This window comes from Bacillus sp. ES1-5, assembly GCF_022487605.1.
GTDB classification, from domain to species: domain Bacteria; phylum Bacillota; class Bacilli; order Bacillales; family Bacillaceae_G; genus Bacillus_A; species Bacillus_A wiedmannii.
In genome coordinates, this window is sequence record NZ_JAKVPU010000001.1 from 1489795 (window position 1) to 1546662 (window position 56868).

Here is a 56868-nt window from a genome sequence, read left to right on the forward strand (position 1 = left end):
AGACATTCCCCAGTGTCTTTGAATGGCTTCCATCCCTAATTAAATTGACATAAATTGTCCCCTTCCCTAGACCATCTCTTATGTGATGGTCTTATTTTTTGTTTACTCTATCTTCTATTTAAAACTCCCTCTCTCTTTCACTCTATATTCACACCCTGGTCACATCTACCTTTTATAGTATATGTATCGAAGCTGTTCCTCCCTAATTTATAAGACATTCCCCAGTGTCTTTGAATGGCTTCCATCCCTAATTAAATTGACATAAATTGTCCCCTTCCCTAGACCATCTTATGTGATGGTCTACTTTGTTTTCTAACTAGATTCCCCAACTTTTTTGCTTACTTTAGCAAAATCAATCTATATTTAAATACATATTTTTATACAAAATATTCAGAAAATACTGTCAAAATAGGTGGTTTTTTTTGTACAATTAATGTAGAAAGTAATTTTACAAAAATAAAGGGGGGGTTTTATTGAAACAAACAAAAGCAATCTTAATCGCATTATTTCTCGGTTTAGTTGTCGGACTCACTTTAAATTTAGCTGCACCATCCATTTTTGAACCATTAAATCAATATGTGTTCAATCCACTTGGTCAATTGTTTATTCGCCTCATTAAAATGCTAGTTGTTCCTGTTGTATTCATTTCTATCGTGCTTGGTTCTGCTGGGCTTGGAAACCCGAAACAACTTGGAAGAATCGGCTTAAAATCAATTTCATTCTTTCTTGTAACTACAGCCGTTGCCATCTCTATTGCAGTTACATTTGCACTGATTATACAACCAGGATCTGGCGGTAACTTTAAAACCGAAGGGCTTAAATATGAAGGGGCAAAAACCGAAACATCTTTCGTCGATACATTGCTAAATATCGTACCAGATAACCCAGCAAAAGCGATGGCTGATGGAAACATGTTACAAATTATTGCCTTTGCCGTATTAATCGGACTCGGTATAGCTATTTTAGGAAAACGGGTTCAAGGTATCCATTCATTACTTGAACAGGGCAACGAATTAATGATGTATCTTGTTAATCTCGTTATGAAATTAGCTCCAATCGGAACATTTGGATTGCTCGCTTCATCCGTTGGTAAAATGGGTCTTGCAGGCGTCGCTGCGATGTTCAAGTATATGATTGTCGTTATGCTAGTACTTATTATTCACGGCGTCTTCGTGTATGGCGGATTATTAAAGGTATTAGCAAAAGAAAGCATTGTCCGTTTCTTTAAACATTTCGGACCGGTAATGGCAATTGGGTTTAGTACATCTAGCTCTAATGCATCTCTTCCATTTGCAATGAAAACAGCACAAGAAAAACTTGGTGTTCCAAAAGCGATAAGTTCTTTTGTACAACCACTGGGTGCAACGATTAATATGGATGGTACTGCCATTATGCAAGGTGTAGCAACTGTGTTTATCGCTCAAGTATACGGAGTTGAGCTTACTATGTCCCAATTAGCTGTCGTCGTATTAACTGCTGTACTAGCTAGTATCGGTACTGCTGGTGTACCAGGTGTTGGACTTGTAATGCTTACGATGGTTTTAAATCAAGTAAATCTACCGGTAGAAGGTATTGCCTTAATTATCGGTATTGACCGCATTCTAGATATGTCACGAACAGCTGTAAATATTTCCGGTGATGCAATTTGCGCAATGATCGTCGCAAAATCAGAAGAAAAATATAATACGGATCAATCTGCAGCATCTTAAATCAAAAAAGGAGTGAAATGATTCACTCCTTTTTTGATTTACTTCCTTTTTTCGAACGATATTCTTTTCCTTTGTTATCATTACCAGTCTCAAATTCCGCACTAAACTCTTGCTGAAATTGCCCTGATTTTGGTGAGCCTTGATTTCCGCTTCCTTTACTACCATTTCGATTTGTCATATTTCTGCCCCCTTCCTTTATTAATAGTATGTTACATATTTTCTTTTTTATAATCTTTTACATACGAAAGAAGACCTTCCTCACATAGGGAAGGTCTTCTCCTTTATTACGTAAGCGTTTTCTTACTTGTAATGAATTAAATAAGTTTTTTAGAAATTGATATCATTATATTCATTTCTTCTTCTGAAAGTGCGGAGAATCTTTCTTGTAAATATTTCTTTTTCTCCCCTTCCATTTTTGCAACCAAATCTTTCCCTTGCTCTGTAATCTCTAAATATACAACTCTGCGATCTGACGTAGAACGTGAACGGGTTACAAAGCCTTTATTAATTAATTTTTCTGTAACAGCTGTAATATGACTATTCGACACATTTAACTCATTAGCTACACGTGATACCATTTCTTTATTCGTACGGTTCAATATTCTAAGGACGATGAACTCATTCCACGGTATGTAACCACCAAATATTTTTCCAATATCATTACGCAACGTGCGAAACATAGCAAAAACATTTGTCGATAGTTCTTCCATTAATTGCTCTCGATTTTGAGACAATTTTGACAGCCCCTTTTATTTCATTTAGTTAAATAAAAACCTTATTAATAATTTTACATGAAATCTTACTTTTTGTCACCTTATTTTCCCATAATTCGTAGTTTTTTAATATACATTTCATGATACAATAAAATTAATTTTCCAGAAAAAGGAGATGGAATAGTGAGTGAAGAAGACAAATTTTCTAATCTCAATCTAAAAGATAAGACTTTGATTATTGGTTTTGTTATTCTGTTTCTCATTATAATTTTTGCATTTATATTCTTTGTATATGTAGGAATCTTTCATATTACAGGTATAGAGTATAGATCACGTACTGCTTTACTTCTATTTTTTTTATTAATCACTTTCTTAGACGGTATTACATTCTTTACCTTCGGTTTCCTCAAGGCGTTGCTATATCCAATGACAAAAAATATGCCAAGTTGGCTGGCTATTACTCTTTTTGCAATCATTGAAATTACGCTAGATTGGTTCGTCATTCATACTGCCGACGATTGGATAGAGAGTGTTCAACTGTCCAACATTGCTGAATTATGTATCGTACTATTCCTTTTCCTATTAAATAAATTATTAAGTGACAAGAAGGAGTAAGAATACAAGCTTTTCTATATAAAAATTGGTACAATGAAAACAAATCATACTAAAGAGGTGTTACTTATGAACTTACAACAATGGGCTGATAAAGGTATGTCCTTTGATACATATGTGAATGAAATGAAAGTAAATCAATACGAGCTACTGCACATTTACAATAACTTTTTAATTCCAAATGAATTACTTCCTGTATTAGAAGAACGCCAAAATGATGGCTGGCGTGTTATCGTATTAACAGCTGATTGGTGTGGTGACGCTCTTTTATGCGTACCTGTTATGAAACGAATTTCTGAAGTTGCAAATATTGATATGAGATTATTAATTCGCGATGAAAACTTAGAATTAATGGATCAATATTTAACAAATGGAACAGCACGTGCCATTCCAATTTTTATTTTCATTGATAAAGATGGAAATGAACAAGCCGTTTGGGGACCACGCGCTCCGAAAGTACAAGAGTTAGTAACTTCAATGCGCGCTACATTGCCTGAAGAAGAAGATCCAACATTCGAAGAGAAACAAAAAGAAATGTATGCTAATTTCCGTGCTACATTAGCTGATGATACTTCTCTTTGGGAACATGTAATGGAAAGCATGATGGAAAAAGTAGTAAAATAAAAAAACTGCCGAACTCGGCAGTTTTTTATTACATAATGAAGAAGAAATAGAATACCGCAGCTAAAATGAAACGGTAGTAAGCGAACGGTGTTAGTTTTACACGAGCTAATAATTTTAAGAATGAAACAATTGCAAGCATCGCAACAACGAATGCTGTAATAAATCCTGTTGCAAATAATGGGATATCAGCCGTACTTAATATATCCCAGCTTTTAATTAAATCTAAACCACTTGCAGCTACCATCATTGGTACTGCTAAAATAAATGTATATTCAGCCGCCGCTGTATGTGACACGCGAGCTAATAAACCACCACTTATTGTAGAACCAGAACGAGAAAATCCTGGCCAAAGCGCTAAACATTGGAACATTCCAATTGTAAAAGCTTGCTTATATGTGATTTCATCTAATGTTCTTGCTGTACTTGGTTTCGAAAACTTCTCAGCAACAATCATTAAAATACCACCGGCCACTAAACTGATGACAACTGGGCCTGGCCCAAATAAAACTTCTTTAATCGCACTATGGAACAATACGCCAAGTACGCCGGCAGGAATCATCCCGATAATAATATGTAATAAATTTAACGATGGTCCGTCTGTTACTTTCCCTATACCTACTAAAGACCATAGGCGCTTCCAAAATATAACAACAACTGCTAAAATCGATCCCAATTGAATAACAACTTCGAAAACTTTCGCTCTCTCGTCGTCAAATCCAAGTAAATGACCTGTTAAAATCATATGTCCTGTTGATGAAACTGGTAAAAACTCTGTTAAACCTTCAACAGCTCCCATGATTATTCCAATTAACCAATCAGCCACGAGTAGTGCCTCCTTAATAACGAATATGTAATTTTTCACACCTTATCATAATACCTTATCCCCTTTTAAAGTGCATCCTTTTTTTATTGATTGTACATGTTGTATGCGCGTATTTCTTTTCTATTTTTTGATTAAATTGTATGATAGTAAGAGTTTGTTTTTTTAGCGGAAAGGGGATTTTATGAAAGAAACTAATTCATTCTCACAAAAATTAAAGCAATTTGTATTACTATTTTTCCCGATTTTCGTAACGCAAATGTCATTATTTGCAATGAGTTTTTTCGATACGACAATGTCAGGGCACGCAAGTCCTATTGATTTAGCGGGTGTTGCTATCGGAACAAGTATATGGCTTCCCGTTAGTACCGGATTAACAGGAATTTTAATGGCTACCACTCCAATTATTGCACAGCTCATTGGATCCAAGAAAAAAGAGGATGTTCCCCAAGTTGTCATACAGGCAGTATATTTAGCAATTTGTGCTAGTTTCGTGGTCATCCTTATCGGTTTCTTCGCTGTTTCACCTATTTTAAACGGCATGCGCCTGGAAGAACCTGTGGAACGTATTGCGGCACAATTTTTAAGTATTATTGCAATTGGAATTATCCCTTTATTTACTTACACTGTTTTACGCGGGTTTATTGATGCATTAGGAAAAACTCGCACAACGATGATCATTACATTACTATCATTACCAATTAACGTAGTATTAAATTATGTATTAATTTTTGGTCATTTCGGTTTTCCAAAACTCGGTGGTGTTGGAGCGGCAATTGCTTCTGCGGCAACCTATTGGTGCATTTTAATTATTACCGTTATTATTATTCGTACGAAAGAACCTTTCGCATCTTTCCATATCTTTAAACAATTATATCGTCCTTCTCTTTCGAGTTGGACTGAATTCTTAAAACTTGGCGTCCCTATCGGATTTGCTATCTTTTTTGAAACGAGTATTTTTGCTGCAGTGACACTTATGATGAGTAATTTTAGTACGACAACAATCGCAGCTCATCAAGCAGCTATGAACTTCGCTTCCTTGTTATATATGACTCCTTTAAGTTTAGCAATGGCAATGACCATCGCTGTTGGATTCGAAGTTGGAGCAAAGCGATACAATAACGCAAAACAATATGGATTTATCGGGATTGGCTTAGCACTTGCATTTGCCCTATTATATTCAATTCTTCTCTACTTCTTTGATGATGAAATTGCTTCTATTTATACGACAGATATACAAGTTCATCATTTAGCAAAAGAATTTCTTATATTTGCGATTTTATTTCAAATTTCAGATGCAATTGCAACTCCTGTACAAGGGGCACTACGTGGTTATAAAGACGTAAATGTTTCCTTAATTATGACATTAATCGCTTATTGGGTAATAGGTCTCCCTCTCGGTTACATATTAGCAACTTACACTGACTGGGCAGCAAAAGGATATTGGATCGGTCTTATTATCGGTCTAGCATTTGGCGCCACCTTCCTTCTTGTCCGTCTCTTTCAAGTTCAAAAAAAATATACAACAGAAAACCGCCGCTCACGATAGAGGGGCGGTTTTCTTTATGCATATTTTTTCTTTGAACGTATAACATAATGAAAAAGAAAGGTGGATACATATGGACGAAAAAGAAAAAAAGCAATCATTCGATGAAGAATTCGCCCCTGAAATTTCACCTGGATATCGACAAGATGTACATAAGCCACCTAAAAATAAAAACACCTCGTTTTTAATGGGCATTACCATTTTTGCCGCTGTGTTACTCGTACTCATCATTTTCGTTTATTTTTGATGGAAGGTGGTCTATTATATGAAGAAACAAAATTCCAATCGTTCAAAAAGAACTGTGAAAACAGAAAAAGGGTATGCAGGTGATTCTGTTCTTACTCAAAAACAAGTCGAGCAAGGAAATTTATATATTGCTCAAAAAGAACTTGGTCAACAAAATGAAAACCTTTAAAATCCCTCAAAGAACTGGGGGATTTTTTTATCCGCTATTTGTAGCACTCATTCATGTTTCACTTTATTGTACATACTGTTTTTGTTCTAACACCTTAAATATATTATTAACCTTTACAATTTTTATTTCATAATTCAATTTCATTTCGCTTCTCTTACCATTTTCAGTACCCGCAACGTACGCTGCAGTTTGATAACGAAAACTTTCATCCGTCACTTCACGTATGTCCTCGTTTGTAAATCTATACTCTAAATCCCGAAACCGATTTGGATAATAATTTCCTATTAATTGTTCATACCCTCTATTTACAAATAGTTCTTCACCTTTTCGTTTCATATCTTCTTTATTATTAAGCTCAAACACTGATAATTGCTCTGTCACAAAATGTTCTCCTACCTTTTTCATTTCATTATGAGTTAAAGTTTCTATACTTTTGTTCTTTAATTCATTATTTAATCCGTACTGATCAATCGGTTTAAAGCTAGCAAAAACCTCTTCTTTATATGACCAAAACAATCCAAAAGCGATACATAGAGAAATGAGGAATAGTCTTTTCTTCGTAATACTCCCGACCTTCTTCATAATGATAGTTATATTTTAACATATAGAAAGAAAATTCTGATATCATAAAGTAGAATAACTTAACTTAGAAATGAGGAACAATTATGGACTCTTACAAACAGTATATAAAAGAAGCTTTGCCTAATCTTTCTATACATTCATATAAACAAAATGAAGAAGGATGGGATAATGTAGCAGTTATAGTAAATGATGAGCTACTGTTTCGTTTCCCGCGAAAACAGGAATATGCAATGCGAATTCCTTTAGAAAAAGAACTGTGCATAATTCTCTCTCATTTGCTACAAGAAATCGAGGTTCCAAAGTATCACCTATTATATAAAAATGATGCTGATACTTTTCCACTTTGTAGTTACTATACTCTCATTCATGGTGAACCGTTTAAAAAAGAAATAGTTACCAAGCTAGAGAAAAAAGAACTTGGAGTAATTATTACACAATTAGCGACTTTCCTTGCGGCTCTACATAGTATTCCTTTAAAGCTTGTGAAGGCATTAGAATTCCCTACAGAAAAAACACTTACCTACTGGAAAGAGCTACAAACAAAATTAACTCAATATCTTACCAATAGTCTTACTTCATACCAGAAATCAGCGTTAAATTGTTTATTCGAGAATTTCTTTACATGTATCGATACATCCACTTTTCAAAATACCATTATTCACGCTGACTTTACACATCATCACATTTTATTTGATCACCAAAATAAAACCATTTCAGGTATTATCGATTTTGGTGATGCTCAAATTGGAGATCCCGCCTTTGATTTTGCTGGGCTATATTATGATTTCGGACATGAATTTACTACATCAGTATATGAACAATACAGTACGCTTATTTCACACCATGATCCATTACTCATTCACCGCATCACGACCTTTTATCAATACAGTCCTTTACTACATAATATGATTTATAACTTTGAAACAAAGAATGAACTTAAATTCCTAGAAGGTACTGAACAACTGAAAGTAATACTACAGGGATGACATTACATTCTCTCCCGATATTCTCTCTCCTCATACATCATTAACTTTTTATCCATTTCAACAATGACTTGATACAGTTGAAATGCTTGTAAAATTTGCAGTTGAATTCCAAAAGGAGCATTCTGTTCTTTTAACCATTGAAATACTTTCGTTTCATCTTCCATTGATTATTCCTCCCTTTATTAAAATTTGCTACAAATATACGGTAAATGATGAAAAGCTTTTCATGTCAATAACAAAAAAGGATGCAAAATTGCATTCTTTAATGTACGATATTTTTCTTCTGCTTCGCTTCTTTCTTTACTTCTTCCCCTTGGCATTCCCTGCGAAACGCACAACTCATACACTCAGAACGAAAATGACGCTCTGTATAATGCTCAGGTTGTTGTAACATTTCTTTCATTCTAGACAAATCAGCCATTCCAGTTATAATATCTTCCTGTTTCGGAATGTACTCATACTTAGTTCCTTCTATTAAATTAATAACTTCAATTTTTCCGGGAAGAATTCCAAAAGCTTTATAACTGAATACTGTCATTAACTTTTGACAAAGAGCAAGCATTTCCTCATCCGCATCGACAACATACTTTTTAATTACAAACGACTCAGTACTCCACTCACCAACTTCTAATGTCAATGACATGTGGACACCTAACTCTTCCATATATGTTTGAAATTTTTCATATAAAAATAACGGCGGTGTCTGACTATCATCTCTTTCAACAAACTGTAATAAGTGATCCGTTAACTTCGCTAACACAATATAATACTCCGTCTTTGAAGCAAACATATTAATCCTTACTTTTTTCCAATACTTTTCTATTAATATTAAAAGTACGATTTTCGTTTGTTGGCCCGCAGGTAGTGTGTAATATTCATTAATAATTCGATTCACAATCATTTGTGCGATTTGTTGCCATTCAAATGAAGAAGGTTCTCTTCTTTTTATATGACGGAAATAAAATTTATGCGGACAACGCATAAAATCATACAAATGATAATCTGTCATCGTTTTGATTGCGATTTTCTCATGCACTTGCTCTTCATCTCCCTTCTGCCATTAAGAAAGGTGTTTTACAAATTCAGCTCCAAACTGTAAACATTTTTCTACATCTTCATCTTCTGGCGTTAATTCTACTTTTAGTCCTTCTAACACAATTGCAGCTCCGCGCTCTTGTAGCTTTTCTATTAAAATGTCAACCGCCACGCCGTATTTCGGATAAGCCGAATCACATGATCCGAATACTGCTGCTTTTTTCCCGGTTAAATCAATAGAATCCATTGCATCATAAAAATCTAAGAAATCATCAGGAAGGTCACCATCTCCCCAAGTGTAAGCACCTAAAATAATTCCATCATACTGTTCTAGTATAGAAGCTTCTGGTGAATCCATAATATCGATAACTTCAATTTCATTTTCTGTTTCACGAATTGTACCTGCAATATGATCAGCCATTTCCTCTGTATTTCCACTCATACTTGCAAAAATCATTACTAACTTACTCAACTGAATCTCTCCTTTTACCTTGTATCTCTTTTTCTGTTGGAAGCGGACTCTTCTCATCTACATATTCAGAACGAATTACATTTCGTTGCCATTCCATATGCTGATCAACATCTTTATTTTTATCTTTTAATCCCCTCCGCAGAAGGTGAAATTTTTTTCTCATTAACATGTCTCATCCATCCTATTGATAATAATTATCAATTTCAACTACCCTTAGATTAATTGACAGTGATTATCAATGTCAATAACTATTTTTAAAAAAATGATTAAAATGTACAAGCTTGTCCGTTAGCTATTCATATACTATAAATGAGCATAGTTCTTTCTCAGCCCTCTCTGACGGAAAGAAATAAAAGCAACTGCGATAGAGCGCAGTTGCCTTTTTTTATACTTTTCTATGATTTTAGTAGTCTTATCGCTGTCTCTAAAAATAATTCCACTCCATAAATTAAAGCTGATTCATCTACATCAAATTTCGGATGATGATGCGGATAACAAGTATCTACCTTTTCATTCCCCGTCCCCAATTTAATGAAACAACCCGGTGCCTTTCTTAAATATGCTGAAAAATCTTCTCCTCCCATAGAAGGTTCAAGCTTTACAACACGCTCATTCCCAAACAAATGTAGTGCACTTTCTTCTACTACTTTCGTAATATATTCATTATTAATAACCGGATCATATCCGTATCGATACGTATATGTATACTTTCCTCCATGTGCCTTTGTAATTCCGTTCACGATTTGCTCAATTTTCTCTTCTGCTTCTATTCTTAACGCTTGATTAAAAGAACGCACAGTTCCCATTAAAGTTGCTGCATTAGGAATAATATTATCAGCCATTCCCCCATGAAACTGCGTAACTGAAACGACCCTTTGCATAAAAGCACTTGTATTTCTTGATACGATATGTTGTAAATTTGTAATAATCTGCGCTCCGATAGCAATAGGATCTATCGTTTCTTCTGGCCTCGCCGCATGCCCTCCTTTCCCTTGAATTTCAACTGTAAATACGTCCGGTGCCGCCATCATCGGTCCATACGCAATTCCGATTTTCCCGCTCTCCAATCCAGACATAACATGTAAACCTATTACATAATCAACACCATCCATCACGCCTGCCTCAACCATTTCTTGTCCCCCGCCAGGATACACCTCTTCTGCGTGCTGAAAGAAGAGACGAATCTCACCTACGAAATCTTCCTTTATATTTGATAGCACCTCTGCTGTGCTTAACAAAATAGCTGCGTGAGCATCATGCCCACATGCATGCATCATTCCTTTATTCACAGACGTATAAGATTTCCTTGTCTCCTCTTGAATTGGTAAAGCATCTATATCAGCTCGAATCGCAACTACTTTCCCTTGTCCCGTCCCTCTTTTAATTGCTAGTACACTATACTTCGTCGGTCTCGTTACTTCAAAAGAAGAAAATGAGCATAATGTATCATATATAAATTGTGAAGTTTCTTTTTCATGAAATGATAATTCCGGATATTTATGAAAATGCTGTCTCCATTTAATAATGTTTTCTTCTGAAATAAGATCCTTCCACATCCTCTTCATCAGAAATTCCTCCTCTTATGAAACTTTAACAATTCATACATTAACTATGAAAAACTCAAACGAATATTACATTTCTATACATTCTCCCAGACCACTTTTATACATTCACACAATCCACTTCCTATTTACATGTCAAACCCATTACAAATTCATGCTGAATGTAATATAATTGCTAAGTTAGGGATTTTCTTTTTTAGTATTTAGTGCTAATATCAGAAAAGAGCCTTTTGACTTATTTTTACCTAAAATGTGGAATTTTGTTTTTTTCACAATAATGTAGGACATGATACCTACAAAGAGCTATCATTTCATTAAGAGAGGGAAAGACATGGAAAGATTAAAAGAGATATGGTCTCGACCACTCACACAATGGGTTGCAAAGACGGTTTATTACCTTGCAATTTTATTTGCATTACTTTGGTTGTATGGATTCCATGATACAAACACAAGTACATTTATTTACAACGAATTTTAGGGTGGGAACGTTATGAAGTTATTAGAACAAATTGAAAAGTGGGCTATTGAAACGCCTGATCAAACTGCTTTTGTTTGGCGAGATGCGAAAATTACGTACAAACAATTAAAGGAAGATTCTGATGCGTTAGCACATTGGATTTCTTCTGCGTATCCAGATGATCGTTCACCAATTATGGTGTATGGCCATATGCAACCTGAAATGATTATTAACTTTTTAGGATGTGTAAAAGCTGGACACGCTTATATTCCTGTAGATTTATCTATCCCAGCTGATCGTGTACAACGTATCGCTGAAAATTCTGGTGCGAAACTACTTTTATCAGGAACTGAAGTAACTGTAACTGATTTACCAGTTCGCATTGTAAGTGAAGACAACTTAAAAGATATTTTCTTTACTCATAAAGGGAACACTCCAAATCCTGAACATGCGGTAAAAGGTGATGAGAACTTCTACATTATTTACACATCAGGAAGCACAGGTAATCCGAAAGGGGTTCAGATTACTTATAACTGCCTTGTAAGCTTTACAAAATGGGCTGTAGAAGATTTCAACTTACAAACAGGACAAGTATTCTTAAACCAAGCACCTTTCTCATTCGATTTATCTGTCATGGATATTTACCCATCCTTAGTAACAGGTGGTACACTTTGGGCAATCGATAAAGATATGATTGCACGTCCAAAAGACTTGTTTGCTTCTTTAGAGCAATCGGATATACAAGTATGGACTTCAACACCATCTTTCGCAGAGATGTGTTTAATGGAAGCATCTTTCTCTGAGAGTATGCTACCGAACATGAAAACATTCTTATTCTGCGGTGAAGTGTTACCAAATGAAGTAGCTAGAAAATTAATTGAGCGTTTCCCGAAAGCGACAATTATGAATACGTACGGTCCAACAGAAGCTACTGTCGCTGTAACAGGTATTCACGTTACAGAAGAAGTGCTTGATCAATACAAATCACTTCCAGTTGGCTACTGTAAATCAGACTGCCGCCTTCTTATTATGAAAGAAGATGGCACCATTGCACCTGATGGTGAAAAAGGTGAAATCGTAATTGTCGGTCCAAGCGTAAGCGTTGGATATTTAGGAAGCCCTGAATTAACAGAAAAAGCATTTACTATGATTGACGGTGAGCGCGCCTATAAAACGGGCGATGCTGGCTATGTTGAAAATGGTCTTCTATTCTATAATGGTCGTCTTGATTTCCAAATTAAGCTGCATGGTTATCGAATGGAATTAGAAGAAATTGAGCATCATCTTCGTGCGTGTTCTTACGTAGAAGGAGCAGTTATCGTTCCAATTAAAAAAGGTGAGAAATACGATTATTTATTAGCGGTTGTTGTTCCTGGCGAACATTCATTTGAAAAAGAATTCAAATTAACATCTGCAATCAAAAAAGAACTCAATGAGCGATTACCAAACTACATGATTCCACGTAAATTCATGTATCAATCTTCTATTCCAATGACACCAAATGGAAAGGTAGATCGCAAAAAATTATTGAGTGAGGTTACAGCATGACCGCATATGGATCATTTTATTTTTTCGCTATAGTGGGCATTTTATTAATACCTACTATCATAGCTGGATTAAAAGGTAAAATGTTGCGTAAATATAATGCCGTTTTAACATTAGTCATGATTGCTATTATCTTCTCGGATAAACCGAAGCAAGCGATTATGTTAGCCGCATTTATTATTTGGCAATATGCCCTAATTAAAGGCTATTTAATTTTAAGAAAACAAAATAATAGTACATTCATGTTTTGTATAGCTGTTATTTTATCGATTTTGCCACTTATTTTGGCAAAAATCGCACCATTTGTGCCTGAATTACATTTTATTGTTTTCGCAGGTATGTCTTACGTAACATTTAGAGCAGTACAAATGGTCTTTGAAGTTCGTGATAATTTAATTAAAGAACTTTCCTTCTTTAATTTCTGGGAATTCGTTTTATTCTTCCCTGCGATTTCAAGTGGACCTATCGATCGTTACCGTAGATTCCAAAAAGATATCCAAAAGCCACCTAGCGCTGAGGAATATCAAAAGTTACTATATACAGGGCTTAACCGTATTTTCCAAGGTTTTCTGTATAAATTTATAATTGCGCACTTGATAACAACATATCTTGTAAAGGCAGTATTCGCCAATCAAGATACACTTTTATCTAATACGATTTTTATGTACGCTACTAGCATGCAATTATTCTTTGACTTTGCAGGTTATAGTGCGTTCGTAATTGGTATCAGTTACATGATGGGAATTAAAACGCCAGAAAACTTTAATAAGCCATTCCTTAGTCGTAATATTAAAGACTTCTGGAACCGCTGGCACATGAGTTTATCATTCTGGTTCCGTGATTTTATTTACATGCGTTTCGTCTTTTTTGCAACGAAGAAAAAGTTAATTAAAAACCGCTACACAATTTCGTATATCGGTGCATTTTTAAACTTTTTCATCATGGGAATTTGGCACATCCAAGGAAGTGCTGTTGCGCAATATGTTATTTATGGTCTCTATCATGCCGCACTGTTTATTTTATTCGATATTTTCGAACGCAAAAACAAAAAGCATAAGTTTTGGCCAAACAATAAATTTACACACGTCCTTGCGATTGTAATTACGTTCCACGTTGTATGTTTCGGTTTCCTAATTTTCTCTGGACACCTTAACAGATACTTTTAATGCACCCTTCTTATATTAGTAAGAAGTTGCACATATAATATATTTCGGATATAAAGGAGATTTTAAAAATGGCAGAATTTAAAGAGCAAGTATTAGATATTTTAGAAGAAGTATGTGAAAACGATATTGTGAAAGAAAACTTAGATGTTCAATTATTTGAAGAAGGTATTCTTGATTCTTTCGCTGTAGTATCTTTATTAGTTGAATTCCAAGAGCGTTTAGATATTGAAGTTTCTATTTCTGATTTTGACCGTGACGAGTGGGCTACACCAAACATGGTTATTAAGAAGTTGGAAGAAATCCGATGAACAAAGCAAAATTTGGTCCGATGCTTTTAGCATTGGCCCTTTTTGCTGTATTCTTACTTATTCCAACGCGCTTCCTACTTCCACTTTTAAGTGATGAAAAAGTAGAACAAGCTGCCACTTCTTTAAAAGAAGAAAAGATTCAAAGTATGATATTACAGCAAAAGATGTTAGCAGACCCGAAATACCTTCCGATGTACGGTTCATCGGAATTCGCACGTATGGATGCTTTCCATCCATCAAATTATTTCAAAGTAAAGCCTGAAGGGTTCACACCATTCCTTCTTGGACGCGGAGGAACACAAGACCTTGTACATGTGTTAAACTTTGCATCTACAATGGATCAATTGAAAGATAAGAAAATGGTATTTGTTCTTTCTCCTCAATGGTTTGTACCACAAGGTATTGATGAAACACACTTTGCACCTAACTTTTCAAAACAACAAGGCTATCACTTACTTTTCAATGATGACTTAAAGCCTGAAATGAAAAAGCAAATTGCAAAACGTTTATTAAACTTTGAGATCGTTAAGAAAGAAACTTTACTAAAAATTTCGCTTGAAGGTATCGTTTATGATGATACAAAGCATAAAGTAAAAGCACTTGCTGCTAAACCTTTCGCTTATATTTATCGTAACATTTTAGATCGTAAAGATTTATTTACAGCAATGTTTGATATTAAACCGCATAAAGAAAAACTTGACCCTTCATTAAAACAAATGAATTGGGAAGAAGCTCGTAAACATGCAGATCAAACTGGTGCAGTAGAATCAGGATCTAACGAATATGGTATCGAAGATGATTACTTCAATAGCAAAATTAAGAAGAAGTTAAAGCAACGTGAAGGCTACTTAAAAAATGATGCTTATGATCAATCGCCAGAATATGAAGATTTACAAATTGTTCTTGATTTATTAAAACAATCTGGTGCAAAACCACTCTTCATTTCTGTTCCTGTAAAAGGTCCTTGGTACGATTACGCTGGCTTCCCGAAAGAACGTCGCGAATTGTACTACAAGAAAGTTCATGAGCAAATTGAGAAAGCTGGCTATCCAATTGCCGACTTCTCAAATCATGAGTATGATAAATACTTCTTAAAAGATCATATGCACTTAGGTTGGAAAGGCTGGGTTTATATCGATGAGGCCATCCAACAATTTTATAAAGCAAACTAATGAAAAGACCACTTGAATTATTCAAGTGGTCTTTTTCTATATATATTTTGTAATTGTTCGATTACGTTCTCTGCTTCTTTCATAACTCGCTCCACTACATGCTGAGCTGATTCTATTCGTGCTAATGATGACGCTTGCCCTGCCCAAAGCGACATGTATTCTCCTTTATTTTGTTTTGCTGCTTCTTGGCGTATTTTAGAGGTTAATACATTTTGCACTGGATACATCGGAAGCCCTTCTTCTTTCCCTTCATGTCTCTCTATAAATTCATTACGAATACCCCGCGCATATTTCCCGGAAAACGCACGGGTCACAGTTGTACTCGTATCTGTACTACGTAACACTGCTTCTTTATACACATCATGCGTAATACTTTCTTTACTCGTTAAAAAGGCTGATCCCATTTGAACAGCTTCTGTCCCCAGTGTAAATGCCGCAACAAGCCCTTGTCCGTTCATTACACCACCTGCTGCTACAATTGGGATATGCGGGACTGCCGCTACTAACTGCGGAATTAATGCAAACGTCCCAATCATAGCGTCCTGTTCTTTCCCAATAAACGTTCCTCTATGCCCTCCTGCCTCACTACCTTGACCAACAATAATGTCTACTCCTAATTCAGCAAGTACCCTCGCCTCTCTCACATGAGTAGCTGTTCCGATGACTTTTATTCCTCTTCTTTTTAAGTCATCTATTTCTTCTTTTTCTAACGTTTGAAATGCAAAGCTAACGACTGGTACGTTTTCTTCTATTAACACTTGTAATTGTTCTTTATAGCTTTTGGGGAGTTTTATCGCCTCTTCTTCCCCTATACCGAATTCTCTATTCATTCCGCTAAGTAATACCTTTGCCAAGTTTACTTTCTCTTCTTCTATCTGTATCTCTTTCGTTAACAGTAAATTAACACCGAAAGGCTTATCTGTTCGTTCCCTTATTTTATAAATCGCTTCACGAATTTGCTCAGGGCTCATATAACCTGCTCCAAGCGTTCCTAGTGCTCCGCTATTACTTACAGCTGCAACAAGCTCAGGCGTCGTAATCGCACCTGCCATACCTGCTTGAATGATGGGATACTTAATTTGTAATAGATCTGTTACGCGACTTGTAAACATCATTTCTCCTCCTATTCCCCTTATATCTTCTTTATTTGACAAACTTTCCCCTCCTTTTACAAGGGTTGAACTTCATAGGAAGCGAATATATTGAAAGGGAAGGAGGCTAAAAACAATGATATATCCAAATGCGTTACAACAAGGTGATACAGTAATGGTTATTGCACCGTCCGGCCCACCAACAATTGAAAATGTATTAAAAGGGGTAACCCTATTACAAGAAATGGGTTTATCTGTAATAATCGGGAAGAGTGTTTATGAGAAATATGGATATTTAGCTGGAAGTGATCAAGTTCGTCTCGATGATATACATGAAGCATTTACAAATAATGAAGTAAAGGCCATTTTCTGTGCACGAGGTGGTTACGGAAGTGCTCGTCTCCTCCCTCACATTCAATATGAAATCATTCAGCAGAATCCAAAAATCTTTTGGGGATATAGCGATATTACAGCTTTACATACTGCCTTTTCACGTTATGCAAAGCTTGTTACTTTTCATGGTCCAATGGTTGAAGAATTAGGTAAAGGTGTAGATTCTCTTTCTTTATCTTCTTTCAATCAACTATTCCATCCGTATTCAACCATCTTATCTGCTTCAGAATGTATCGTACCTACCTCTCCATGTACAGTTACAGGCACATTGGCGGGAGGGAATTTAACTGTATTAACGAGTATAATTGGCTCACCCTATGAGATAAATACGGCTAATAAACTTTTGTTGCTTGAAGACATTGGGGAAGAACCGTATCGCATTGACCGTATGTTAAATCAGCTACTTTTATCTGGAAAGTTTAATGAATGTAGCGGTGTTATTTTTACAAGTTGTCACGACTGCACTCCTTCTAAACCATCTCAATCATTGCAAACAATACTATATGAATATTTCGCACCATATCATATACCTGTCCTATTCGGTTTACCGATTGGACATATAAGCCCAAACATCGGGATTCCTCTTGGAGCTACAGCGACAATAAATACAAATAATAAAACACTCTCTATTTCTTCTGGCGTAGCCAATCCGTATTCAAATTAAAAAGGAAAAGCGATTCCGCTTTTCCTTTTATTTATAATAATTAAAAATTCGTCCAGATGCGATATCTGCAACTTCTTCTGGAGTAAATGTTTTACTTATATCAGTACCAACATTTAATACTGCTGTAGCATCTTTCTCAATGCTACCAAATAATTCTTTTCCACGTATCGTAATAAGGGGCGTTCCTTCTGGCAACACGTCTTTTACAAATTCCATTTGTGTAAAGAACGGAACGATCCATCTACCCTCTCCTTGGAAATGACGCAAACGAAGTATTCCTTCTGTTGCACCGTCCTCTGCTTCTAGTGAACCAGCAACATAAAACTCAGTAGATAAGAGCAATTCATAAAATTCCTTTTGCTTCTGTTTATCGTCCCCTGCTACAACAAGTACTTCTTCTATTCTCTTTACCGGAATTTGCTCCATATGATGCCACCCCTATTTCAAAATGATTGTACTTAGATTATACGAAATATTCTTATTTTTTTCTACATAATTCGCAATTATTTTCTTAAAATAATTTTAATACTTCTTTTGTCGTTACAATCGTAGCAAACTCTTCATGTAAATTTACAAGTGTCATATTGTGAATATCCTCTGCATTATACTCTTTACCATCTAGACCTTTACGGTTAAAAGTAGCCGTTGCATCACTCACTAAAGACGTTGTAAATCCTAAATTTCCTGCCATTCGTGTCGTAGTCTCCACACAATGATTTGTCGTTAATCCTACAACCACTACTGCATTACATTTGTTCTCTCTTAATTGCTCTTCTAAATTTGTCCCAATGAACGCGCTGTTAACAGATTTCTGAATAATCACTTCACCTGGTAATGGCCTCAGCTCTTCTTTAAAGTTCACCGTTTCCGCTCCTTCATAAAACATCGATTGAGCATTTTCTTTATTTACATGTTGAATATGAAAAACTGGTCGTTTCCTTTTTCTCCATTCTGCTAATAACATTCTCATGTTTTCTTCAGCAAAAAGATTATTTCTCTCGCCCCAGTATGGTAACTGAAACGCCTTTTGTACATCAATTATGATAAGTGCTATTTGATTAGTCATCATTTTCTCCTTCATTCGGCTGTAATTGAAACAGAAAACCAAGTTGTTGTGACGCAGTAATAAAACAAATATAAGCGCAAAGCTCTACAATTTCTTTTTCCGTCCAATATTGTTTCAATGCATGAAACATATTATCATCTATTGCCTTTTTATCATGAACAAATGTATGTGCAAAAGTAACTGCTACACTCATTTCTTCTACCTTTTGCATATCATCAGGTCTTCCCTTTGCCATACAGTACGGACATTCATTCCCGTACGCTAATGTTCTTCTTACTTGCTCCTTTAGCTCTGCCGACAGAGTTCCTTTACTATACAGTGTATTCTCTACCATACTCCATGAATGTAATAGATCTGGATTATGCCCTAATAACTTTTGAAACTTTGTAACTCCTACATTTGATAATGAAATTCTCTCCATCATTTCCCCTCCTATTTCCTTCCGTTTTATTGTAAAATAAATAAAGTTCACTTTACATTTCATATGAATCTTAATTTATATTTTTACTTTACAAAAATTATTATTTTACTGGAGGTATATTTACAAATGCAACTAGACCGTGTCGATCGAAAGATTTTAAATGAATTATATAATGATAGTCGCCTTTCCATGCGTGAATTGGCGAAACGAGTAAACTTATCTGCTCCGTCTACTGCAGAACGTGTTCGCAAACTTGAAAGTGAAGGCGTTATTCAAAAGTACACAATCGATATCGATTATAAAAAAGCAGGACTTGTTTTAGATTGTATTTTAGAAATCACTTTAAAAAATGGTGATACAACACGTATGCAACAGTTTATTCAGTCTTATCCATCTGCAAGTTTTTGTTACCGAGTAACAGGAAGCTTATGCTACATTGTAAAAATTTCTGTTCCTTCACTCGTTGAACTTGAAGATTTTATCAATGATGTTTCTTCATATGCAACGACAGTTTCTCATATCGTATTATCAGAAGTATCTCTTACTCCTGATATTGAACATATCTTCCCAGAAGATTAATTTATTTTTATTCATAAAACACAAAAAAACCCCTTACAATAAGAATAAAAATAATATATTATGTATTAAAATACATAAAGTTCGAGAAAGGGGCTTTACATTGAAAATCTGGTTTTATGAAAAAACAGCACAATTAGACGACTTGCTTGGCATTTGGGATAATGTTCCCACTATCCCTCGAATTGGTGAAAAAGTGGAGATTTTAAAAACAGTCCGTATCGTTACAGATATTAAATATGTAAAGAACGGTAATAATTTTCGTGTAGAAATTATTACAAATTAAAAAGTAGCTCTTTAGGAGCTACTTTTTAATTATCTACCAAGTGCTTTCTTTATAACAATTTTATCTTCTTCTACAGATACTGTTACATAATCATTTTCTTCTAATCGAAGCTTATTTACAGCCTCATCTGGTAGCTCTACAGCCATCAGTCTATCTGTTACAATTACTTGACTATACACTTCATTTTCTTGTGATGCACTCACTACTTTTTCCTCATTTATAAAGCGCACTGGTGGCACACCCACTTCTTTTACAGTACGCCATTGTTTCCAAACGTAAGGAATTAACCAAAGTAACCCAACAACTGTCAGACCAATACCAATCCATAAATTACTTTGCGCTTGTAATTCAGTAATTGAGATTGCGCTACTCTCTTCTCCACCTATAAATTGCATACTTGTTGCAATTAAATTATTTAGAGCATGTACAGCGATATTCGTCCATATATTTTTCGTCTTTATGTATAAAAGACACATTACAACACCAAACATGAACGCACCAATAACATCAAAATGTCCTAAACCAAAAATAAGTGAAGATATAATTACAGCTTTTTTAATTCCCCATTTATAAGCCATTCGCTGTAAAAAGAATCCCCTAAAAATAACCTCTTCCATAATAGGTGCTAATACACATGCTGAAATGAAAGTAAATATCGTCATATATACGTTACTCGTGTTAATAACATTTCCGTCTTCTAACATAGTAACTAAGAAATTCGGTAACGTATGTGCTAATATGTAAAATTGAATATGAGATATACCAACTGAAAAAATCATTCCCATTATCGTTGCTAATACAATTAATCCCCACGGTAAACGTCCTGGCTTATCAAAAAAACTGTTAAATACAACATTATTTTTATTTGTTTTTACGTATAACCAAAATAACGGAAATACAAAAAATAATGTTATTTGTGAAATAACCTCCATCGTATTCTCAGAAACATTTGATAGACCTAATGGGATCATCGTAAGGAACACCCCTATAATCATCCATCCAAAAAAGCTACGTAGTCTTATACGTGAAAATGCATAGTGCATATAGAACACCCCCAAAGATAATAAAATAAATGGTGTGATAACTAAATTATAATATGAATATAGTTGAAATTCTTCCTGTTTGTCTCAAACACTTTTGAACAACATATATAGTAATCATTCTTTTCTTTCAATTGAAATCTACGAGAAATTTATGTAATAAAAATCCCCGTTTTTACAAGCGGGGATTTCTTTTATTATAATACGTCACGTTTTTGGAATAATGCACTTGATGCTACAAGTAATACAACAAAGTATGCAGCTACAAGTAATAATGAAGTTGTAAATGTAAACTCTGTAAATGTTGGTTCCGTTCCACCACTTACTAGTTTATTACTATCGTACACACTTAAATTTAAATGGAAAAACACTACAAATTTCGCTACACCTTTTGCAAACATCATCAGTACCATATTAATTGGTCCTTGTAAGAAAAAGAGGAACATCGTAATAATTAATGGTAATACGGACTTTCTAAACACGTTTGCTAAGAAAAATGCAAGTGTCGCAAAGAAGAACGGTGAAAGTACTTGATATAAAGTAGATTTCATTACGATTCCTACCGTTAATTCTGTTTTACTACCATCCATTACAATTCCACCAATAATCATTGCAATTAAAGTGCTAGCAAATATGATAAATACTATAGTAAGTAACACTGTAATATATTTAGAGAATAAAACTGTAATTCGTTTTCTTGGACGGATTAATAACTGCTTAATTGTACCTTTTTGGAACTCATCAGTAATCATACGAGAAGCAATTGTAATCCCAAAAATTGTTGCAAACAAAGTAATTAAACCAATCTCTGAACTTGCAAAATCTAAATATGATCCTTTAAATTCACTTCCGTCTCCCCATTTCAGCATCGCTAAAACTCCCAAAATCTCCAATACTGCAATGACACCAATTAAAATATACATACCTTTTTTCGCATGTAACTTTAAAAATTCATTTTGAATTAATTTAAACATTACGCTTTCACTCCCCCTGTAATCGCTAAGAACTCATCCTCTAACGTTTTATTTTGAACAGTAACTCCGTATACAAGCACATCGTCATTTACAAGTTTTTTTACAAGTTGTGGGATTTCTTCTTTCATTACGGATACTGCAATTACATTTCCTTGCGTCTTACCTTTAATGATTTCATTTGCTTTCTGTACTTGATCTACTTCAAACGCTACAACTACTGTCTCATCGTGTTTCGCTTGTTCATGTAAGTTGTACTCTTGCACAAACTCACCTTGCTTAATAATAACGACGCGATCACACATGAGTTCAATTTCACTTAATAAGTGACTTGATACGATTACAGCAATATTCTCTTCTTTCGCTAAACGTTGTAAATAATCACGAATTTGGCGAATACCAGCTGGATCTAATCCATTTGTCGGCTCATCTAAAATTAAGATTTTTGGCTGATGAAGTAATGCCTGTGCAATTCCTAAACGTTGTTTCATACCAAGTGAATATGTTTTCACCTTTTTATGAATCGCATGCTCTAATTCAACAAGCTTTACAATCTCAGCAATGCGCTCTTTACTAATTGGTGTAATTGCCATATTCGCAAAATGCTTTAAGTTTTGCATTCCAGTCATATAATCATATAGTTCAGGATTTTCTACAATCGCTCCAATTTGCTCTAGCGCCTTTTCACGCTCCGTGCGAATACTATGACCACAAATTGTAATATCGCCCTCTGTCATTGATATAAGACCTGTCATCATACGAATTGTCGTCGTTTTACCACTACCGTTCGGTCCAAGAAACCCGTACACTTCCCCTTCGCGAACTTCAAATGATAAACCGCGGATAATTTCCGTTCCACCAATCTTTTTTCGAACATTCTCTAACTTTACTACTACGTTTCCCAATGTCGATTCCTCCTTTAGACTTCTAGTTTTTTATCGATTATGCGACCTGTTATATAAACAAGTAGAATAAATATACCGATTGAAAAAGCAATACTATATACATTCATAAGTTTTTCTGGATATAGTATGAGATTTACATCTGTCGATTCATCTATATAAACTAATTTTTTGATAAAAGCAGATGTAGGTGCAAATCCGCCTAACATTTCATATATCATATTGATTACTTTCGTCATTAGTAAAAATAAGAAGAAAACAATTACATACTCCATTTTTTTCTTTTTCAAAGAAAATACTTTAACGCCAGCTACTATAAATAGTAAGACTAACAATATACTTGATAAATTAAATACATATAACACGCTACTAAATAACTGCTTTACCATATCTAGTGTAAGTGTACTTTCGGTAAATAACAATTCATAGAGTTCTGTACCTTTTATTACTTTCATCGAAATACTATAGAAAAACATAACACCTATTAATTCAAAACACATTAAGCTAATTGCTGCATATGACAATATTGCTAAAACAATTTTTTTACCAGATATCGGTGTTAACCGAAATAATTTACTTTCAGTCATTTTCCCAAACGCAGACATCGCCTGCAGAAATACTAATACCGCAAAAATTAAATAAACTAAGAATACTAAAGCAATTGTAATCATTTGCCTTACTTCTCCTGATTCTTGTTTAATATAATTCCCCATACTTACAAAAGCGACAGCTGCAATAAATATGAATGACAATAACGAAATAAAAATTTGTTTTTTATTCGCATTGTACATATATATTAAACTGGCCTTCATCTACTAAACACCTCCTTAAACAAATCCGTAACAGCTTTTCCTCGTTGGAAACGTAATTCCTCTACATTTTCATGCAGTACACTTTCACCATCTTTTAAAAAGATTACTTCGTCAAAAATATTTTCCACTTCTCCAATTAAATGTGTTGCAATTAAAATGGTACAATCTTCGCGATAAAACTGTAAAATAAGTTCTAATACGTGTTCTCTAGAAACAAGATCAATTCCGCCCAGCGGTTCATCTAGTACGTATAACTTCGCTTTCCTCGAAAATGTTAAAATAATTTGTAGCTTTTCAACCATACCTTTTGATAAAGCTGTAATTTTTTCTTCTAACGGTATTTTAAATTCCGCAATCGTATCTACCGCTTTTTGAATATCAAAGTCTTTATAGAAATCTCGATAGAAAAATAAAGAATCTTTTACCGTCATCCAATCATCAAATACTGGTTTATCCGACATAAAAGAAACAAATTCTTTCGTTTCTAATCCTACCTTTTTACCAGCGATTGTAATACTGCCTTCGGAAGGATGCTGCAGACCGGCAATCATTTTCAATAACGTCGTTTTCCCGCTCCCGTTATCTCCAACGAGTCCTATAATTTTCCCTTCCGTAATCTCTATGTTTAATTCACGGATCACTGCTTTTAATCCGTATCTCTTCCATAAGTTTTCTATTTTTAATAACTCTGTCATTCGCTCTCCTCCCTCTTCTCATGTAATGAAGAGCGAAGGATTGTAAGAATTTCTTCTTCTGAAAAACCTAAATTGTCCATTCCATCTATAAAAGAATGAAGTAATTCTTTCGCCATCTCTTTTCGCAGCTCCATAATTTTCTCCCCTTCATTCGTTACATATCGTCCCATTCCTCTACGCGTTACAACAACCCCATCCCGTTCTAGCTCTTGAAATGTACGCTGAATCGTATTTGGATTTACTTGTAATTCACTCGCTAATTCACGTACAGAGGGAATTTTATCACCAGGCAATAAATGTCCTGTTACGATTTCTTTTTTTATGTATTCCATTACCTGAATGTAAATTGGTGTATTTGGAGAAAACTCTATTTTCATTTCTTCCCTCCTTTTGTATCGGTGTACTAGTTAAATAATACACCGATACAAATAGTTTGTAAATACCCATTTAATTACAAAAAAGTTCTATCCATTTGCTGGATAGAACTTTTTAAACAGAACTCGTTATACAAAAATAATAGTGTTATGTAAACAAAATCATAAAGAAAAGCTGTCTTATCAAGGAATAAGACAGCTTTTCTTTATAATCATATATTAAAAATTAAACACGAAGTCATCGTCAGCTAACTTTTCAACGTTCGTTGCTTTTACGTAACCATTCCCTTTTACAGAGAAGAAATCATGGTTTTTCGTATCTGTACGTAAACCATTTAAAACGATTGGGTTAATTTCTTCTTCTTCAAACTTCGGCTCAAGTCCTAAGTTCATAAGTCCTTTATTCGCATTGTAACGAACGAAACGATTTACATCCTCTACAAGACCGATAGAAGTGTAAATTTCTTCTGTGTATGCCATTTCAATTTCATATAGTTCCATTAATAACTCTTGTGTTTCTTTTTGCACTTCTTGTTGATTTTCTGCAGAAAGTTCTGCGAAGAGTTGTTGTGCTAAAATACCGACGAATACGCCGTGAATTGATTCATCACGAATTATTAGGTTAATAATCTCACCACTTGCCGTCAATTTACCTTGACCTGCTAAGTAAAGTGGGTAGAAGAATCCACTATAGAATAAGTAACTTTCTAAGAATACACTTGCCACCATTGCCATGTATAACTCTTTTTTCGTTACTTCAGGCTTTAATAAACGACGATAGTAACTAGTAACAATACCAGCTTTTTTCTCAAGTAATGGATGATTGTCTACCCATTCAAAAATATCATCAATTTCTTCTTCTGTAGCTAACGTTGTGAAAATATGACTGTAACTCTTCGCATGTACTTCTTCCATAGCTCCCATGAAAGCTAATACACTTTTCGCTTGTAAATTTTCAAGATGAACAAGTACAAGTGGCATCCCTTCGCCACCTTGTTTCGTATCTAAAAGTGTTAAACCACCTAATACACGCTTATAAGCAACCTGCTCTTCTTTTGATAATTGTGCCCAAGTATTTTTGTCAGAAGATACCGCGATTTCTTCTTCTGTCCAAAACTGAGCGATGTTTTGCTTCCAAAACATTAAACTAAAATCATCTTCTTTTTTGTTCCAGTTTACCGCACGCATTCAATCGCCCCTTCTCTAAATAAACATGAAAAATTGATAACTAAGCATGAGCAGGGTTCAGAAAACCCTGCTCATGATGTCTCACTTTTTATATTAAACGGTACAAGCTACGCACTCTTCCACGCTTAACTTACGTGTTCTCGTATAATAAAGACTCTTCAAGCCTTTTTTATGTGCATAAATGTAGTAACGTGCTAACTCACGTGTTGAAATATCGCTGTTAACGTAAAGAATTGTACTAATTCCTTGGTCAATATGTTCTTGGATTTCTGCGATTAAATCAATTAATTTAAACTGATTCATGTCGTAAGAAGATTTATAGTACCAGAACGTATCTTTTGATAAATACGGCATTGGATAATATGTTGTCGCATTCGCATATGTTCTTGATTCAATTTGACTTACGATCGGCATTACGCTTGAAGTTGCATTTTGAACGTAACTGATAGATTGTGTTGGAGCGATAGCAAGACGGTATGAATTATATAATCCATTCTTCTTCACTTGCTCTTTTAAACTTGTCCAATCTTCTTTTGTTGGAATATGAATTCCTCCAAATAGTTGCTGAACTTTTTCAGTTACTGGGCTGTAATCTGTCGTTTCGTACTTTTCAAAGTATGTGCCATTCGCATAATCAGACTTATCAAAGTCTTTAAATGTTTCGCCTTTTTCTTTAGCGATTTCCATACTTTTCTCAATAGAGTAGTAATTTAACATCATAAAGAATGTACGAGCGAACTCTTTCGCTTCTGCACTTTCATATGCGATTTTGTTTTTTGATAAATATCCGTGTAAGTTCATTGCGCCAAGTCCAACTGAATGAAGCTCATCATTTGCTTTTTTCACAGTTGGTGCATTCGGAATGATCGTCATATCAGACACAGCTGTTAAAGCTTCCATTCCCGCATGAACAGCTTCACGAATTTCTTTATTTTCCATTACATTTACGATATTTAACGATCCTAAGTTACAGTTAATATCACGACGGATAATATCCTCTGTACCGTAATCATTTATTTCAGAAGTTTCTTGAAGCTGGAAGATTTCTGTCTCGAATGTTCAACCGAGTCCGCTACTCCTCAGTCCGTTGCTCATGCAACTGCTGTATGTCACCATACAGGACAGACTATATCATCACCTACAGCATTACCTGATTAGGTGCTCCGCTTTTCGAACGCCAATCGCTTGCGCTCTACTCCCATAAGGGATAGTCGTTAGGCTTTTACTTATCTTAAATACTTCAGAAAGTCTCTTATTACTTTATGTTGTCCCATAACTCTGCTATACAAAATAATAAGATACATTCTGAACTTTTATATTTTCATTCTAAGATAAGATTTAGCACGGTAGGTTACCTCAAATTTGAGGCTTTCCCCGTTTAACGGAGTTTTCGACTAGCATTTCTACTAGAAGGTGCTACATATTTAACACAAGTTCGACATCTTCACAGTTCCAATATCCTTCAGTGGATGTTGGTTATTTGCATTTGATTTAAACATTAAGTATGGGTAACCAGACTCAAGCTGAATCATAGCAATTTTAATAAGCATATCACGTGCACTAATATCTAGCGGCTTCTTCTTCACTTTCGGATTGCTCATTAATTCATCGTACATTTCATCAATGTCTATATCATCTAAATGCTTTCCGTATTCTTTATACACCGTATAAGGCGCGAAAACATGGAAAGGTTCGTTTTTCTCAGCAAGCTCAAAGAACTTACTTGGAACGATAATTCCGATTGATAGAGACTGAATACGGCTCTTCTCATCGGCATTTATTTTTTTTGTATCAAGGAATTCAATAATATCCCAATGGAAAATGTTTAAGTATACTGCGCCGGCACCTTTTCGTTGCCCAAGTTGATTCGCATATGAAAATGAATCTTCAAGTAATTTCATAACAGGTACTACACCACTTGCAGCATTATCGATACCTTTAATTTGCTCACCGCGTGCACGTAGCTTAGATAAGTTTAAAGCTACTCCCCCGCCGATTTTCGATAATTGCATTGCAGTATTAATATTAAAGCCGATTGAATTTAAGCTATCATCCATCTCTAACAAGAAACAAGACACCATTTCTCCTCTTCTGCTTCGTCCCGCATTTAAAAAGGTTGGTGTCGCTGGTTGGTAGTTTTGTTTTACAATCATGCTTGCGAAGTGTTTTGCCTTCGCAACATCACCGCGTCCTAAGTATAATGAAACAATTGCTACACGATCTTCATAGCTTTCTAAGTATTGTTTTTGATCATTTGTTTTTAACGCATAATCTTTGTAGAACTTAGATGCTGCCATATAAGATTGGAACTCGAAGTTTTCACCATAAGCGATGTTATATACCTCTTCTACTTCCTCCAAGCTATACTCGTCCAGAACGTTGTAATAGTAATCATGTTCTTTCATATACTCCATTCGCTCTGCCACGCTATTAAAAGGAACGGTATTCTCTCTAGCTTCTTCCATAAAGACTTCTAATGCCTCTTTATCTTTATGAAGCTGATAAAAACCGTCCTGCATTTGCGTGATTTCATTATTCAGTTCAATGTGTCGCAATCTCCCGCACCCTTTCCTTAAAATATTCTACATCGTTATTTGTTCCTGATAACTCAAATTTTGATACAATAGGCACTTCATATTTAGCAGAAATTTTGTCAGCACTTGCACCGAACATGTCTCCCCAGTTACGATTGCCGCTTGCAGATACGCCTTTTAATTTTTCATTATTGCGCTCTAAAAATTCTAAAACACGTTCTGGTACATTGCCAAAACCTGTTGTATACGTAATTAAAACAAAGTCTTCATCTATTACTAGATCTTCACCAATTTGAACGGCCGGCATATTTAATTTGTGAATGAAACGCTTTACGTTTCCTGTCATAGAATCATATGCAACTATCATTTCCGACCCTCCCTCTCCAATCTATACTCTCTGTATGTTGTTTCTTGATTTCTCTATATATTGTATTACGTTTCAAAATAAGACACAAGATATATGTATAAATTCTTTCTTTTTTTAAATTTTACTTTTCGACAAGACAGTCAATTTTTTTCAATACAATGACTATGAAACAACATTCTAAAACTCATGTCAATAAAGTGCTTTTCAAAAAAGTTGTCAACGAATTTAACCTTATTTTTAAAAAAGCTGTCAATATTTTTTGTCATAAAACGGCAAATGCTGGAGGAATATATTTCTCCAGCATCACGCAAAAAAGAACAGACATGAAACGATAATCTGTTCTAAAAAACGATTACATTTATCAATTTTAGTTTATTAAATATTATACATATACTTTCGGTTCGCGTTACATACTAAAAGATAACTATTATAGAAAAAGATTATTATTATGGAAATTCAACTTATTTATGAAAAGATTATTCAGAGTGCTCAATACGCAAAATATCTTTTACAAATATATGATGTGGATTTTCATCTTTATCAATCATTGTACATACAGGAGCTTCTTCATCAAAGTACACAATCATTCCTTCTACGTACTGAAATGTATGTTGAACTTGTACAGTTACTTTAATTTCTACAGCCTCTTCATATGCTCTTTTTATTTTCTGAAGCATTTTTGCCGAACACTTTCGTTTCTCTGGGTACATGACCATCCCCATAAACCTATTTCCGGCTCTATCTTTCCACATATAATCCCAATGCGGTAATATGCCTTGTTTAAAATCGCCCATAATTCTCCTCCCCTATATTCTTCTAGTTACGAACGTGGCGTTTCTGAATATGTATAGATTACTTGTCCGCCGCGCTGCGCGTTCCCAATAATATGTTTAAAATCTTCACGCCCTACTACAACTTTCCTAAACGTATAAAATACATCTTTCGTTGCAACATACTCCTTTATTTCACCATTTTTCAGCTGATCCAAAATTGTATTTGCTAATTGTTCATCCATGTATTTCACCTCTATGCAATATTTTATTTTATCGTATATTCTATAGGTCAACAACTGTAAAATTATCCAGGTGCTATACCTTCATTTCATTTTCATTATTCACAAACGATATCACTTTACTATATGTCCACTAAATATCATATACTAACATAGCTACTTCTCTATATCAAACATTTCGACATTCAATTATGCAAAGTTCCATACCACTATGCTACAATATATAAATAGAACTAGGAGGGATACTATGATTCGGAAAGCAAAAAAGACAGATGCGATGGCAATTGCGCCTTTATTATATAACGCTCTGCACGAAATTGCTGAAAAAATCACAGGTAGCACTGTTGAGACAGAAGTATTACTAGGACTTGAAACATGGTTCTCAAAAAAGAGAAATCGACTGAGCTACGAAAACTGTTTTGTATATGAACAAGACGGAATTGCGATTGGAATTATTGTCGCTTATCACGGTAGTGAAGCAACAATGCTTGATGCACCAATTGTACGTCACTTAAGAGAATTACATAAAGATGAATCGATTACGTTAGAAAAAGAAGCTGAGCTTGATGAATATTACATTGATACATTATCGGTCTCAAGTGCATATGGTGGAAAAGGAATCGGTTCTAAATTAATTGAAGCTGCTGAAATCTATGCAACTGAACAGGAGCATGAAAAAATCGCATTACTTGTTAATTTAGAAAACACACGTGCCTATTCACTATATGAAAAACTAGGTTATAAAAAAGATCAAATCGTTATGCTTGTAGGCGAACCTTATGCACATCTCGTAAAAACATTAAACATCAAAATTTCTATATCTTAAAAAGTAAGCACACGATTTATATATAAATCGTGTGCTTTTATGTTAAATTTGTATTTAATACATTTCCATCCATCGCTTCGTGGAATGTATAGGTTGTACATCCCCATGGCTTCCTATGTAAAATAGGAGAACCAGACCATCCCATCGCTCTCAGCTCCGCACCAACCATTGCATTCATATAATTATGACCTACAAGAGCAATACTTCCATGTACGAGAGCATAACGGTGTAATAAGTAAGCTGCTTGCCTTGCCCTCTCTCTTACTTCCTTATAAGACTCAACACCTTTATGGTAACCAAGTATCCATAATGTTCGCCCGATAAACATCCATACGTTAGGTTTACATTTCAACCATGTTGGAGCATAAAAACTCGTCGGAATTTCAGCTTCCCTAAAAAGAGAATTTTGCATAAAAGATAAAGAATTCATTAATTCAGCTGCTGACTGTATAGCACACCTTTGATCACTCGTTACAATCAACTTTGCTGCTTCAACCGCTTCCATTGTTTCCATTGGTATAGGTGCTTTTTCTGTTATAGTATGTAAGTCATATCCTTTCATCCATTCATGAAAGGATGTAACCGTCATTGGTTCTATAGTACGATCTAAGCGACCATGACGAATAAAAGAAATCTTCATTCTTTCCACTCTCCATTCATCACTTACGAACTCTATTATGTACTATTTTTACATATCATACCACGCAAAAAAAGAAAGTTATACACCTTTACATATCCCCGCCACTCTCATGTGTGATTGAAGCATGTATACCATCCATCCCATCAAAATATGTAGTCGTTTCATGATGACGAATCTTTTTTAAATTTATATAAGAAAATACAAATAAAGTTAACGCTATAACACTCCCCACAAATTCAAACATCATTTTACCGCCTCTAATTTCTCCCACTTTAGTAGGTTATTGTATATTTTTCATTATACCCCTATATAAAGATGCACGCATTTAAACCGTTCTTTTTTCTAATAACTTGGAGTTCTTGCATATTTTCTTACAAAATGTGAATATTTTTCGAATTTTTACTTTGGAAACATTTACAAACTAGACAATATGGTTCAAAATAAGAGGAAATAAAAAAAACCAAAATTATTCTTTTTTTGGAAAACTGTAACAAGGAGAGTTGCTTATGCAGATCGCAGAAACTGGAGATATCATTGAATTTAAAGGTGGAATGCAAGGCCGTGTTCAAAAAGTAAATCAAAACTCCGTTATTGTAGATATAACAATTATGGAAAATTTTAGAGAACTAGATATGGAACCTCTTACAGTTGTAAGTCATAAAAACTATACTGTCATTAATCAAAATGCATAATATAATAGAAAGAAAGGATCTGTATGTTATACAGATCCTTTCTTTCTATTATATATTAACGATTATCAATTGTTTCTGGATATAGATCATGGTTCATCATGCGGTAGTCTGCCATTTTTTCATACTTCGTGCCTGGGCGACCGTAGTTGCAGTAAGGATCAATTGAAATCCCTCCACGTGGTGTGAATTTCCCCCATACCTCAATGTAACGCGGATCCATTAATTTAATTAAATCATTCATAATAACGTTCATGCAATCTTCGTGGAAGTCACCATGATTGCGGAAACTAAATAAATATAGCTTTAAAGATTTACTCTCTACCATTCTTTGTTCTGGAATGTAGCTAATATAAATTGTTGCAAAATCTGGTTGGCCTGTTTTCGGACATAAGCTTGTAAATTCAGGGCAATTGAATTTCACAAAATAATCACGGTTTGGATGATTATTATCAAATACCTCTAAAATGTCCGGGCTATATTCAAATAAATATTTTGTATTTTGATTTCCTAATAATGTTACATCTTTTAAATCTTCATCTAATCTACCTGCCATGTTAAACATCCCTTCTCATTATACTCCGCGTTTATTTCCCCATACTAACGCATGAAGCTGCGGCAATACTTTTGCATTATTCATCTCTTTACAGTTAACCGCTTTTTCAATAAGCCACTCATACTTATCTAATAATTTTTTAATCAGCATCGCATCATCCACAGTTTTTGTATCATCATTCCCTACTTGTAAGAAGAATGGAACATCTGGATAACGTTCGTGCATCTTAACTGCATACTCAAAGTCATAATCGTCAAATACTACTACCTTTAAACTAATATCTTTTTCTGCTAGTTTCTGAATAACAGCATCTAACTTCTGAAAATCAGTCTTCATCGTCGAACTTGGTGGTTTTGGAGAAATCGTTATCTCATCAATTTGAAGTAACCAATCTTGCCATTTACTCCCTTGCGTTTCGATTGCCGTCCGCATTCCATTCTCTTTTAATATAGAAAGAAGAAACTCAATATTTTTCAACAATGCTGGATTTCCACCTGAAATCGTAACATGAGAAAAATTTTCGCCACCAATTTCTACAAGCTCGTTCCAAACGTCCTCTGCTGTCATCTGTCTAATTTGATCCTTAGCCGATCCATCCCACGTAAAAGCAGAATCACACCATGCGCAGCTATAATCACAACCTGCTGTACGGATAAACATCGTCTTTTGTCCCACAACCATTCCTTCGCCTTGAATAGTCGGACCAAATATTTCTAAGACAGGGATTTTACTCATCGAGCATCCACTCCCGTCTTACTTCCGCATAACTAGTTGGCGTCTCGAAAAGACGAACAAATTCAACACGAGCTCCTTTATATTCGTTCGCACGATTATCTTTTATTAATGCTTCTGCCATTTTTTCGTAAATCCAAACGACCATGTTTTCAGCAGTCGTATTCATGGCTGGTAACGTTTCGTTTAAATAACGATGGTCTAAATAAATTTCTATTTCATTCTTCCAAATTTCTTTTATATCTCCAAAGTCAATCGCAAGACCTATTTCATTCACATATCCACTAATCCCAAATACAACTTTATATGTGTGCCCATGTAAGTTTTTACATTTCCCTTCATAACAGTGTAAATGGTGTGCTGCATCAAATGTAAATTCCTTGCTGACCATTACTCTTTTATTATGATATTTAAGCTGTTTACGCTGAATATCCTTGTCCATTTTTTGCAAATTTTCTACGATGCGAAATCCAAAGAAGTTATCCATTAGTTACTCGCTCCTTCGCGTTCTTGTAGGTACGTATCTAATCCTGCTTTACGAAGTTGACATGCTGGACATTCACCGCAACCATCACCAATAATTCCGTTATAACATGTTAATGTTTTTTCTCGAACAAACTCGAATGCTCCAAGTTCATCTGATAATTTCCATGTTTCCGCTTTATCAATCCACATAAGTGGTGTATGAATTACGAACGGATAATCCATGGATAAATTTAAAGTAACGTTTAACGATTTCACAAACACGTCACGGCAATCTGGATAACCACTAAAATCAGTTTCACATACACCCGTTACAATATGACGTGCTCCAACTTGTTTTGCTAATACAGCAGCAAATGATAGGAATAGTAAATTTCGTCCATCTACAAACGTCGATGGCAATTCACCTTCTTCATGTGTAATCTCCATATCCGTTCTCGTTAACGCATTTGGAGCAAGTTGATTTAATAGACTCATATCTAGCACCGTATGTTTAATTCCTAGCTCTTTCGCAATTTCCGCTGCACAATCAATTTCTAGCTTATGACGTTGATTGTAATTAAACGTTACAGCCTCTACTTCTGCAAACTGCTCTATTGCCCAAAATAAACATGTCGTACTATCTTGTCCTCCACTAAAAACAACAACTGCCTTTTCTTTTTTCATTTCACTCATTCTCCTTCTCTACTACGAATAAGAAGAAAGAACGTTCTTGAACTGTCACAATAAAAAAAACAAAACAATACCTAAAGATATTGTTGTTTCCATAGTTTTTTATAGAGGGAGTTCGCGAACCTCTCCCGTGCATTGCACGGAATTCCTTCTTTCATTGACAAAGGTTATTGTAACATATTGTATACTACCAGAAAAAATTTCTGATTTTTCCGCTATTTCTCATCTCATTTCTTTCATTTTATAGTATGATTAATTTAATGTAAGAAGAGAGGAGGCACCCCACTGAAACCCTTTATTATTTATCTCTTTTTAAATATATTATTCATCCTTGTTACAATGCTCGTATACCATTTATTTTGGAATCAAAAAGGGAAACGTTCTCCTAAATTAAATTCAGCTATATTTATTGTATTATGTTGCCTCGTTACTATACTATGTATCACTTTCGCAGCAAAAACAAATTATGGATTTCAATTTGATATGCGTCATATCGTATTAATTGTCGGTACATTAACCGGAGGTCCTATTGCTGGTGGATCTATATTAGTTGTATTAAATATATACCGCTTCTTATTAGGAGGAATAGGTGTTTTCCCATCGCTTATCGGTTCTATCCTTCTATTTATTGTCCTATTATTTACATACAAATTTTTCAACCGAACTTCTAATCGTATAAAAATAGTACTTGCTATTATCTACAGTCTCACATACGGATTTAGTTGGATACCTTTCTTCCTTTCAAAGGTTACAAACAAGGCTGATTATATACCACATATTATTGTGTATGAGTTATGTACGATACTTGGTACGATACTTATTTTATATTTACTACACATATTACAAACTCAAGTTCGTCTCCAAAATGAACTTATGAATGCTGAAAAATTTCATTTAATTGGTGAAATGGCAGCGTCTATCTCTCATGAAATTCGCAATCCATTAACTTCAACGAAAGGATTTTTGCAACTTTTACAATCAGATACATGTACTGAGCAGGAGCGAAAATTATATATTGACATAGCCATCAACGGAATCGAACAAGCAAACCACGTTCTTACAGATTATTTAACCTTTGCAAAACCAAGTATTGAAAAAGAACAAAGATTACAGTTAGAAGAAGAACTACTACATGCATTATCGTTAATTACACCGCTTGCTAATTTAGCAAATGTGCGTACACATTATATAAAGCAAAGCACTTCTTTTTTTATCGCGGGAGAAAAACAAAAACTAAATCAATGCTTGTTAAATATTTTAAAAAACTGCATTGAGGCCATGCCAAAAGGCGGTGATCTTTATTTCACATTAGTTCCTGTTCATAAACATATTCAGTTATATATAAAAGATACAGGAATCGGTATGGATACCGAACAAGTGAAGCGCCTTGGATCCCCTTTCTACTCAACGAAAGAAAAAGGAACTGGTCTTGGAATGATGGTCGTATTCAGTGTTGTTCAAGCTATGAACGGAAAAATTGATATTATAAGCGAAAAAGGTACAGGTACAACCTTCTTATTAACTTTTCCACTCATACAAAAAACGTGATGAAATACTCATCACGTTTTTTCTGTTCCTTCGACTAATTCAGCAAAGGCTTTCACTTTACCATGTGGTTTTTGATTTTCTTTATGTGCTTTCCACGCGCGCTCTTCTTCTTTCTTTTTCTTGGACATACTTTTCAACTCCTTCTGTTCTTTCTCCATGTAGTATTCCAAAATAAGAAAGAAAACTATGCACGTATCAAAAAAAGAAGTGGTCTCCCACTTCCTTCTGATTATCGTTGCAAAATTGCGTGTTTCGCCTCTTTTAACTGCGTAAGATGTCTTTGTTCATGCAAATCAAGAAATTGAACCCACTGATACAAATTCAAATCATTAAAAATAGGATGCTTTAATCCATTTTCAAATAAATCTTTTTCATCTATCACACTATGAAGCGCGTGTAATAGTTCTTGTCGTGAATGTTCTAGTAATTGAATTCCTTGCTGTTTTTTCATTAACGTTTCTGTTGGTTGCATTTGCTGAGGAGCTTCTCGTTTATATGTGCGATCAAGCGTAAGTTGGAGGTCTTTAAATGGAGTCGTGTTTCTTTCATTTTTTTGTAAAGCATATACAAGGGCAGACGTAACTGATTGTTCAACTAAATGCAAGTGATGCAAAATTTGAATAATACTCCATTTATCACGACGTGGCTTTACATTCACTTCTGTATCATTTAACATTTCAATTTCTGATAATAGCGTGCTTCGAGTAGACTGTAATGAGTTCACCAAACTTTCTAAACTCACATCCATATTTGATTGAAGCATAATTCTTTCCCCCCTTTTTGTTGGTGAAAAGAGGTGCTCCTTATTAGAAACACCTCTTTAGTATTCTGAATTTTCTTTTATTATCTCATCATTTTCTAGTTATGTCGATGTTAAACATGTGAAAAAAAGCGCATGTTTTTTACAATTTTGTGTCGTCAATCGCATGTAGCCACGCTTCAATTTCTGTAATGACACTTTTCACACAGCCTTCAGCAAATGGTGATGTTAAATTTGCAACTTCTACTAATTCCAAGAATGATTTACTTCCACCTTGTTGGCACAGATTTACATAATCTTCCCACGCCTCTTGTCTATTATCTCTTGCACGTTTCCAAAATTGCAGTGCGCAAATTTGTGCTAATGTGTAGTCGATATAGTAGAACGGCGAGCTATAAATATGTCCTTGACGTTGCCAGAATCCACCGCGCTCTAAATAATCATTATCTTCATAATCACGATGCGGCAAATACTTTTTCTCTATATTCCGCCATGCTGTCTTACGCTCTTCTGGTGATGCTTCTGGATTTTCATATACATAATGTTGATATTCGTCAACAGATACACCATACGGTAAAAACAGAAGTGCTGAACTTAAGTGAGAGAAATAATATTTATCTGCATCTTCTTCAAAGAATGACTTCATCCATGGCCATGTAAAGAATTCCATACTCATAGAATGAATTTCACATGCTTCATACGTTGGCCAATTGTATTCTGGAATTTCAAACTTACGGCTTTCATATACTTGGAAAGCATGACCAGCTTCATGTGTTAATACATCAATGTCGCCAGATGTTCCATTGAAGTTTGAGAAAATAAATGGCGCTTTATAATTCTCAATATATGTACAATATCCGCCACCAGCTTTTCCTTTTTTCGCAACTAAATCTAATAAATCATTATCTAGCATGAAATTGAAAAATTCATCCGTTTCAGCCGATAACTCTTTATACATCGTTTTCCCATGATTTACAATCCAATCCGCATCTCCTTTTGGAGTTGGATTACCAGTAGCAAACTCAAAGTTTTCGTCGTAATACGCTAACTTCTCTACACCGATACGTGCTTGTTGTCGTTTTCTTAATTCCGTTGTAACTGGAACGATATAATCAAGTACTTGCTGACGATAATTCGCCACCATTTCCGCATTATAATCTGTACGGTACATTCTTGCATATCCAAGTTCAACAAAGTTTTTGAAACCTAAAGATTTGGCGATTTTCGTTCTCACTTTAACAAGCTCATCATAAATACGATCTAACTCTTCCTCATTCTCAGCTAAAAATCCGTAATATGCTTCACTTGCTACTTTACGTTCACTTCTTTCTTTCCCTTGCATAAATGGAATAAGCTGTGATAACGTTCTTTCTTCTCCTGCAAAGTCAATTTTTGCAGATGCCAATAACTGCGTATATTGTGAAGATAATTTATTCTCTAATTGTAAATCTTTCACAACTTCATCGGAGTATGTTTTCAAATCACACTCCGCTAAAGCAAATAATTGCTTTCCATAATACGCTTCTAATTCTTCACGGAATGGAGAATGAATTAACGCATTATAATACTTTGTACCATATCCTTGTACAACTGGAGAGAATTCATCAAAGAAATCTTGCTCTTCCTTATAAAAAGCATCTGTCGTATCAACAGAATGACGAATGTAACAAAGATTCCCCATTGTACCGAAGTCGTTGCGAATTTCGTTAATTGAATTGATGACTTGTTTTTGTTCTTCTACCGTTTTTACGTTATCAAACTTCTCTAAAGCAACAGTAAACTTTGCTTTTAATTCTTCAATATTTGGCCGTTTATATTCATAGTCTTTAAATGACATGAACGAGCCTCCTCTCCATTATGTGCATCCTTACTATAATTCAATGCTTACTTACAAATCTCCTCTTATTCTTCAACAAAATACGGCAGATGCTGTCATAATTACATGTAAACAAAAGAGCCTTGGATCTCTTTATCCAAAGCTCTTTTGGAACATACTATCATTTTTCATATTTTCCAATCTTTTTTAATAGATCAAGTAATTCATCCTTTTCCTCTTTCGTTAACATTTCAAAAGACTGATGTATAACTTGCTCATGCCCTGGAAAAATAGAAGCAATAAAGCTCTCTCCAGATTCAGTTAGTTGTGCATAAATAACACGTCTGTCATTCGGGCACGGAATTCTCTTTACTAGTCCCTTTTTCTCTAGCTTATCTACAACATATGTAATGCTGCCACTAGCTATTAAAATACGCTCACCAATTTGCTGAAGTGGTTGACCACCTTTATGATATAGCAGTTCTAATACAGCAAATTCAGTTGGATTTAACCCGTTACTTTGTATAGATTTATTTGTAGTATCCATAACAGAACGATGTACACGAGATAATGCAATAAATACTTTTAAAGATTGAGAAATATCTTCTCGTTCATTATTTGATGTCATACAACTTTCAACCCTTCACTTAAATTCTCAGTAATAAAAAGAAACAACAACTTAGTACTTCATGTAAATTCCGAATGAGTATTCACTCATTCATTTCCTCTCCCCAAATATATTATGAATGATTCTTGAATAAAAACATGACAATTTTAACATAGTTTATATATAATGATAATAAAAAAGAAGGAGTACCAAATTTGAAAGTCAAATTCCACAGCATAGTTTTATATATAGTGCTTGTTATTCTACCAACGATAGGAATTGGTGCTACATTTTATTCATATCATTCGTATAAAATGAAGCAGGAAAACAAACTATCTGCTCACACGGTTCTCTTTTTATATAGAGACTATTTAGATCATCACCTTGGTGAAGCAATTTCCGCATTAGAAATGCTCTCAAAGGTTGTAGGAACCGAGACTGGAAATATAAATGGAGTTAAACAAATTGTACATGATACGGATGGAAACGATGCACGTTTTTCTGGTTTATATTATGCTACACCAGAAGGCATCATTACAATCGCATCCGAAGGCGACCGACCACCTGTTGATGTCTCAGATCGCAAATATATTCAAGACGTATTGCAAACGAAGAAAACAACTGTATCATCAGTCATTACAGATCGGGTTCTTGGACATCAAGCTATTATGATTGCTTCTCCCATTTTCAATAAACAGAAGAAAATCTCAGGCTTATTGTTAGCAAGTTTACGCTTTGACTACATTTCATCATCTTTAAATGCCATTAAGCCACAATACCATTTTGAAGTAACTGATAAACATGATGTAGTTTTTCTCACCGATGATAATAACGAAACAAGTGATGCGCATTCTAACATGCTTACTACCCCACTCAAAAGATTAAATTGGAAGGTCTCTGTTTCTCCATTGCCTATCCATCAAAAAACTTTATATCAGTGGGTTGCAATAGAGTGTATAGCTACTTTATTTTTAATGTCTATTTTATTTTTACTTGCTCAATATATGTTGTTAAAACGTCAAACAAAACTGGAAAGACAACAAAATGAACTACAAAAAATTGAATTGGTTGGAACTTTTGCAGCTAGTACAGCCCACGAAATCCGTAATCCTCTTACCGGAATTAAAGGGCTCGTCGCTCTATTAAAAGAGAAATATAAAGATGAACAAGATCAGTTTTATTTTTCCGTCATCGAACAAGAAATAGAACGGATTAATGAAATTGTAAGCGAATTTCTTATTCTTGGAAAGCCAACTGCTATCATTGAACAAACATATGATGTGAGAACTATTCTAAATGAGGTAGCATTAATTATTCAATCTGAGGCGAATCTACATAACATTGTATTCCATTTACATTTGCCAGACCATCCTGTTCATATCCATTGCTCAAAAGACCATATGAAACAAGTGGTTTTAAACATTACAAAAAATGCAATTGAAGCCATGAATTCTGGTGACACACTGACCATTTCCGTAACAAACAATGAAACACACGCACAATTGAATATTACAGATACTGGAAAAGGAATTCCGAAACATATTCAAAAACACCTCTTTCATCCGTTCTTTACTAATAAAGATACTGGAACCGGTCTTGGACTTGTCATATGTAAACGAATTGTAGAGATGTACAATGGGCATATTTTTATTGATAGTATAGAAAACGAAGGAACTACAGTTCATATCGAAATTCCGTTACACCTAGTATAATTATCCTTATCCCAAAAGGGTAATTATACTTATTTCATAAAACCAGCCACAAGCATTCGCCAAAAATTACTTGATTTCCCTTCATACCCAATTTGAAAAATAGGTACCTTTATAATTGATAACCATTTTGGTGTTTGTTTTTCTTTATAACACTGGTACTGTAAAATAAGCTTGTCCAATTCTTGACTCACTTGAATTGTCTCCATACTATTTAACCCACTTGTTAAACCTAATTGAATCATTTCTTCACGTTTCATATGAATATCACGTGAAAGCTTTTCTAATGTGTACTTCCTTTTTACGGTAAACATTCATATCCCCCTTATTATACTTCCATGCTCTCAACTTTACTTCTCCATTGGCCTTTTAACTACTTAATCATATTTGAATTTGAAGAATCAGAAAATTAAACATTTTCTCCCTGTAATTTACAAATCTTTACCCTCACTTTGAGAATTATTACAAATTATTCTATCTTTGTAAATACATTCGCAATAATAGACATTTTTTTCATCTTCTTTTTTTACAAATACCAATTAAATAGCGGATTCTCTATTTTCCATATACTTTTCTTCGACATTTTTTGTTTAATTTATGTAAAAACGCAAAACATAATGATGATTGATAAAGTAAAATTTAATCATTGGGGATTTTGTTCATTCCTCACTGCTCGCAAATAGCGGGATAAAATAGAAAGGAAATATTTATATGCGCAAATATACGATTGCATTGCTTATATTCACTCTGTTCTTACCATCCTTCTTGTTTCCTGTTCAAGCAAAGGCCCATACAAACAAAGTCGCTATTGTCATTGATGACTTCGGCAATAATATGAAGGGGACTGATAAAATGTTATCACTTCCTATTCCACTGACTGTTGCCGTTATGCCTTTTCTCCCTTCCACAAAGGAAGATGCGATAGCGGCTCATAAGAAAGGGCACGAAGTTATTATACATATGCCAATGGAACCTATTAAAGGTAAAAAAGAATGGCTTGGACCAAAAGCAATTACAACTGATTTAAGCGACGAAGAAATAAATAACCGACTCGAACAAGCGATTCAAGAAGTACCACATGCAATTGGGATGAACAATCATATGGGATCAAAAGTGACCGCGGACGAAAGAATTGTAAGGCTTATACTTGTAGCTTGTAAAAAACACGGTTTATTTTATTTAGATAGCAAAACAAACCCTAAGAGTGTTGTCCCAAAAATTGGGAAAGAATTAGGAGTGCCTATTATTGAAAACCAATTATTTTTTGATGATGTGTATACAGCGGCACATATTTCAAAACAAGCCCAATTACTCATAAAAAAACTTCAAGAAAAACCGATTATGGTAGCTATCGGACACGTTGGGCCTCCAGGTGAAATTACATCACGTGTTATAGAAACCTCTATTCCTAACATTCGCGCACATGCAGATTTTATTTTTTTATCTGATTTAGCATTATCTCCGCCTCCTGTTTCAAAATAAGATTCATTACTCGCACTAAAAAAGGTACCAATTTGCATATAGCAAATTGGTACCTTTCCTTTTCACCTTAAATATAATCTACATGACTCACCCTAAATCCTTTTTTCTCTATTTTTTCAATTAATTGCTTTAATCTTTTTTCATTTAACTCATCTGCTATATTTACGATAACGCGGCGAATATATTGATCACCGTTATCTAGCGTAAATAATCCACCGATATTAAATGCTTTCAACAATGTCCCAAGTTCTTTAATCGTTCCCTTACAATCTTGTGTTGCAATTGTTAATATATAACCACCCGTCCGCATACCGAATGAATCTTCAATAACATCAAATATATTGGAATGCGTTAAGATACCGACAAATTCATTATAATCATTTAACACAGCTAAAAATGGAAGTCGACGAATAACATAAAATGCTCTAAAAAAAGAATCCTTTTCAAAAATAAATGCAGAGGAATCTCCCAGCATATGTTCCGTACTTAATTTCTCTAATCCGCTATTACACTTCTTTTCTAAAAGATCTACTTTATAAATAATCCCTATGAATTTCTTTTCATCTTCTGCTAATACAGGGATTGCTCGAAATCCCGTTTCATTCATAATGTGCAAAGCCTCTTCACCTGAATCGTTCATTTTGCAAAATGTCACTTGTTGTTTTGGGAGAAAATGGTATTTAACTCGCAAAATATGTTCCTCCTTACATGTCAACATGTAATCTATATATAATAAGGAGACCTATATTTTATGAGTAAAATTATTTTTAAAACGCTTTCATTTTTTATTGACTTGTAACGACGTCACAAACATTTTATATAACAGAGCTCTTTGCACCTTTTATCATTAACAACTTTACATGGTAATTCATTAAATATTCTATACCCTCTAGCCATTTTTTCGCTTCTTCTGGAGTTTTCCCCCACACAATCATGCCATAATTATGAACAAGAACTACTCCTCCACCTTCAATAAAATTCGGCACATTATTTTCTAATAAATCAGCGAATTTTTTCTCATCTTCTACAATGGGAATTGTCATTTCTGTTATACCTTCTTTTCCAAAAACACGTTCCACGCTACGTTTATCGAATGTTACTTCCCCTGTTTCTCCATATAACTCTGATATTAAATGGCTATCTACAGTCTGCACTTGTAAAATACATTCTGCACTACTTTTTTTATAAATATCCGCATGCATAAATGATTCTGCAGCTGGTTTTCCTTCATTTTCAAATACTGGCTCACACATACAATTAACAACAATAAAGTCTTCTTCTGAAAATAACCCTTTATCTCTTCCCTCAACGTTTACTAAAAAAGTTAACGGCTCTTTTGACGTACAGAGTGATAAACTAATTTTTGTACCATAAAACCAATCACGAAGTGCCAATTCAGATTTCACATCTTTTAATTCATTCCATTTTTTTAGAAAAAATAACATTTCGTCACCCCCGGCATAATATTTATATAATGTTCGAATCCTTTCTATGTAAAAGGAATATTTTTTGATTATTCTAAAAATTTAATTGAATTATCACATGAGAACGCCTTTTTGTCAATATAGTTTCACAGCTCTTCTTTAAAATGGGCCATTCATATATCTATACTTCTGTCTATTCCCTATTTCATTTTGTACATAAAAAATACGTTATTCTTTTTAAATCAAAGAATAACGTATTTTCTCATCTTTTATTTCTTTATTGCGTTATATAAAAACTGTGCATATTGTTCACGTGTTACGAAATCATCACCTAAAAAGTTTCCTTTTCCATCACCTTTTGATATATTATTATCCGCTAACGCTTTCACATATCCTTCTGCCCAATGACCAGTCGGTACATCAGTAAAGTTCACTTTATTATTTCTATCTTCTTTTAACTGAAATACTTTATATAATACTACAGACATTTCGTATCGAGTTAATACTCCATCTGGACGAAACTCCCCAGTACCATCTCCTTGCATAATTCCAGCCTGCGCAACTGTGGCAATATCTTGCTCAAACATATGCCCTTTCGTATCTGTAAATCTCTCTTTCTGCTCTACTTTATTTTCTAATTTCAAGTACCTTTGTACTAAAGACGCAACTTGTCCACGAGTAATACTATCCCCAAATCCAAATTGTCCATTTCCATATCCCTTGAAAATATTTTCTTTCGCTAAATAATGAATTGCTTCTTCTGACCAATGTCCTTTTGGTACATCTTTAAATTCTACTACTTCTACTTTTTCATCTTCTTTAGAAGTATTGTCTTCTTTAGAATTGTTGTCCCCTTTACTTTCTACTACATTTTGAATTACAGATCCTGTAAAGAAGATTCCTGTATCCGCAAATGGATCTTTCACCCCAAATTCATATACTTTCTCACCTGGTGTACTCCATTTCACTACACCATTACTATACGTACCACCATCACTCTTCAGACGGATTTTGGTAGATACCTCGCCGTCTTTTTCGTATATAGGTACTTTTACTTCTTTATTTACTTCTGTATCCTCTAGAAAGACTTTTTGGTTTTGAATATTAATATAAGCCTTCTTACTTAGCTCTATTACTGGTCTAACATCGCGGATTTCATTTGCAACAAAACTTAAATATACTAACTTATTCAACTTACTAACTGGCGATAAGTCTGAAATATAATTTGCTTCTAAATCAAGTTTTTGTAAGTTTACTAGATTTGATAATGGCGTAATATCCTTTAACTCATTATTAGGTAAATCTAATTCTGTAAGCTGGGTCATTTTAGCAAGTGGTGTCACATCTTCAATTTGATTTTTCCCGATAAATAATTTATTTAATTGATTCATTTGATCAATACCCGATAAATCTTTAACTTTATTACGCGTTAATACTAAGTCTTTTAAAGGTAATGAATATAACGGTTTAATATCTTCAATTTGATTACCTGCTAAAGTTAAGTATGTTACATTTTTCAACGCGCTTAATGGAGCAACATTCGTAATTTTATTATTTGCTAAATTCAAGTAATCTAGTTGTTCCATTTTAGCTAATGCTGTTACGTCTTCTATTTGGTTGCCTGATAGATATAAACTTTTTACATTTTTCATTTCAATGAGTGGTGCAACATTTGTAATTTTATTATTACTCAAATCAAGAGATGCTAAATTATCCATCTTAACAAGTGCTGTTACATCTGAAAATTCATTACCACGCAAAGCTAAATGATTTAATTGCTTTAAATTCGCAAAGAACGACGGATCTGTTATCTTCGCATTCGCAACTGTTAAAGATTTTAAATTTGGCATATATTTTAATGCACTATAATCAAGAATCTCATTCGTGTTTAAAAACAAGTCTTTTACTTGTAATAACTCCTCTTTCGTAATTGGTGTATTTAAATCTTTTCTATTAAATACTTTTTTATTAACAAGTTCTCTTAATTTGTTATCTGTTATCATATTTTGACTATCAACTGGATGATCTGTTTCCGTATTGCCTGAATTAGAGTTATCATCTGGTTTCTCTGTTTCTTTGTCACCTACAGTTGGATCTTTGATTTCAAATTGAACTTGATATTTGTGATCATATCCGATGGCCGGAATAAGTATATGCATTTGCATATTATGCTTCTTCTCGAATTCGCCAATTTCAAATTGGACTACTTTCGTTCCATTTTTCCTCTTATCTTCTGATAAAACTTTCACATCCTGAAATACACCAGGTTGGTTTTTATCCTCTATTCTAAGATATTGAAAATAATCGCTATCTTGTATTGTTACAGTAACGATTTTTTTCCCATTTTCAATTGCTACTTTAGGATTTTTTATGTACTGAGAAACCATAGATGGCTCATCTTTTTGATCCTTATATATTTTAATCTCAGTATCGTATGTACGTTCACTAACTGCCGCCACCGACTGGTTTGCTTCAGCTTTTAGTGCTGCTAATGCTGGAGTAGAGTATGTAGCAAATGGAATTGCTAATGTTGTGGCTACTACTAGCGCCTTAATATAACTTTTTTTCAAAATAATATCCCCTATCATATATAATTTTTATAATTGATAAATGTTATCAATTACCTACAAATAAATGATAATGAATATCATTATCATTGTCAATGATAATATTACATTAAGTTTATATTTCCAAAGATAAAAAATAAAAAACCCTTTAATCAAAGGGCCTTTTTACCTAGCATATGAAGAATTTCACTTTTTTCTTTTTCATTAATAAAACCAATTTTTTGCAAAATATTTGCATACAATACAAGTTTATTATATATCCGTTCTGACATGCTTCTCCCTTCTTTCCTTCGACCAACTTTTTTTGTATTGGTAAATTATATGAAAGAGATGAGAAAATGTGTCCACTTTTTGCATACATACAAATCTTTTATCCTGCTATTTGCGGACAGTAAAACTCCCACCTCAAAAACAGGTGGGAGTTCAATTTATTTAGCAAATTGTCCATTGAATATTATGCTTTTTGACTTCCTCTTCAAAACTATAGGGCATTTTCTTATCACAAATTACATGTTGAATACGTGAAAATGCTGCTATTCGGTAATTTCCTTTTACCCCTACTTTTGTATGATCACATAAAATATATGTTTTCTCCGCTAATTTCAGCATCGCTTCTGACAATTTCGCCTTTTCTAATTCAAAACTAGAAACCCCAAAACCAGGTAACAATCCATCAATCGAAACGAATGCTTTATGAAAATGAAATTGCTGGATTACTTGCTGCGAAATAGACCCTGACACACGTGAATGCTTTGGAGAGACTTTTCCACCAATAAATAAAACCTCACCGTGAAACATCTTTTTATTAATAGAAGAAATTAATTGTGTAGCTACTGGAAATGAACTTGTTACAATCGTTAAATTTTTACGATGAACAAGATATGGCACCATTTGAAGTGGTGTACTTCCATCATCAATCGCAATCACATCTCCATCTTCCACAAACGTTGCTGCTTTATACCCAATTCTCTTCTTCTCTTCTATATGCAGCATCTCTCGTTCTAACATTGGTGCCTCTATTCCAGCTCCCGGAAGTTGGACGGCTCCACCATACACTTTCTTCAACTTCTTTTCACGATCCAATTCTTCTAAATAACGACGAATCGTCTCTGTTGATACAGCAAACTCTCTCGCTAACTCTGAAACTTTTACTTTCCCTTTAAACTCTACCTTCTCAAGAATGGTTCGCTTTCTTTCTTCACCTACTACAGACATAGCTTCACCCCATTGATTTCTACCTCATAAACTGCCTTACTTATACAAAGTTATAACTTTCTTTTTCAGTGAAAACTTCTTCATGAATATGAATACCACGCTTTTTTAGTTCATCAAAAATAATTTGTGGATTTACAAAAGCTTCCTCAGGTGTCACAACACCAACTTTATTTACATTCCCTTTTGCGATTAACTCTGTAGCAATCCCAAATGGAATACCGACGTTTCTCGTATAAGCTCTTAATTTTTCCCACCCTACAACAGAACCATCAGATAACGGGTGTGTATGATATAATACGTGCCTTTGTTTCTCATTATTTTTCATGCCTATTACTTCTACATGAAGTGCATAACCGTAAATTTCTGTTTCTTGCCCTTCTTTCGATTGCAATAAATACTTCGAAATACAATCCATAATGCCAATTTCTTTCCCATTTATGTCAACTCGATCATTACGCAATATACCATAATCATATAAAGCACGTACGAGCTGCATATTTTTCTTTGGCCAAGTTCCTCTCGTCTCTATCAGTTTGACGCCTTTATTTTCTAGTGCTTTTGCTAACGTAATCGTTTCAGAATGCGGTATTATATACTGCGTTGCCTTACCATAAGGCGCCGGTAATTCAATTTCTCTTGGACGCGCAAACGGAGGTACTTGCTTAAACTCACCCTCTTCATATACTGTACGCGATGGTAAATGTGGATCATATTCATATGTCGTTGTTTCTGTAATTGATGCAGAAAAAGCAATTGGACGGTACGAGCCATGACTTACACGTACTGACTCTACAGTATCTAGCTGATTTGCTGCATGCATTGCCATCATTTGCGTTACACCTGGCGTCATACCAAAACCAGGTAAACACGTTTTTTCATTTTGAGCAAATATAGAATGAGATTCATTTTCTTCACCAAATCCATTCAAATTCACACCGTGACAACCCGCTTCTGCAATACATCGAGTAGACAATCCATTTAACTTAATTGTCGTACCGTCCATTACAATGTCATAACCTTTCATTTTTGCAACCGTATCCTCGTGATTCGTTACATCTACTTTCACAAAATCAACACGAGGATCGTTGAGCCATTCTACTACTTTCAGGCCCTCTTCTTCATTAAAATCAGCTACTGTAATCGCCTCAAAAGATGAAAATTGTACTAAATCTAAAATTGCTTCACGACAAATTTTACCTGCTCCACCTAAACAAAATACTTTCATCCTATAGCAACTCCTTTAGCGATACTATCAACTAAGCGATTGATATCTGCCTCATGTACATCACCGATATTTCCAATGCGGAATGTATCTACTTTTGAAATTTTACCTGGATAAATAACAAACCCATCACACTTTAATTCATTATATAACTGCCCAAAATCGAACCCCTCTTCTGGATAAATGAAGGATGTAATAATAGGCGATTGATATTTTTCATCTACTAGTGGCTTAAATCCGATTTCTCTCATTCTATTCACTAATATTTTTTGATTGTTATAATATCGATTGTAACGCGCTTCTACTCCGCCCTCTTTTTCTAATTCAAGTAGTGCTTGATAAAAAGCGTGTACAACATGTGTAGGTGACGTAAAACGCCATTTCCCATTTTGATTTTCCATCGTTTCCCACTGATCAAATAAATCTAATGATAATGAACGTGCCTGCCCTTTACATTTCACCAATTCATCGCGCTTTGCAATAACAAAACCGAATCCAGGAACCCCTTGAATACATTTATTCGCACTACTAATTAGAAAGTCAATTTGCAACTCAGCGATATCTATTTCAATACCACCAAAACTACTCATTGCATCAACCAGTGTTACTTTTCCGTATTGCTTCCCTAATTTACATACATCTACAATTGGATTGATAATACCTGTTGTTGTTTCACAATGAACAACTGCAATATGTGTAATCTCTTTATCTCGTTGCAATATCTTTTCTACTTCTGCAATATTAGTAGGCTCCCACTCTTCCGTTTGACTGACCATCACATCTATATGTAACATCTCTGCCATTTGTACAATTCGCTTACCATACGCACCATTTGTACATACGAGCAGCTTTCCATTTTTAGGAACGACAGAGCCAATCACTGCTTCAACTGAAAACGTACCGCTTCCTTGCATGAGAACAGTTGTATATGTCTCTTCTTCCTTCGTCGCTAACGATACAAGTTTAGCTCTTACCTCTTGTACCATTGTGTTATATTCAGCATCCCACGTACACCAATCGTATAACATAACTTCTTTTACTGTTTTGGTTGTTGTTAATGGTCCAGGCGTTAATAATAAATAGTGATTTTCAGTCATGATCCTATTCCCCTTTTATGAAATAATAAGTTCTTGTTTCTCGATATGTTCCATTACGTTTTCGAGTTCCTGCATCGTTTCTATCGTAAAGTGCGCCCCATTTTCAACGAAACGATTGCGAACTACTTCTATTTTTTCACGAAGTTCTACCGGATCCATATTCTCCACTTCCTCTTCAGTTAAGCCGAGTTCGCTACTGCCGAGAATTACACCTACTGTCCACATACCAGCATTTCTTCCCTCTTTCATATCTGATACCGTGTCTCCAACTTTTATCATATGATTCATTGGATATACACCAAGCTCCATCGCATTTTTATAGCACATCCACGGATACGGACGACCTGCTGGAACATCATCTGGTGTTACAAGAAAATCAGGTTTATACCCTTGTAGCGCTGCTTCTTTTGCTACAATGTCCATCATTTCTCTCGTATAACCAGTCGTTGAACCAATTTTAATTCCTCTTTCACGTAAAGAAGCAATTACTTCTTTTACTCCATTAATCGGCGACGCATAGCGCGGTAAAATAGCGAAGAGAATTTCTTCAAATTCTTCATACATCTCCTGAATGTCTGCCTCTGTTGGTAATTGTCCGAAAACACGATTCCACTCACTCGCAATACGAGGCATCTCTGTTAATGCCCTAACATGATCAATTTTCAATAATCCCATTGGCTTACGAGCTTCTTCTGCAGTAATTGCAACACCGCGTTTATGGAAAATCTCCATAAATACTTCCAGTGGTGCAAAACATCCGTAATCAACTGTTGTACCTGCCCAATCAAAAATAACTGCTTCTATTTTCATTTAATCCATCACCCTTCTTATTTATCTTTTTTGCCATTGTGACGTTCGGTTACGAAGTGCTTTTGTTCCCCATTCATATACAACTCTTACTACAATATTTGTAACAACAATAAGTACACTCATTGCAGCTGCTGGTGCTACATTTCCTGCATCATCCATATTTACAATTGATACGGCAGCTAGTTTAAAATCAGCTGCATATAGGAATACAACTGCTGAGACAGTTACCATTGAGTTTACGAAGTAGTACATTACCATTTCTAAAATGGCTGGTAAACACATCGGTACCGTAACTCGAAAGAATGTTTTATAAAACGGTATCCCCATCGACTGTGAAACAAGTTCAAACTCTCGATCTAATTTCTTTAAAGCTGTCGTTGCCGTAACAAATGTTACAGAATAAAAATGAATGATATTGACTAGTACTAGCACAGCAATTGTTCCGTATAGAGAATGGAACGGGTTCGTTACGGAAAGTCCAAAAATTTGTATTGTTGGTTGACTGAAGAAGAAGACGTAGCCTAACCCAAGTACTAAACCTGGTATCGCTAAAGGGACGATAGAGAAAAAATAACCTGCTTTTCGGAAAAATTGTAGCTGATCAATTTTCTCAATCGCATAAGCGAACATAAATGTTAAAACTGCTCCAATAACCGCAGTAATTGCTGAAACAATTACGCTATTTTTAAATGCTTCAAGTCCATCTCCTGTTAAACTGGAAAAATTAAAATGCTCAAATGTAAAGCTCATATTATATGGCCATACTTTTACACTTGCAGCAATACCAACTGCCACAAATAATAGAATGATCATAAGCGTTACTACGCTACAATATACGAATGAAATAACATCTCGTTTCTTATTATTTATTATTCTGTAAGGTACTGATTTGGAAGATAAGAGATTGGCCTGCTTTCTTTGCGTAATGTGATCAACTGCAAATGCAAATATAGCTGGGATTAATAAAATCATTCCGACAGTTGCACCCATCGGCATATTTTGCTGCCCAATTACTTGCTTATATACGTCAGTAGCAAGTACATTATATTGCCCACCAACAATTTTTGGTGCCCCAAAATCAGTGAAACTAAGTGTAAACACAACGAACATCGCACTAATTAATCCATACTTTACACTAGGTAAAGTAACAGTGAAAAATTGCTTTGTTTTACTCGCTCCTAACATATTAGAAGCTTCATATAAACGATAATCAGAGCCTTGAAAAGCAATTAATAATATAAGAAATGCTTGCGGAAATGTATACATGACTTCAGCCATTACAATTCCTACTGGTCCATATAAAGGGATTTGTATCCCTTCAAACAAACCAAACATTCCTTTCGTTACTAATCCTTGATTACCAAATAAATATGTCAGTGCGATACCATGCATCATCGTTGGTGCGAATAATGGTAACAACGCAATATATTGAAATACACGCTTTCCAAACACATTCGTACGAGCGATCGCATAGGCGTAAGCGAAAGCGAGTGTCACTGCAATAATTGTTGTCGCGCCCGAAATCCATATCGTATTTTGTAATGATTGAACTAGCGTTGGTGTTGTGAAATATTTACTGAAATTCGCAACACCAATGAAAGCTCCGTCTTTATCATAAAAAGCTTGTGTAAACAATTGTAATAGAGGTAATACAAGCATGATCAAAAACGCGAGAAGCATACCAATAATTAATAGTCTTTGTATCCACTCTTCTTTACCGATACGTCTCTTAATCTTTTTTTTCGTACTTTCTACCTTGAAATCTTCTAACATCTCCATCTATACAATGACCTTCTTTCCATATGACAACATATGATTTTCTGAGAAAGAGATTTGAATCGGCTTTCCTTTTCTAATTGCGGTTGCTTCTACTTCTGATGACAATATATCCACTACAATTTTCTCGTTATAAAGATGTGTTTTTTCTTCTACGACCCGCACTTCCGTCCGATATACAGATCCGCGAAATTCCATGCTTTCCACAACCGTTTTAATACCATCCTTTTGTACAACTGTTACATGCTCAGGACGAATTGCATGTTCTTCATTGTTTTTCGAAAAGAAATTAATAGAACCAATAAAATCTGCCACAAATGGATTGGCTGGTCTTTGATAAATCTCCTCTGGTGTGCCAATCTGCATAATTTCCGCATGATTCATTACAACAATTTTATCGGCCATCGTTAATGCCTCTTCTTGATCATGCGTAACCATAATAGTTGTTACTCCTACTTTTTCTTGCAAATCACGCATTTCTCTACGTAACTTTTCACGCACTTTTGCATCTAAAGCAGATAAAGGCTCATCCAGTAACAAAATATCCGGAGACAGAGCGAGCGCACGTGCAAGTGCTACTCGCTGCTGTTGTCCACCAGACATTTGAGCAGGATATTTATCTTTTACATTCAGCAAATCTACAAGTTCTAACGCCTCTAGCGCTTTCTCTTTTACTTCTGCTTTTCCATATTTTTTTGTCTTTAAGCCGTATTCAATGTTTTCAAGTGCTGTTAAATTCGGAAATAATGCATACGATTGAAACACCATTCCGAAATTCCTCTTTCCAGGAGGTAATGCTGTAATATCTTTTCCATCCACAGCTATACTACCTGTTGTCGCCTCTTCTAGCCCTGCTAAAATTCGAAGCAATGTTGTTTTCCCACAACCACTTGGGCCTAATAAACATACAAACTCATTTTTTTTCACAGTAAAAGAAATATCTTTTAACGCTGTAAATGCATCAAACTGTTTTTGAATGTGTTGAATTGATAAATATTCGCTCATTTTTTCTCTCTCCCACTCACTTACTTTTTCGGTTCTGCTTTTTGGCCAAACTCTTTTTCCCATTTTTCTAAGATTTTGTCACGATTTTCTGCTGCCCATTTAAAGTCATTCTTTTTGTATAACTTTTCTGTCACATCTTTAGGGAATCCATCTGGAAGTTTATAATCATTTTTAATTGTCGCGAATCCATTTTTCTCGAAGTATAACTTCATTACATCATCAGTAATTGCCCAATCTAAAAATGCTTGCGCTAATTTTTCATTTTTTGCATTATCTTTTTTAATAAGTGCGTTCGCTTCTACTTCCCAACCTAATCCTTCTTTCGGCAATACAACTTCAACTGGTGCACCTTTTTGTTTCTCTTTCAAAGCACTATAAACCATTGATACGCCAACTGGATATTCACCTGCGCCTGCTAATTTAGCTGGTTTTGAACCTGAATGAGTATAAGTTGCCATATTATCATGAAGTTTCTTCATGTAATCCCAGCCTTTATCTTCACCCATAATTTGTAACCATGCAGAAACTGTTAAAAATCCTGTTCCAGAAGAAGCTGGATGTGGCATAACAAGCGTTCCTTTATATTCTGGTTTCGTTAAGTCTTCGTATGATTCTGGCATCGGTAAATTTTTCTTCTTTAATTCTTCTTTATTTATAGCAATCCCCGTCATAAATGCCGTATTACCTACCCATTTTTCTGGTTGCTTATCATCTTTAAATTGCGGAAGAACACGATCCGCTCCTTTTGGAGAGTATCCTTTTAACATATCTTTTTTATCTAAAGCTAATAGACTAGACGCTGCTGTTCCCCATACAACATCTGCTTGTGTATTTTTTCCTTCAGCTAGCAATTTCGCTGTAATAACTCCAGTTGAATCACGAACAATGTTCAGTTTCACATCTGGATACTTCTGTTTAAAAGAATCAAGATAAATTGGTACAAGTTCTTCTTCAATCGCTGTGTAAACAGTTAATGATCCGGATAATTTATCATCCTTTACTTTTGCCCCAGCACTTTCTTCTTTCTTTGCACCACACCCCATTAATAACGAAAATACCATTCCAGTTGCTACAGCTTTAAAGATTGTTTTTTTCACTGTCTCTCTCTCCTTTTATAAATCTTATGTACAACTCCAATATAAACAACTAGTGTAAAAGCAGTATTAAACCAACATTAATCTTTTATTTGTTGTTTGTTTTTGTGTAATACGTTGCTACTTCTATGTTTTTTCGCATTTTTCTGCCAATAATGAACACTAAATTTACAAATAATTAAAAAAACCTTTATAATCCCACAAAAAAATGAGGCGTTTGTAAAAAACGCCTCATTTTTGTTTACCTTTTTTTGAATTACGATTTGCATACTTCGCGCTATTTTCTCCTTCATACTCTAATGCAAATTCTGCATCTGGTAAGCTTTCTTTCGGAGTTTTATTATTGTTGATTGCCGCATTTTGTTTCACTTTTCTTTTTACCAATACATTCACCTGCTCTCAAAAATTCACTTTCTACTCTAGTTTGAAGCAACATTAAATAATTATTACTGGCAAGTGTTAACAAGTACATAAGAGCCGCTAGATGGAAATACTACCTATGAAGAAAGTATTAGAAAAGGAGCGATTATTTTGAAGAAGAAAGATAAAATTCAGTCACCAATTTTAGATGAAACGCTCCCGCATCAAATGAATTTTCCATCTTTTAAAGGAACAGGAAAGAAGATGCAACAACCTTTCATAAATCAATATGACGTCGTAATCGGAGACAGTAAATATGATTCCGAGAATAGTCCACTTCACAATTGGACTGATGAAGTTGACCCTGCCATTATGGCTGGAGAAGAATGGATTCATCCCACAAATGATATTGGGTGGATTTCAGAAGAAAATCAAGAGTTGCTAAAAAAAGAAGCGGATAATAAGAATGGCGCTTTTATGCATCCACAATTTGGCATTAACAACTAAAAAACCATTCTACCTAACAAAGGTAGAATGGTTTCATACTATCCAATAATAATTCGCTCTTTCGGGTATTTATAGCGAGGTGGCTGTTCTCTTCCACCACTAGCCAGTATAAATGTTAAAATACCGACACGCCCAATAAACATAAGTACAATGAGTACAAGTTTACCAACAGTTGTTAAATCTGGCGTAATACCTGTCGATAGCCCTGTCGTCCCGAAAGCAGAACACACTTCAACAATTAAACTCATAAGCGGTACATTTTCCGTAATAGATAAAATAAAGAGTGCTGTGGCACATAATAAAATCCCCATCGTCATAACGACAGATGCTTTCAGCACATCCTCTTCATGTAGCTGACGTTTGAAGACTCTAACTGTTCTCCCGCCTCTTGCAAAAGTGTATAACGATAATATACTAACAGCAAATGTTGTTGTACGTATTCCGCCCCCAACCGAACTTGGAGATGCCCCTATAAACATTAATATACTCATAAATAAAAGCGTCGGTTGTGACAATTCACGTATATCCATTGTAGCCAGTCCACCACTTCGCGTCGTCACAGATTGGAACAATGTATAGAAAACTGTTTCATGCCATGACTTTCCTGCTAAAAACTGATTTCGCTCTAGTAGAAAAATCATAATTGTTCCAACGATAACGAGTGCAAAAAATGTCGTTGTCGTCAATTTTGTAAATAACGAAAAGCGGAATAGTTGCTGTTTCCTTTTACTAAAGAATTGCTTTACTTCCATTAACACCGGGAAGCCAATTGCTCCTAAAATAATAAGCAACATATGAATCATTTGCACAATATAATCTTTTTTGTACGGAATTAGTGATTGTCCAGTTAAATCAAATCCTCCGTTCGTAGTTGCACTAACAGCGGCAAAGAAACCGTGGAAATAAGCTTCTTGCCAAGTTGGAAAATAAAGTAGAAATCTTGTACCTAATAGTATTGCTCCAATAAGTTCTATCGAAATAATTACAATTAAAATAGAACGCATCAATTCTACAAGGCCTGATAAATTCCCTTGATTATGATCTGCCATAATAAGTCTTCTTCTCTGCAAACCGATCTTTTTCCCCGTTATAATCCAAACAAACGTACCAAGTGCCATAATTCCTAAGCCGCCTAATTGTAAAATAAGGGCTAAC

The 56868-nt window shown here is 34.7% G+C and carries 68 protein-coding genes, 1 pseudogene and 1 riboswitch (1 of these 70 only partly in view); of the genes and pseudogenes, 21 read left to right on the forward strand and 48 right to left on the reverse strand.

The window, feature by feature from the left end; genetic code table 11:
• Positions 1-473 precede the first annotated feature (473 nt).
• On the forward strand, positions 474-1709 hold the full coding sequence (locus tag MKO96_RS07635) for a dicarboxylate/amino acid:cation symporter (protein WP_240587152.1): 1236 nt from the start codon (positions 474-476) through the stop codon (positions 1707-1709).
• A 22-nt stretch (positions 1710-1731) separates the two neighbouring features.
• Here the strand turns inward: MKO96_RS07635 and MKO96_RS07640 are convergent, their stop codons facing one another.
• On the reverse strand, positions 1732-1887 hold the full coding sequence (locus tag MKO96_RS07640) for a hypothetical protein (RefSeq protein WP_000184931.1): 156 nt from the start codon (positions 1885-1887) through the stop codon (positions 1732-1734).
• A gap of 136 nt (positions 1888-2023) precedes the next feature.
• The gene (locus MKO96_RS07645; RefSeq protein ID WP_000081442.1) at positions 2024-2443 is read right to left on the reverse strand and encodes a MarR family winged helix-turn-helix transcriptional regulator; all 420 of its coding nucleotides are present in this window, start codon (positions 2441-2443) and stop codon (positions 2024-2026) included.
• A 162-nt stretch (positions 2444-2605) separates the two neighbouring features.
• Between MKO96_RS07645 and MKO96_RS07650 the strand changes: the two genes are divergently transcribed.
• Both MKO96_RS07650 and MKO96_RS07655 read left to right on the forward strand, forming a co-directional pair.
• Positions 2606-3037, forward strand: coding sequence for a YrvL family regulatory protein (locus tag MKO96_RS07650; RefSeq protein WP_240587153.1), 432 nt, complete (start codon positions 2606-2608; stop codon positions 3035-3037).
• 33 nt (positions 3038-3070) lie between these two features.
• On the forward strand, positions 3071-3658 hold the full coding sequence (locus tag MKO96_RS07655; protein ID WP_240587154.1) for a thioredoxin family protein: 588 nt from the start codon (positions 3071-3073) through the stop codon (positions 3656-3658).
• Between the two features lie 28 nt (positions 3659-3686).
• Here MKO96_RS07655 and uppP read toward each other — a convergent pair whose 3' ends face one another.
• Positions 3687-4481 (reverse strand): bacitracin resistance undecaprenyl-diphosphatase, encoded by a 795-nt coding sequence (gene uppP, locus MKO96_RS07660; protein ID WP_087979915.1) that lies wholly within the window; start codon positions 4479-4481, stop codon positions 3687-3689.
• A 181-nt stretch (positions 4482-4662) separates the two neighbouring features.
• Between uppP and MKO96_RS07665 the strand changes: the two genes are divergently transcribed.
• The 3 genes from MKO96_RS07665 to MKO96_RS07675 all read left to right on the forward strand — a co-directional run bounded on the left by MKO96_RS07665 (position 4663) and on the right by MKO96_RS07675 (position 6439).
• Positions 4663-6027 carry an MATE family efflux transporter gene (locus MKO96_RS07665; RefSeq protein WP_240587155.1) on the forward strand — a complete coding sequence of 455 codons (1365 nt, stop codon included), beginning with the start codon at positions 4663-4665 and terminating at the stop codon, positions 6025-6027.
• A 70-nt stretch (positions 6028-6097) separates the two neighbouring features.
• On the forward strand, positions 6098-6271 hold the full coding sequence (locus tag MKO96_RS07670) for a hypothetical protein (protein WP_000343557.1): 174 nt from the start codon (positions 6098-6100) through the stop codon (positions 6269-6271).
• An 18-nt stretch (positions 6272-6289) separates the two neighbouring features.
• Positions 6290-6439: a hypothetical protein gene (locus MKO96_RS07675; protein ID WP_000744621.1), complete on the forward strand. Its 150-nt coding sequence runs from the start codon at positions 6290-6292 to the stop codon at positions 6437-6439.
• Between the two features lie 63 nt (positions 6440-6502).
• Here MKO96_RS07675 and MKO96_RS07680 read toward each other — a convergent pair whose 3' ends face one another.
• On the reverse strand, positions 6503-7021 hold the full coding sequence (locus MKO96_RS07680; RefSeq protein WP_240587156.1) for a biotin transporter BioY: 519 nt from the start codon (positions 7019-7021) through the stop codon (positions 6503-6505).
• Between the two features lie 83 nt (positions 7022-7104).
• Between MKO96_RS07680 and MKO96_RS07685 the strand changes: the two genes are divergently transcribed.
• On the forward strand, positions 7105-8007 hold the full coding sequence (locus MKO96_RS07685) for an aminoglycoside phosphotransferase family protein (protein ID WP_087979911.1): 903 nt from the start codon (positions 7105-7107) through the stop codon (positions 8005-8007).
• Between the two features lie 2 nt (positions 8008-8009).
• Here the strand turns inward: MKO96_RS07685 and MKO96_RS07690 are convergent, their stop codons facing one another.
• The 5 genes from MKO96_RS07690 to MKO96_RS07710 all read right to left on the reverse strand — a co-directional run bounded on the left by MKO96_RS07690 (position 8010) and on the right by MKO96_RS07710 (position 11079).
• On the reverse strand, positions 8010-8171 hold the full coding sequence (locus MKO96_RS07690; RefSeq protein ID WP_087979910.1) for a hypothetical protein: 162 nt from the start codon (positions 8169-8171) through the stop codon (positions 8010-8012).
• Between the two features lie 98 nt (positions 8172-8269).
• Entirely contained in the window at positions 8270-9043 is a 774-nt protein-coding gene (locus MKO96_RS07695) for a hypothetical protein (protein ID WP_048561412.1), read from the reverse strand.
• Positions 9044-9067: 24 nt separating this feature from the next.
• Positions 9068-9514 (reverse strand): flavodoxin, encoded by a 447-nt coding sequence (locus tag MKO96_RS07700; RefSeq protein WP_240587157.1) that lies wholly within the window; start codon positions 9512-9514, stop codon positions 9068-9070.
• Positions 9507-9677 carry a hypothetical protein gene (locus tag MKO96_RS07705; RefSeq protein ID WP_170960728.1) on the reverse strand — a complete coding sequence of 57 codons (171 nt, stop codon included), beginning with the start codon at positions 9675-9677 and terminating at the stop codon, positions 9507-9509. The genes MKO96_RS07700 and MKO96_RS07705 overlap by 8 nt, the downstream gene beginning before the upstream one ends.
• A 232-nt stretch (positions 9678-9909) precedes the next feature.
• Positions 9910-11079 (reverse strand): amidohydrolase, encoded by a 1170-nt coding sequence (locus MKO96_RS07710; RefSeq protein WP_240587158.1) that lies wholly within the window; start codon positions 11077-11079, stop codon positions 9910-9912.
• A 328-nt stretch (positions 11080-11407) separates the two neighbouring features.
• Between MKO96_RS07710 and MKO96_RS07715 the strand changes: the two genes are divergently transcribed.
• The 5 genes from MKO96_RS07715 (at position 11408) to dltD (ending at position 15724) form a co-directional block, all read left to right on the forward strand.
• Positions 11408-11554 carry a teichoic acid D-Ala incorporation-associated protein DltX gene (locus MKO96_RS07715; protein ID WP_000440293.1) on the forward strand — a complete coding sequence of 49 codons (147 nt, stop codon included), beginning with the start codon at positions 11408-11410 and terminating at the stop codon, positions 11552-11554.
• 12 nt (positions 11555-11566) lie between these two features.
• On the forward strand, positions 11567-13081 hold the full coding sequence (gene dltA / locus MKO96_RS07720; protein ID WP_000770515.1) for a D-alanine--poly(phosphoribitol) ligase subunit DltA: 1515 nt from the start codon (positions 11567-11569) through the stop codon (positions 13079-13081).
• On the forward strand, positions 13078-14244 hold the full coding sequence (gene dltB, locus MKO96_RS07725) for a D-alanyl-lipoteichoic acid biosynthesis protein DltB (RefSeq protein WP_087979907.1): 1167 nt from the start codon (positions 13078-13080) through the stop codon (positions 14242-14244). Before dltA ends, dltB begins: the two co-directional genes overlap by 4 nt.
• Positions 14245-14312: 68 nt before the next feature.
• Positions 14313-14552: a D-alanine--poly(phosphoribitol) ligase subunit DltC gene (dltC, locus tag MKO96_RS07730; protein WP_000807310.1), complete on the forward strand. Its 240-nt coding sequence runs from the start codon at positions 14313-14315 to the stop codon at positions 14550-14552.
• Positions 14549-15724 carry a D-alanyl-lipoteichoic acid biosynthesis protein DltD gene (gene dltD, locus MKO96_RS07735; protein ID WP_048544965.1) on the forward strand — a complete coding sequence of 392 codons (1176 nt, stop codon included), beginning with the start codon at positions 14549-14551 and terminating at the stop codon, positions 15722-15724. The genes dltC and dltD overlap by 4 nt, the downstream gene beginning before the upstream one ends.
• A gap of 17 nt (positions 15725-15741) precedes the next feature.
• Here the strand turns inward: dltD and MKO96_RS07740 are convergent, their stop codons facing one another.
• A complete protein-coding gene (locus MKO96_RS07740) occupies positions 15742-16836 on the reverse strand; it encodes an NAD(P)H-dependent flavin oxidoreductase (RefSeq protein ID WP_240587159.1) in 1095 nt (364 codons plus the stop codon).
• 115 nt (positions 16837-16951) lie between these two features.
• Between MKO96_RS07740 and MKO96_RS07745 the strand changes: the two genes are divergently transcribed.
• Complete coding sequence (locus MKO96_RS07745) at positions 16952-17872, forward strand: S66 peptidase family protein (protein WP_087979905.1); 921 nt, start codon at positions 16952-16954, stop codon at positions 17870-17872.
• Positions 17873-17899: 27 nt separating this feature from the next.
• On the opposite strand, the gene MKO96_RS07750 is transcribed toward MKO96_RS07745, so the two are convergent.
• The 3 genes from MKO96_RS07750 to MKO96_RS07760 form a co-directional block, all read right to left on the reverse strand.
• Positions 17900-18298 (reverse strand): SseB family protein, encoded by a 399-nt coding sequence (locus MKO96_RS07750; RefSeq protein ID WP_087979904.1) that lies wholly within the window; start codon positions 18296-18298, stop codon positions 17900-17902.
• 85 nt (positions 18299-18383) lie between these two features.
• Positions 18384-18938, reverse strand: a complete 555-nt coding sequence (locus MKO96_RS07755) for a cysteine hydrolase family protein (protein WP_240587160.1) — start codon at positions 18936-18938, stop codon at positions 18384-18386.
• Entirely contained in the window at positions 18931-19422 is a 492-nt protein-coding gene (locus tag MKO96_RS07760; protein ID WP_097857431.1) for a carboxymuconolactone decarboxylase family protein, read from the reverse strand. The genes MKO96_RS07755 and MKO96_RS07760 overlap by 8 nt, the downstream gene beginning before the upstream one ends.
• A 63-nt stretch (positions 19423-19485) precedes the next feature.
• Here MKO96_RS07760 and MKO96_RS07765 point away from each other — a divergent pair, with 63 nt between their 5' ends.
• Together MKO96_RS07765 and MKO96_RS07770 are read left to right on the forward strand one after the other, a co-directional pair.
• The gene (locus MKO96_RS07765; RefSeq protein ID WP_001175492.1) at positions 19486-19938 is read left to right on the forward strand and encodes an Lrp/AsnC family transcriptional regulator; all 453 of its coding nucleotides are present in this window, start codon (positions 19486-19488) and stop codon (positions 19936-19938) included.
• Positions 19939-20038: 100 nt separating this feature from the next.
• The gene (locus MKO96_RS07770; protein ID WP_000707104.1) at positions 20039-20221 is read left to right on the forward strand and encodes a DUF3913 family protein; all 183 of its coding nucleotides are present in this window, start codon (positions 20039-20041) and stop codon (positions 20219-20221) included.
• A 29-nt stretch (positions 20222-20250) separates the two neighbouring features.
• On the opposite strand, the gene MKO96_RS07775 is transcribed toward MKO96_RS07770, so the two are convergent.
• The 12 genes and pseudogenes from MKO96_RS07775 to MKO96_RS07830 all read right to left on the reverse strand — a co-directional run bounded on the left by MKO96_RS07775 (position 20251) and on the right by MKO96_RS07830 (position 30119).
• The gene (locus MKO96_RS07775) at positions 20251-21264 is read right to left on the reverse strand and encodes a CPBP family glutamic-type intramembrane protease (RefSeq protein WP_240587161.1); all 1014 of its coding nucleotides are present in this window, start codon (positions 21262-21264) and stop codon (positions 20251-20253) included.
• Between the two features lie 194 nt (positions 21265-21458).
• Positions 21459-22235: an ABC transporter permease gene (locus MKO96_RS07780; RefSeq protein WP_000475441.1), complete on the reverse strand. Its 777-nt coding sequence runs from the start codon at positions 22233-22235 to the stop codon at positions 21459-21461.
• Complete coding sequence (locus tag MKO96_RS07785; RefSeq protein WP_000528799.1) at positions 22235-23137, reverse strand: ABC transporter ATP-binding protein; 903 nt, start codon at positions 23135-23137, stop codon at positions 22235-22237. The genes MKO96_RS07780 and MKO96_RS07785 overlap by 1 nt, the downstream gene beginning before the upstream one ends.
• Before the next feature lie 14 nt (positions 23138-23151).
• Positions 23152-23946 carry an ABC transporter permease gene (locus tag MKO96_RS07790; RefSeq protein WP_087979901.1) on the reverse strand — a complete coding sequence of 265 codons (795 nt, stop codon included), beginning with the start codon at positions 23944-23946 and terminating at the stop codon, positions 23152-23154.
• Positions 23943-24641, reverse strand: a complete 699-nt coding sequence (locus MKO96_RS07795) for an ABC transporter ATP-binding protein (protein WP_240587162.1) — start codon at positions 24639-24641, stop codon at positions 23943-23945. Before MKO96_RS07795 ends, MKO96_RS07790 begins: the two co-directional genes overlap by 4 nt.
• Positions 24638-25018, reverse strand: a complete 381-nt coding sequence (locus MKO96_RS07800) for a GntR family transcriptional regulator (RefSeq protein WP_000687513.1) — start codon at positions 25016-25018, stop codon at positions 24638-24640. The genes MKO96_RS07795 and MKO96_RS07800 overlap by 4 nt, the downstream gene beginning before the upstream one ends.
• Before the next feature lie 216 nt (positions 25019-25234).
• Positions 25235-26203 carry a class 1b ribonucleoside-diphosphate reductase subunit beta gene (gene nrdF / locus MKO96_RS07805; protein WP_240587163.1) on the reverse strand — a complete coding sequence of 323 codons (969 nt, stop codon included), beginning with the start codon at positions 26201-26203 and terminating at the stop codon, positions 25235-25237.
• Between the two features lie 93 nt (positions 26204-26296).
• On the reverse strand, positions 26297-27247 hold the full coding sequence (locus MKO96_RS07810; protein ID WP_076536144.1) for a ribonucleotide reductase large subunit: 951 nt from the start codon (positions 27245-27247) through the stop codon (positions 26297-26299).
• A gap of 383 nt (positions 27248-27630) precedes the next feature.
• Positions 27631-28758 (reverse strand): annotated as a pseudogene (locus MKO96_RS07815) (ribonucleotide reductase N-terminal alpha domain-containing protein); the annotation flags it as partial.
• Positions 28745-29104, reverse strand: coding sequence for a class Ib ribonucleoside-diphosphate reductase assembly flavoprotein NrdI (gene nrdI, locus MKO96_RS07820; protein WP_000634376.1), 360 nt, complete (start codon positions 29102-29104; stop codon positions 28745-28747). The pseudogene MKO96_RS07815 and the gene nrdI, both read right to left, overlap by 14 nt.
• 476 nt (positions 29105-29580) lie before the next feature.
• Entirely contained in the window at positions 29581-29898 is a 318-nt protein-coding gene (locus tag MKO96_RS07825; RefSeq protein WP_000502200.1) for a hypothetical protein, read from the reverse strand.
• Between the two features lie 26 nt (positions 29899-29924).
• Positions 29925-30119 (reverse strand): hypothetical protein, encoded by a 195-nt coding sequence (locus MKO96_RS07830; protein WP_000344283.1) that lies wholly within the window; start codon positions 30117-30119, stop codon positions 29925-29927.
• A gap of 244 nt (positions 30120-30363) precedes the next feature.
• Here MKO96_RS07830 and MKO96_RS07835 point away from each other — a divergent pair, with 244 nt between their 5' ends.
• The gene (locus tag MKO96_RS07835) at positions 30364-30942 is read left to right on the forward strand and encodes a GNAT family N-acetyltransferase (protein WP_087979895.1); all 579 of its coding nucleotides are present in this window, start codon (positions 30364-30366) and stop codon (positions 30940-30942) included.
• Positions 30943-30979: 37 nt separating this feature from the next.
• Here the strand turns inward: MKO96_RS07835 and MKO96_RS07840 are convergent, their stop codons facing one another.
• Both MKO96_RS07840 and MKO96_RS07845 read right to left on the reverse strand, forming a co-directional pair.
• Positions 30980-31582 (reverse strand): histidine phosphatase family protein, encoded by a 603-nt coding sequence (locus MKO96_RS07840; RefSeq protein ID WP_240587164.1) that lies wholly within the window; start codon positions 31580-31582, stop codon positions 30980-30982.
• Between the two features lie 88 nt (positions 31583-31670).
• Positions 31671-31853, reverse strand: coding sequence for a hypothetical protein (locus tag MKO96_RS07845; protein ID WP_240587165.1), 183 nt, complete (start codon positions 31851-31853; stop codon positions 31671-31673).
• 235 nt (positions 31854-32088) lie between these two features.
• On the opposite strand from MKO96_RS07845, the gene MKO96_RS07850 reads away from it, so the two are divergent.
• Positions 32089-32274: a YkvS family protein gene (locus MKO96_RS07850; protein WP_001165081.1), complete on the forward strand. Its 186-nt coding sequence runs from the start codon at positions 32089-32091 to the stop codon at positions 32272-32274.
• Positions 32275-32329: 55 nt separating this feature from the next.
• Here the strand turns inward: MKO96_RS07850 and queF are convergent, their stop codons facing one another.
• From queF to queC, 4 genes are read right to left on the reverse strand one after another with little or no spacing between them, the layout of a single operon-like run.
• Complete coding sequence (gene queF / locus MKO96_RS07855) at positions 32330-32827, reverse strand: preQ(1) synthase (protein ID WP_240587166.1); 498 nt, start codon at positions 32825-32827, stop codon at positions 32330-32332.
• Positions 32828-32845: 18 nt separating this feature from the next.
• The gene (queE, locus tag MKO96_RS07860) at positions 32846-33562 is read right to left on the reverse strand and encodes a 7-carboxy-7-deazaguanine synthase QueE (RefSeq protein WP_240587167.1); all 717 of its coding nucleotides are present in this window, start codon (positions 33560-33562) and stop codon (positions 32846-32848) included.
• Positions 33555-34046 carry a 6-carboxytetrahydropterin synthase QueD gene (gene queD / locus MKO96_RS07865; RefSeq protein ID WP_000368410.1) on the reverse strand — a complete coding sequence of 164 codons (492 nt, stop codon included), beginning with the start codon at positions 34044-34046 and terminating at the stop codon, positions 33555-33557. Before queD ends, queE begins: the two co-directional genes overlap by 8 nt.
• Positions 34046-34708, reverse strand: a complete 663-nt coding sequence (gene queC, locus MKO96_RS07870) for a 7-cyano-7-deazaguanine synthase QueC (RefSeq protein WP_000711596.1) — start codon at positions 34706-34708, stop codon at positions 34046-34048. Before queC ends, queD begins: the two co-directional genes overlap by 1 nt.
• A 94-nt stretch (positions 34709-34802) precedes the next feature.
• Positions 34803-34846, reverse strand: a riboswitch (PreQ1 riboswitch).
• A gap of 207 nt (positions 34847-35053) precedes the next feature.
• Between queC and kinB the strand changes: the two genes are divergently transcribed.
• On the forward strand, positions 35054-36262 hold the full coding sequence (gene kinB, locus MKO96_RS07875; RefSeq protein WP_240587168.1) for a sporulation sensor histidine kinase KinB: 1209 nt from the start codon (positions 35054-35056) through the stop codon (positions 36260-36262).
• An 11-nt stretch (positions 36263-36273) separates the two neighbouring features.
• Here the strand turns inward: kinB and MKO96_RS07880 are convergent, their stop codons facing one another.
• From MKO96_RS07880 to MKO96_RS07895, 4 genes are all read right to left on the reverse strand, one after another.
• Complete coding sequence (locus MKO96_RS07880; protein ID WP_240587169.1) at positions 36274-36390, reverse strand: DUF6254 family protein; 117 nt, start codon at positions 36388-36390, stop codon at positions 36274-36276.
• 101 nt (positions 36391-36491) lie between these two features.
• Positions 36492-37025, reverse strand: coding sequence for a DinB family protein (locus MKO96_RS07885; protein WP_087979889.1), 534 nt, complete (start codon positions 37023-37025; stop codon positions 36492-36494).
• A 139-nt stretch (positions 37026-37164) separates the two neighbouring features.
• Positions 37165-38859 carry a M3 family oligoendopeptidase gene (locus tag MKO96_RS07890; RefSeq protein WP_240587170.1) on the reverse strand — a complete coding sequence of 565 codons (1695 nt, stop codon included), beginning with the start codon at positions 38857-38859 and terminating at the stop codon, positions 37165-37167.
• A 160-nt stretch (positions 38860-39019) separates the two neighbouring features.
• Entirely contained in the window at positions 39020-39466 is a 447-nt protein-coding gene (locus MKO96_RS07895) for a MarR family winged helix-turn-helix transcriptional regulator (RefSeq protein WP_000203345.1), read from the reverse strand.
• Between the two features lie 194 nt (positions 39467-39660).
• Between MKO96_RS07895 and MKO96_RS07900 the strand changes: the two genes are divergently transcribed.
• Positions 39661-41157, forward strand: coding sequence for a DUF3149 domain-containing protein (locus MKO96_RS07900; protein ID WP_240587171.1), 1497 nt, complete (start codon positions 39661-39663; stop codon positions 41155-41157).
• Between the two features lie 29 nt (positions 41158-41186).
• Here MKO96_RS07900 and MKO96_RS07905 read toward each other — a convergent pair whose 3' ends face one another.
• Positions 41187-41468 carry an aspartyl-phosphate phosphatase Spo0E family protein gene (locus MKO96_RS07905; protein WP_000495532.1) on the reverse strand — a complete coding sequence of 94 codons (282 nt, stop codon included), beginning with the start codon at positions 41466-41468 and terminating at the stop codon, positions 41187-41189.
• Between the two features lie 397 nt (positions 41469-41865).
• On the opposite strand from MKO96_RS07905, the gene MKO96_RS07910 reads away from it, so the two are divergent.
• Complete coding sequence (locus MKO96_RS07910; protein WP_087979886.1) at positions 41866-42636, forward strand: divergent polysaccharide deacetylase family protein; 771 nt, start codon at positions 41866-41868, stop codon at positions 42634-42636.
• A 67-nt stretch (positions 42637-42703) separates the two neighbouring features.
• Here the strand turns inward: MKO96_RS07910 and cbpA are convergent, their stop codons facing one another.
• The 11 genes from cbpA to MKO96_RS07965 all read right to left on the reverse strand — a co-directional run bounded on the left by cbpA (position 42704) and on the right by MKO96_RS07965 (position 55230).
• Positions 42704-43327, reverse strand: a complete 624-nt coding sequence (gene cbpA, locus MKO96_RS07915) for a cyclic di-AMP binding protein CbpA (protein WP_001264215.1) — start codon at positions 43325-43327, stop codon at positions 42704-42706.
• A gap of 124 nt (positions 43328-43451) precedes the next feature.
• A complete protein-coding gene (locus MKO96_RS07920; protein WP_087979885.1) occupies positions 43452-44081 on the reverse strand; it encodes a class II aldolase/adducin family protein in 630 nt (209 codons plus the stop codon).
• 248 nt (positions 44082-44329) lie between these two features.
• Positions 44330-46630: an NEAT domain-containing leucine-rich repeat protein gene (locus tag MKO96_RS07925; protein ID WP_240587172.1), complete on the reverse strand. Its 2301-nt coding sequence runs from the start codon at positions 46628-46630 to the stop codon at positions 44330-44332.
• A gap of 429 nt (positions 46631-47059) precedes the next feature.
• Positions 47060-47842 (reverse strand): DeoR/GlpR family DNA-binding transcription regulator, encoded by a 783-nt coding sequence (locus tag MKO96_RS07930; protein WP_000117658.1) that lies wholly within the window; start codon positions 47840-47842, stop codon positions 47060-47062.
• Between the two features lie 40 nt (positions 47843-47882).
• A complete protein-coding gene (locus MKO96_RS07935; protein ID WP_240587173.1) occupies positions 47883-49067 on the reverse strand; it encodes a saccharopine dehydrogenase family protein in 1185 nt (394 codons plus the stop codon).
• Entirely contained in the window at positions 49064-50161 is a 1098-nt protein-coding gene (phnW, locus tag MKO96_RS07940; protein WP_087979882.1) for a 2-aminoethylphosphonate--pyruvate transaminase, read from the reverse strand. The genes MKO96_RS07935 and phnW overlap by 4 nt, the downstream gene beginning before the upstream one ends.
• 15 nt (positions 50162-50176) lie before the next feature.
• Positions 50177-50971 (reverse strand): phosphonoacetaldehyde hydrolase, encoded by a 795-nt coding sequence (gene phnX, locus MKO96_RS07945; RefSeq protein WP_087979881.1) that lies wholly within the window; start codon positions 50969-50971, stop codon positions 50177-50179.
• Between the two features lie 21 nt (positions 50972-50992).
• The gene (locus tag MKO96_RS07950) at positions 50993-52750 is read right to left on the reverse strand and encodes a putative 2-aminoethylphosphonate ABC transporter permease subunit (RefSeq protein ID WP_240587174.1); all 1758 of its coding nucleotides are present in this window, start codon (positions 52748-52750) and stop codon (positions 50993-50995) included.
• Complete coding sequence (locus MKO96_RS07955) at positions 52751-53752, reverse strand: putative 2-aminoethylphosphonate ABC transporter ATP-binding protein (protein ID WP_087979880.1); 1002 nt, start codon at positions 53750-53752, stop codon at positions 52751-52753.
• 20 nt (positions 53753-53772) lie between these two features.
• Positions 53773-54849: a putative 2-aminoethylphosphonate ABC transporter substrate-binding protein gene (locus MKO96_RS07960; RefSeq protein WP_000750910.1), complete on the reverse strand. Its 1077-nt coding sequence runs from the start codon at positions 54847-54849 to the stop codon at positions 53773-53775.
• Positions 54850-55077: 228 nt separating this feature from the next.
• Positions 55078-55230 carry a hypothetical protein gene (locus MKO96_RS07965; protein ID WP_000240799.1) on the reverse strand — a complete coding sequence of 51 codons (153 nt, stop codon included), beginning with the start codon at positions 55228-55230 and terminating at the stop codon, positions 55078-55080.
• 147 nt (positions 55231-55377) lie between these two features.
• On the opposite strand from MKO96_RS07965, the gene MKO96_RS07970 reads away from it, so the two are divergent.
• Positions 55378-55713: a DUF3905 domain-containing protein gene (locus MKO96_RS07970; protein WP_240587175.1), complete on the forward strand. Its 336-nt coding sequence runs from the start codon at positions 55378-55380 to the stop codon at positions 55711-55713.
• A 38-nt stretch (positions 55714-55751) separates the two neighbouring features.
• Here the strand turns inward: MKO96_RS07970 and MKO96_RS07975 are convergent, their stop codons facing one another.
• A protein-coding gene (locus tag MKO96_RS07975) for a TrkH family potassium uptake protein (protein ID WP_087979877.1) crosses the window boundary here: on the reverse strand, positions 55752-56868 show its 3' portion. The gene runs 233 nt beyond the window's last position; only the last 1117 of its 1350 coding nucleotides appear in the window; the start codon falls outside the window, past its right edge; it ends in the stop codon at positions 55752-55754.

Excerpts from the sequence above, each read along its gene's own strand:
- MKO96_RS07890 (WP_240587170.1), bottom strand. The coding sequence starts at position 38,859 with ATGTCATTTAAAGACTATGAATATAAACGGCCAAATATTGAAGAATTA.
- MKO96_RS07895 (WP_000203345.1), bottom strand. The coding sequence starts at position 39,466 with ATGACATCAAATAATGAACGAGAAGATATTTCTCAATCTTTAAAAGTA.
- phnX (WP_087979881.1), bottom strand. The coding sequence starts at position 50,971 with ATGAAAATAGAAGCAGTTATTTTTGATTGGGCAGGTACAACAGTTGAT.
- MKO96_RS07680 (WP_240587156.1), bottom strand. The coding sequence starts at position 7,021 with ATGAAGAAGGTCGGGAGTATTACGAAGAAAAGACTATTCCTCATTTCT.
- MKO96_RS07885 (WP_087979889.1), bottom strand. The coding sequence starts at position 37,025 with ATGCTTCAATCAAATATGGATGTGAGTTTAGAAAGTTTGGTGAACTCA.
- MKO96_RS07750 (WP_087979904.1), bottom strand. The coding sequence starts at position 18,298 with ATGGAGCAAATTCCGGTAAAGAGAATAGAAGAAGTACTTGTTGTAGCA.
- MKO96_RS07655 (WP_240587154.1), top strand. The coding sequence starts at position 3,071 with ATGAAAACAAATCATACTAAAGAGGTGTTACTTATGAACTTACAACAA.
- MKO96_RS07775 (WP_240587161.1), bottom strand. The coding sequence starts at position 21,264 with ATGCACTATGCATTTTCACGTATAAGACTACGTAGCTTTTTTGGATGG.
- MKO96_RS07715 (WP_000440293.1), top strand. The coding sequence starts at position 11,408 with ATGGAAAGATTAAAAGAGATATGGTCTCGACCACTCACACAATGGGTT.
- MKO96_RS07850 (WP_001165081.1), top strand. The coding sequence starts at position 32,089 with ATGCAGATCGCAGAAACTGGAGATATCATTGAATTTAAAGGTGGAATG.
- MKO96_RS07740 (WP_240587159.1), bottom strand. The coding sequence starts at position 16,836 with ATGTTTACAAGTCGCGTAACAGATCTATTACAAATTAAGTATCCCATC.
- MKO96_RS07780 (WP_000475441.1), bottom strand. The coding sequence starts at position 22,235 with ATGTTTAAATTAATTCAAAATGAATTTTTAAAGTTACATGCGAAAAAA.
- MKO96_RS07710 (WP_240587158.1), bottom strand. The coding sequence starts at position 11,079 with ATGAAGAGGATGTGGAAGGATCTTATTTCAGAAGAAAACATTATTAAA.
- MKO96_RS07880 (WP_240587169.1), bottom strand. The coding sequence starts at position 36,390 with ATGTCCAAGAAAAAGAAAGAAGAAGAGCGCGCGTGGAAAGCACATAAA.
- MKO96_RS07910 (WP_087979886.1), top strand. The coding sequence starts at position 41,866 with ATGCGCAAATATACGATTGCATTGCTTATATTCACTCTGTTCTTACCA.
- MKO96_RS07640 (WP_000184931.1), bottom strand. The coding sequence starts at position 1,887 with ATGACAAATCGAAATGGTAGTAAAGGAAGCGGAAATCAAGGCTCACCA.
- MKO96_RS07745 (WP_087979905.1), top strand. The coding sequence starts at position 16,952 with ATGATATATCCAAATGCGTTACAACAAGGTGATACAGTAATGGTTATT.
- MKO96_RS07705 (WP_170960728.1), bottom strand. The coding sequence starts at position 9,677 with ATGAGAAAAAAATTTCACCTTCTGCGGAGGGGATTAAAAGATAAAAAT.
- MKO96_RS07675 (WP_000744621.1), top strand. The coding sequence starts at position 6,290 with ATGAAGAAACAAAATTCCAATCGTTCAAAAAGAACTGTGAAAACAGAA.
- queD (WP_000368410.1), bottom strand. The coding sequence starts at position 34,046 with ATGGATAACTTCTTTGGATTTCGCATCGTAGAAAATTTGCAAAAAATG.
- MKO96_RS07830 (WP_000344283.1), bottom strand. The coding sequence starts at position 30,119 with ATGGATGAACAATTAGCAAATACAATTTTGGATCAGCTGAAAAATGGT.
- MKO96_RS07755 (WP_240587160.1), bottom strand. The coding sequence starts at position 18,938 with ATGACTAATCAAATAGCACTTATCATAATTGATGTACAAAAGGCGTTT.
- dltB (WP_087979907.1), top strand. The coding sequence starts at position 13,078 with ATGACCGCATATGGATCATTTTATTTTTTCGCTATAGTGGGCATTTTA.
- MKO96_RS07800 (WP_000687513.1), bottom strand. The coding sequence starts at position 25,018 with ATGAAAATAGAGTTTTCTCCAAATACACCAATTTACATTCAGGTAATG.
- MKO96_RS07950 (WP_240587174.1), bottom strand. The coding sequence starts at position 52,750 with ATGGAGATGTTAGAAGATTTCAAGGTAGAAAGTACGAAAAAAAAGATT.
- MKO96_RS07690 (WP_087979910.1), bottom strand. The coding sequence starts at position 8,171 with ATGGAAGATGAAACGAAAGTATTTCAATGGTTAAAAGAACAGAATGCT.
- MKO96_RS07790 (WP_087979901.1), bottom strand. The coding sequence starts at position 23,946 with ATGAAGGCCAGTTTAATATATATGTACAATGCGAATAAAAAACAAATT.
- queF (WP_240587166.1), bottom strand. The coding sequence starts at position 32,827 with ATGGCAGGTAGATTAGATGAAGATTTAAAAGATGTAACATTATTAGGA.
- MKO96_RS07840 (WP_240587164.1), bottom strand. The coding sequence starts at position 31,582 with ATGAAGATTTCTTTTATTCGTCATGGTCGCTTAGATCGTACTATAGAA.
- MKO96_RS07930 (WP_000117658.1), bottom strand. The coding sequence starts at position 47,842 with ATGTCTGTAGTAGGTGAAGAAAGAAAGCGAACCATTCTTGAGAAGGTA.
- MKO96_RS07825 (WP_000502200.1), bottom strand. The coding sequence starts at position 29,898 with ATGGGCGATTTTAAACAAGGCATATTACCGCATTGGGATTATATGTGG.
- kinB (WP_240587168.1), top strand. The coding sequence starts at position 35,054 with ATGCTCGTATACCATTTATTTTGGAATCAAAAAGGGAAACGTTCTCCT.
- phnW (WP_087979882.1), bottom strand. The coding sequence starts at position 50,161 with ATGACTGAAAATCACTATTTATTATTAACGCCTGGACCATTAACAACA.
- MKO96_RS07920 (WP_087979885.1), bottom strand. The coding sequence starts at position 44,081 with ATGTTATTTTTTCTAAAAAAATGGAATGAATTAAAAGATGTGAAATCT.
- MKO96_RS07905 (WP_000495532.1), bottom strand. The coding sequence starts at position 41,468 with ATGTTTACCGTAAAAAGGAAGTACACATTAGAAAAGCTTTCACGTGAT.
- MKO96_RS07665 (WP_240587155.1), top strand. The coding sequence starts at position 4,663 with ATGAAAGAAACTAATTCATTCTCACAAAAATTAAAGCAATTTGTATTA.
- MKO96_RS07685 (WP_087979911.1), top strand. The coding sequence starts at position 7,105 with ATGGACTCTTACAAACAGTATATAAAAGAAGCTTTGCCTAATCTTTCT.
- MKO96_RS07835 (WP_087979895.1), top strand. The coding sequence starts at position 30,364 with ATGATTCGGAAAGCAAAAAAGACAGATGCGATGGCAATTGCGCCTTTA.
- queE (WP_240587167.1), bottom strand. The coding sequence starts at position 33,562 with ATGAGTAAAATCCCTGTCTTAGAAATATTTGGTCCGACTATTCAAGGC.
- MKO96_RS07955 (WP_087979880.1), bottom strand. The coding sequence starts at position 53,752 with ATGAGCGAATATTTATCAATTCAACACATTCAAAAACAGTTTGATGCA.
- MKO96_RS07795 (WP_240587162.1), bottom strand. The coding sequence starts at position 24,641 with ATGACAGAGTTATTAAAAATAGAAAACTTATGGAAGAGATACGGATTA.
- MKO96_RS07670 (WP_000343557.1), top strand. The coding sequence starts at position 6,098 with ATGGACGAAAAAGAAAAAAAGCAATCATTCGATGAAGAATTCGCCCCT.
- queC (WP_000711596.1), bottom strand. The coding sequence starts at position 34,708 with ATGAAAAAAGAAAAGGCAGTTGTTGTTTTTAGTGGAGGACAAGATAGT.
- dltD (WP_048544965.1), top strand. The coding sequence starts at position 14,549 with ATGAACAAAGCAAAATTTGGTCCGATGCTTTTAGCATTGGCCCTTTTT.
- MKO96_RS07765 (WP_001175492.1), top strand. The coding sequence starts at position 19,486 with ATGCAACTAGACCGTGTCGATCGAAAGATTTTAAATGAATTATATAAT.
- MKO96_RS07935 (WP_240587173.1), bottom strand. The coding sequence starts at position 49,067 with ATGAAAGTATTTTGTTTAGGTGGAGCAGGTAAAATTTGTCGTGAAGCA.
- nrdI (WP_000634376.1), bottom strand. The coding sequence starts at position 29,104 with ATGATAGTTGCATATGATTCTATGACAGGAAACGTAAAGCGTTTCATT.
- MKO96_RS07760 (WP_097857431.1), bottom strand. The coding sequence starts at position 19,422 with ATGAAATGTAAAGTGAACTTTATTTATTTTACAATAAAACGGAAGGAA.
- dltA (WP_000770515.1), top strand. The coding sequence starts at position 11,567 with ATGAAGTTATTAGAACAAATTGAAAAGTGGGCTATTGAAACGCCTGAT.
- dltC (WP_000807310.1), top strand. The coding sequence starts at position 14,313 with ATGGCAGAATTTAAAGAGCAAGTATTAGATATTTTAGAAGAAGTATGT.
- nrdF (WP_240587163.1), bottom strand. The coding sequence starts at position 26,203 with ATGCGTGCGGTAAACTGGAACAAAAAAGAAGATGATTTTAGTTTAATG.